The sequence below is a fragment of the Mucilaginibacter sp. SG564 genome, from assembly GCF_013149275.1.
Classification (GTDB): Bacteria; Bacteroidota; Bacteroidia; order Sphingobacteriales; family Sphingobacteriaceae; genus Mucilaginibacter.
Genome location: NZ_JABGNA010000013.1, coordinates 1 through 57671, shown reverse-complemented (window position 1 = coordinate 57671; position 57671 = coordinate 1). Strand labels below are relative to the sequence as shown.

The 57671-nt window shown below is 42.9% G+C and carries 46 protein-coding genes (1 of these 46 running past the window's edge); 19 read left to right on the top strand and 27 right to left on the bottom strand.

From position 1 onward, the window contains the following. The 3 genes from FHW89_RS24205 to FHW89_RS24195 form a co-directional block, all read left to right on the top strand. A protein-coding gene (locus tag FHW89_RS24205; RefSeq protein ID WP_172337635.1) for a PIG-L family deacetylase crosses the window boundary here: on the top strand, window positions 1–1818 show its 3' portion. The gene continues 651 nt to the left of window position 1, outside the view; only the last 1818 of its 2469 coding nucleotides appear in the window; the start codon falls outside the window, past its left edge; it ends in the stop codon at window positions 1816–1818. 355 nt (window positions 1819–2173) lie between these two features. Next, window positions 2174–2365 carry a hypothetical protein gene (locus tag FHW89_RS24200; protein ID WP_172337634.1) on the top strand — a complete coding sequence of 64 codons (192 nt, stop codon included), beginning with the start codon at window positions 2174–2176 and terminating at the stop codon, window positions 2363–2365. Between the two features lie 108 nt (window positions 2366–2473). Continuing rightward, on the top strand, window positions 2474–4186 hold the full coding sequence (locus FHW89_RS24195) for a sodium:solute symporter (protein ID WP_172337633.1): 1713 nt from the start codon (window positions 2474–2476) through the stop codon (window positions 4184–4186). 16 nt (window positions 4187–4202) lie between these two features. Here FHW89_RS24195 and FHW89_RS24190 read toward each other — a convergent pair whose 3' ends face one another. Beyond that, the gene (locus FHW89_RS24190) at window positions 4203–5054 is read right to left on the bottom strand and encodes a DUF2911 domain-containing protein (RefSeq protein WP_172337632.1); all 852 of its coding nucleotides are present in this window, start codon (window positions 5052–5054) and stop codon (window positions 4203–4205) included. 207 nt (window positions 5055–5261) lie between these two features. On the opposite strand from FHW89_RS24190, the gene FHW89_RS24185 reads away from it, so the two are divergent. Beyond that, entirely contained in the window at window positions 5262–6449 is a 1188-nt protein-coding gene (locus FHW89_RS24185) for a class I SAM-dependent rRNA methyltransferase (protein WP_172337631.1), read from the top strand. 246 nt (window positions 6450–6695) lie between these two features. On the opposite strand, the gene FHW89_RS24180 is transcribed toward FHW89_RS24185, so the two are convergent. From FHW89_RS24180 to FHW89_RS24150, 7 genes are all read right to left on the bottom strand, one after another. Further along, on the bottom strand, window positions 6696–7460 hold the full coding sequence (locus FHW89_RS24180; RefSeq protein WP_172337630.1) for a TerC family protein: 765 nt from the start codon (window positions 7458–7460) through the stop codon (window positions 6696–6698). A gap of 169 nt (window positions 7461–7629) precedes the next feature. Then, window positions 7630–9009, bottom strand: a complete 1380-nt coding sequence (locus FHW89_RS24175; protein ID WP_172337629.1) for a hypothetical protein — start codon at window positions 9007–9009, stop codon at window positions 7630–7632. Beyond that, on the bottom strand, window positions 8990–9556 hold the full coding sequence (locus tag FHW89_RS24170) for a hypothetical protein (protein WP_172337628.1): 567 nt from the start codon (window positions 9554–9556) through the stop codon (window positions 8990–8992). The genes FHW89_RS24175 and FHW89_RS24170 overlap by 20 nt, the downstream gene beginning before the upstream one ends. Then, window positions 9553–10113 carry an RNA polymerase sigma factor gene (locus tag FHW89_RS24165; RefSeq protein ID WP_172337627.1) on the bottom strand — a complete coding sequence of 187 codons (561 nt, stop codon included), beginning with the start codon at window positions 10111–10113 and terminating at the stop codon, window positions 9553–9555. Before FHW89_RS24165 ends, FHW89_RS24170 begins: the two co-directional genes overlap by 4 nt. Window positions 10114–10388: 275 nt before the next feature. Beyond that, window positions 10389–10964 (bottom strand): AAA family ATPase, encoded by a 576-nt coding sequence (locus tag FHW89_RS24160; RefSeq protein WP_253952312.1) that lies wholly within the window; start codon window positions 10962–10964, stop codon window positions 10389–10391. 69 nt (window positions 10965–11033) lie between these two features. Next, complete coding sequence (locus FHW89_RS24155; RefSeq protein WP_172337626.1) at window positions 11034–12329, bottom strand: M20/M25/M40 family metallo-hydrolase; 1296 nt, start codon at window positions 12327–12329, stop codon at window positions 11034–11036. Window positions 12330–12488: 159 nt separating this feature from the next. After that, window positions 12489–14357: a M61 family metallopeptidase gene (locus FHW89_RS24150; RefSeq protein ID WP_172337625.1), complete on the bottom strand. Its 1869-nt coding sequence runs from the start codon at window positions 14355–14357 to the stop codon at window positions 12489–12491. A gap of 195 nt (window positions 14358–14552) precedes the next feature. Here FHW89_RS24150 and FHW89_RS24145 point away from each other — a divergent pair, with 195 nt between their 5' ends. Continuing rightward, window positions 14553–14834, top strand: coding sequence for a hypothetical protein (locus FHW89_RS24145; RefSeq protein WP_172337624.1), 282 nt, complete (start codon window positions 14553–14555; stop codon window positions 14832–14834). Window positions 14835–15273: 439 nt separating this feature from the next. Here FHW89_RS24145 and FHW89_RS24140 read toward each other — a convergent pair whose 3' ends face one another. Beyond that, window positions 15274–16803, bottom strand: coding sequence for a serine hydrolase (locus tag FHW89_RS24140; RefSeq protein ID WP_172337623.1), 1530 nt, complete (start codon window positions 16801–16803; stop codon window positions 15274–15276). Between the two features lie 108 nt (window positions 16804–16911). Here FHW89_RS24140 and FHW89_RS24135 point away from each other — a divergent pair, with 108 nt between their 5' ends. Continuing rightward, on the top strand, window positions 16912–19098 hold the full coding sequence (locus FHW89_RS24135; RefSeq protein WP_172337622.1) for a S9 family peptidase: 2187 nt from the start codon (window positions 16912–16914) through the stop codon (window positions 19096–19098). Window positions 19099–19162: 64 nt separating this feature from the next. Here FHW89_RS24135 and FHW89_RS24130 read toward each other — a convergent pair whose 3' ends face one another. Continuing rightward, a complete protein-coding gene (locus FHW89_RS24130; RefSeq protein ID WP_253952311.1) occupies window positions 19163–19576 on the bottom strand; it encodes a single-stranded DNA-binding protein in 414 nt (137 codons plus the stop codon). Window positions 19577–19600: 24 nt separating this feature from the next. Continuing rightward, window positions 19601–20650, bottom strand: a complete 1050-nt coding sequence (gene mutY / locus FHW89_RS24125; RefSeq protein WP_172337621.1) for an A/G-specific adenine glycosylase — start codon at window positions 20648–20650, stop codon at window positions 19601–19603. 344 nt (window positions 20651–20994) lie between these two features. Here mutY and FHW89_RS24120 point away from each other — a divergent pair, with 344 nt between their 5' ends. The 3 genes from FHW89_RS24120 to FHW89_RS24110 all read left to right on the top strand — a co-directional run bounded on the left by FHW89_RS24120 (window position 20995) and on the right by FHW89_RS24110 (window position 23921). Next, window positions 20995–21288, top strand: a complete 294-nt coding sequence (locus FHW89_RS24120; protein WP_090470293.1) for an HU family DNA-binding protein — start codon at window positions 20995–20997, stop codon at window positions 21286–21288. A gap of 9 nt (window positions 21289–21297) precedes the next feature. After that, a complete protein-coding gene (locus tag FHW89_RS24115; RefSeq protein WP_172337620.1) occupies window positions 21298–22146 on the top strand; it encodes a tetratricopeptide repeat protein in 849 nt (282 codons plus the stop codon). Window positions 22147–22370: 224 nt separating this feature from the next. After that, a complete protein-coding gene (locus FHW89_RS24110; protein ID WP_172337619.1) occupies window positions 22371–23921 on the top strand; it encodes an Rne/Rng family ribonuclease in 1551 nt (516 codons plus the stop codon). Between the two features lie 102 nt (window positions 23922–24023). Here FHW89_RS24110 and FHW89_RS24105 read toward each other — a convergent pair whose 3' ends face one another. After that, a complete protein-coding gene (locus tag FHW89_RS24105; RefSeq protein WP_172337618.1) occupies window positions 24024–25136 on the bottom strand; it encodes an acyloxyacyl hydrolase in 1113 nt (370 codons plus the stop codon). Window positions 25137–25369: 233 nt separating this feature from the next. Between FHW89_RS24105 and radA the strand changes: the two genes are divergently transcribed. Continuing rightward, on the top strand, window positions 25370–26827 hold the full coding sequence (gene radA / locus FHW89_RS24100; protein WP_172337617.1) for a DNA repair protein RadA: 1458 nt from the start codon (window positions 25370–25372) through the stop codon (window positions 26825–26827). Window positions 26828–27027: 200 nt separating this feature from the next. Here radA and FHW89_RS24095 read toward each other — a convergent pair whose 3' ends face one another. Next, on the bottom strand, window positions 27028–28410 hold the full coding sequence (locus FHW89_RS24095; RefSeq protein WP_172337616.1) for an NHL repeat-containing protein: 1383 nt from the start codon (window positions 28408–28410) through the stop codon (window positions 27028–27030). A gap of 252 nt (window positions 28411–28662) precedes the next feature. On the opposite strand from FHW89_RS24095, the gene FHW89_RS24090 reads away from it, so the two are divergent. Continuing rightward, on the top strand, window positions 28663–29127 hold the full coding sequence (locus FHW89_RS24090; protein ID WP_172337615.1) for a DUF4920 domain-containing protein: 465 nt from the start codon (window positions 28663–28665) through the stop codon (window positions 29125–29127). Between the two features lie 382 nt (window positions 29128–29509). On the opposite strand, the gene FHW89_RS24085 is transcribed toward FHW89_RS24090, so the two are convergent. Continuing rightward, window positions 29510–30199: a hypothetical protein gene (locus FHW89_RS24085; protein WP_172337614.1), complete on the bottom strand. Its 690-nt coding sequence runs from the start codon at window positions 30197–30199 to the stop codon at window positions 29510–29512. Between the two features lie 105 nt (window positions 30200–30304). Beyond that, window positions 30305–33121 (bottom strand): carbamoyl-phosphate synthase large subunit, encoded by a 2817-nt coding sequence (gene carB / locus FHW89_RS24080; RefSeq protein ID WP_172337613.1) that lies wholly within the window; start codon window positions 33119–33121, stop codon window positions 30305–30307. A 391-nt stretch (window positions 33122–33512) separates the two neighbouring features. Between carB and FHW89_RS24075 the strand changes: the two genes are divergently transcribed. Further along, entirely contained in the window at window positions 33513–34037 is a 525-nt protein-coding gene (locus tag FHW89_RS24075) for a hypothetical protein (RefSeq protein WP_172337612.1), read from the top strand. Window positions 34038–34107: 70 nt separating this feature from the next. Here FHW89_RS24075 and FHW89_RS24070 read toward each other — a convergent pair whose 3' ends face one another. From FHW89_RS24070 to panC, 3 genes are all read right to left on the bottom strand, one after another. Then, the gene (locus tag FHW89_RS24070; protein WP_172337611.1) at window positions 34108–37194 is read right to left on the bottom strand and encodes a CBM35 domain-containing protein; all 3087 of its coding nucleotides are present in this window, start codon (window positions 37192–37194) and stop codon (window positions 34108–34110) included. Between the two features lie 327 nt (window positions 37195–37521). Further along, window positions 37522–37872 (bottom strand): aspartate 1-decarboxylase, encoded by a 351-nt coding sequence (gene panD / locus FHW89_RS24065; protein WP_166093096.1) that lies wholly within the window; start codon window positions 37870–37872, stop codon window positions 37522–37524. Window positions 37873–38037: 165 nt separating this feature from the next. Further along, window positions 38038–38868: a pantoate--beta-alanine ligase gene (gene panC / locus FHW89_RS24060; RefSeq protein WP_172337610.1), complete on the bottom strand. Its 831-nt coding sequence runs from the start codon at window positions 38866–38868 to the stop codon at window positions 38038–38040. 153 nt (window positions 38869–39021) lie between these two features. Here panC and FHW89_RS24055 point away from each other — a divergent pair, with 153 nt between their 5' ends. The 3 genes from FHW89_RS24055 to glmS all read left to right on the top strand — a co-directional run bounded on the left by FHW89_RS24055 (window position 39022) and on the right by glmS (window position 43291). Then, window positions 39022–39846, top strand: coding sequence for a glycogen/starch synthase (locus FHW89_RS24055; RefSeq protein ID WP_172337609.1), 825 nt, complete (start codon window positions 39022–39024; stop codon window positions 39844–39846). 15 nt (window positions 39847–39861) lie between these two features. Beyond that, window positions 39862–41265: a DUF4270 family protein gene (locus FHW89_RS24050; protein WP_172337608.1), complete on the top strand. Its 1404-nt coding sequence runs from the start codon at window positions 39862–39864 to the stop codon at window positions 41263–41265. 190 nt (window positions 41266–41455) lie between these two features. Then, window positions 41456–43291 (top strand): glutamine--fructose-6-phosphate transaminase (isomerizing), encoded by a 1836-nt coding sequence (glmS, locus tag FHW89_RS24045; RefSeq protein WP_172337607.1) that lies wholly within the window; start codon window positions 41456–41458, stop codon window positions 43289–43291. 87 nt (window positions 43292–43378) lie between these two features. On the opposite strand, the gene FHW89_RS24040 is transcribed toward glmS, so the two are convergent. Beyond that, window positions 43379–44878 (bottom strand): catalase, encoded by a 1500-nt coding sequence (locus FHW89_RS24040; RefSeq protein ID WP_172337606.1) that lies wholly within the window; start codon window positions 44876–44878, stop codon window positions 43379–43381. 87 nt (window positions 44879–44965) lie between these two features. Here FHW89_RS24040 and FHW89_RS24035 point away from each other — a divergent pair, with 87 nt between their 5' ends. The 3 genes from FHW89_RS24035 to FHW89_RS24025 all read left to right on the top strand — a co-directional run bounded on the left by FHW89_RS24035 (window position 44966) and on the right by FHW89_RS24025 (window position 49931). Next, window positions 44966–45901 (top strand): hydrogen peroxide-inducible genes activator, encoded by a 936-nt coding sequence (locus FHW89_RS24035; RefSeq protein WP_172337605.1) that lies wholly within the window; start codon window positions 44966–44968, stop codon window positions 45899–45901. A gap of 440 nt (window positions 45902–46341) precedes the next feature. Further along, window positions 46342–48759, top strand: a complete 2418-nt coding sequence (locus tag FHW89_RS24030; RefSeq protein ID WP_172337604.1) for a TonB-dependent receptor — start codon at window positions 46342–46344, stop codon at window positions 48757–48759. A gap of 5 nt (window positions 48760–48764) precedes the next feature. Beyond that, window positions 48765–49931: a PepSY domain-containing protein gene (locus FHW89_RS24025; protein WP_172337603.1), complete on the top strand. Its 1167-nt coding sequence runs from the start codon at window positions 48765–48767 to the stop codon at window positions 49929–49931. Window positions 49932–50030: 99 nt separating this feature from the next. Here the strand turns inward: FHW89_RS24025 and FHW89_RS24020 are convergent, their stop codons facing one another. The 7 genes from FHW89_RS24020 to FHW89_RS23990 all read right to left on the bottom strand — a co-directional run bounded on the left by FHW89_RS24020 (window position 50031) and on the right by FHW89_RS23990 (window position 56504). After that, the gene (locus tag FHW89_RS24020) at window positions 50031–51059 is read right to left on the bottom strand and encodes a ferredoxin--NADP reductase (RefSeq protein ID WP_172337602.1); all 1029 of its coding nucleotides are present in this window, start codon (window positions 51057–51059) and stop codon (window positions 50031–50033) included. Between the two features lie 5 nt (window positions 51060–51064). Then, window positions 51065–52519 (bottom strand): amino acid permease, encoded by a 1455-nt coding sequence (locus tag FHW89_RS24015; RefSeq protein ID WP_172337718.1) that lies wholly within the window; start codon window positions 52517–52519, stop codon window positions 51065–51067. 113 nt (window positions 52520–52632) lie between these two features. Beyond that, window positions 52633–53637 (bottom strand): zinc-binding dehydrogenase, encoded by a 1005-nt coding sequence (locus FHW89_RS24010; protein WP_172337601.1) that lies wholly within the window; start codon window positions 53635–53637, stop codon window positions 52633–52635. Window positions 53638–54443: 806 nt separating this feature from the next. Next, a complete protein-coding gene (locus FHW89_RS24005) occupies window positions 54444–55055 on the bottom strand; it encodes a superoxide dismutase (protein WP_172337600.1) in 612 nt (203 codons plus the stop codon). Between the two features lie 264 nt (window positions 55056–55319). Beyond that, complete coding sequence (locus tag FHW89_RS24000) at window positions 55320–55793, bottom strand: nucleoside deaminase (RefSeq protein WP_172337599.1); 474 nt, start codon at window positions 55791–55793, stop codon at window positions 55320–55322. Further along, on the bottom strand, window positions 55790–56167 hold the full coding sequence (locus tag FHW89_RS23995) for an SdpI family protein (protein WP_172337598.1): 378 nt from the start codon (window positions 56165–56167) through the stop codon (window positions 55790–55792). Before FHW89_RS23995 ends, FHW89_RS24000 begins: the two co-directional genes overlap by 4 nt. Window position 56168: 1 nt before the next feature. Beyond that, window positions 56169–56504, bottom strand: coding sequence for a tRNA-binding protein (locus FHW89_RS23990; RefSeq protein WP_172337597.1), 336 nt, complete (start codon window positions 56502–56504; stop codon window positions 56169–56171). A 65-nt stretch (window positions 56505–56569) separates the two neighbouring features. On the opposite strand from FHW89_RS23990, the gene FHW89_RS23985 reads away from it, so the two are divergent. Continuing rightward, the gene (locus FHW89_RS23985) at window positions 56570–56986 is read left to right on the top strand and encodes a hypothetical protein (protein ID WP_172337596.1); all 417 of its coding nucleotides are present in this window, start codon (window positions 56570–56572) and stop codon (window positions 56984–56986) included. A 38-nt stretch (window positions 56987–57024) separates the two neighbouring features. Here the strand turns inward: FHW89_RS23985 and FHW89_RS23980 are convergent, their stop codons facing one another. Then, the gene (locus FHW89_RS23980) at window positions 57025–57351 is read right to left on the bottom strand and encodes a hypothetical protein (protein WP_172337595.1); all 327 of its coding nucleotides are present in this window, start codon (window positions 57349–57351) and stop codon (window positions 57025–57027) included. Window positions 57352–57671: the final 320 nt, after the last annotated feature.

Genomic DNA, 57671 nt, shown 5'->3' with positions numbered 1-57671 from the left:
GCAAGCGATCAGTTTAAGATCAATGTAGGTGTTTATAACCCCATTTTAGGTAAGGGGTATGGCGAACTTGCTGCCGAAAGCCGCAGCAACCATAAAACACAGGGTTTTGGCTCAGCTAAGCAGCGTGGTGAGTTTTATGAATATTTCAAGACCATTTTGGGTGATGCCCCGCAGAACGATCTGATGGATGGCGTAAATACTACCTGGAAACGGGTGAAGGATGGCGAGGCTATCGGCGCCGGTATAGGTATTGTTAACCGTGATTTTAATCCGGAGGCCCCCGAAAAATCAGTTCCCGCTTTGGTGCAATTGTTGAGCAAGGTGGAAAAGATCTCTGATATATACTGGCGCACCCAAAAAACAAAAGAACTAAGCGAACTGATTGCCGCCTGCTCTGGCTTGTGGTTTGAAGCTTACGCCACCGAACCAACTTATGCTCTTGGCGATCAGATACAGGTACGCGCCCAGGTGGTTGACCGTTATAGCAACCGCGTAAAGATCAATAGCATCGCATTTCAAAACAATGTTTCCAACCTCAACAGCCAGGTGATCCCGGCCAATCAGCAACAAACATTTGAGCAAAGCGGTACTGCCGATAAACTGACACAGCCTTACTGGTTGGAAACACCTCACAGTTTAGGTGCTTATAATTTAGCTGACGAAACACTGGCAGGCAATCCCGAAAACCCCGATTTGCCCAAAGTTGATTTTGAATTTATTATAGAAGGTAAGCCGGTGCGTTTTGAGCGCAGATTGCTATATAAATATGTCGACCCGGTGAGAGGCGAAGTATACCAGCCGTTGGAAATAACCCCGCCGGTTACCGCCAATATCGAAAACCAGGATTATATTTTTAACTCGCAGCAGGAACAGCAGGTTCAAATCAAATTAAAAAGCTTTACCGCTGCCAGTGGTAACATCAGCTTAAAACCTATTGAAGGCTGGAAGATCGACCCCAAAAAAATTGAGTTTACCGGGAAAAATAAAAACGATGAATGGACGGTGACTTTTTCCATCGCTCCAACAGATAATAAACCCCGCGTTAATAATTTACAGGCTGTGGTAACGGTAAACGGGAAAACTTTTTCGCTGGCTCTGCGCCGCATCCGGTATGATCATGTGCCGGCTATTACGCTGTTCCCACCCGCCGAAACCAGGCTGGTAAACCTCGACCTGAAAATCGCGGGTAAAAAACTGGCTTACATTACAGGAGCCGGCGATCTGATGCCCGAGGCCCTGCGCCAGGTAGGCTATGATGTACACCTGCTTTCGGAAAATGAGATCATGAATGCCGATCTTTCTGTATATGATGCCATCATTACCGGGGTACGCGCTTATAATGTGAATGAGCGCCTGCGCTATGAGCAAAGCCGCCTGATGGATTATGTTAAAAACGGGGGTAATTTATTGGTACAATACAATAATAACGCGGGTCTGGTAATAAAACAAATAGGTCCATATCCTTTCCGGGTGGTAAACGAAAGGGTTACCGACGAAAATGCCGAAGTAACCATATTAGACAAACAAAACCCGGTGCTCAACTATCCCAACAAAATTACCCAGGACGATTTTAAAGGCTGGATCCAGGAGCGGGGGCTATATTTTGTAAGCGATATCGACTCACAATATAAAACCGTTTTACAGATGAACGATAAAGGCGAGCAGCCCAATAACGGATCGTTAATAGTAGGCGATTATGGTAAAGGACGTTTTGTATACACCTCGCTGGCCTTTTTCAGGGAATTACCTGCCGGTGTACCGGGAGCTTATCGCTTGTTCATCAATTTATTGAGTAAGCCGAAGGGGCAGTCGTTGTAATAAGAAAAAGAGGGGGCTGTCAGTCTGAGCTTGTCGAAGACTCGGGCGCAGAGGCCTGCCCGCCATGCTTCGACAGGCTCAGCATGACACCTCTTTTGCTCCCGCGAGATTAGCGCAGCGTATCTCGTGGGGCGCATGTTATAAGCTTTCAGCTTATATTTTCAGCTGAAAGCTGAAACCATAGTTACCACAGACTGGAAGCCCGCGACAGCAGACAGATAAGACTTACGAAGTTTCAAAAACTTCGTAAGTCTTCAATAAGCAGCTATGCGTAACAATTGTAAATCACCATTAAATAAAATGTTGAAAAAATCAATTAATCATCTATTTTTGCAAACGTTATAATAACAGTAATATGGAACAACACAAAGAAGAAGAAAAAAGCCTTGATTTTGTATTTTATCTTGTTGGCTTAGTTTCCGGGCTTTTTACAGGAGCTATAATTGATAAAGGATTTACCTGGATAGCCGTTGGTGGTGTTTTGGGCTTATTAACCGCCGGTTTCTTTTTAACTGTATTGGTTAAAGGCCGTGGTGAAAAGGCCTGATCCTGATCTGCCCTCTTTTATAAAAAATTGGAACCAGTTTTACGGCATTGTAGTCGTGTGGCTGGTTTTTTTAATTTTAGTATTTTGGCTCATTACAAAATCTTTTGAATGAGTTTACCCGATTGGATAGTTTTAGGACTTACGCTGTTGGCCATAGTAGCTTATGGCGTATGGAAAAGCGGCAGCAATAAAAATATCGATCAATTTTTGATGGGTAACCGCTCGTTACCCTGGTACCATGTGGGTTTCTCGGTTATGGCTACCCAAGCCAGTGCCATCACTTTTCTTTCGGCTCCCGGCCAGGCTTATTCAGATGGGATGCGTTTTGTACAGTTTTACTTTGGTTTACCGCTGGCCATGATTGTGCTGTGCGTAACCTTTGTCCCTATATTCCACCGCCTAAAAGTTTATACGGCTTATGAGTTCCTGGAGCAACGTTTTGATCTCAAGACCCGTGCGCTTACTTCGTTTCTTTTTTTGGTATTACGCAGCCTGTCAACAGGTGTGGCTATCTATGCGCCAGCCATTATTTTATCAACCATACTTAATATCAATACGGTTTATACCACCTTGTTTATAGGTGGATTGGTAATATTTTACACCGTTTATGGCGGCAGTAAAGCGGTATCATACACGCAGTTGCTGCAAATGAGTATCATATTTGCAGGTATGTTTTTGGCCGGGATACTGGTGGTACGCTTACTGCCATCGGGCGTGGGTTTTACACATGCCCTGAAAATGGCGGGCAAGCTTGGCCATATGAATGTGATAGACTGGAAATTTGACTGGAGTAACCGCTACACCGTGTGGAGCGGCCTGATAGGCGGCTTCTTTTTGCAGTTATCCTATTTCGGGACAGACCAAAGCCAGGTTGGCCGTTATTTAACGGGCAGCTCCATTGGGCAAAGCAGACTGGGCCTTATTATGAATGGGCTTATCAAAATTCCTATGCAGTTCCTCATCCTGCTCATTGGCGTATTGGTTTTAGCCTTTTATCAGTTTAACCGGCCACCCATGTTTTTTAATAATTACGAGGTAGCGCGGGTAAAACAAAGCAGCTATGCTACACAATATAATTACCTCGACCGGCAATATACCCAGGCTTTTGAACAGCGGAAAGCAAAAGCGAATGAACTGGTAAAAGCGCTTGACGGCAAAAATGAGGAACAGATAGATCACGCTAAAGGTGCCTTAAAGATAGCCGATAAGCAATCGCGCATTATACGGCAGGACGCCATTGCGCTCATGAAAAAGAATAATGCAGGCGCTGATGAAAACGATACCAATTACGTATTTCTGACCTTTGTAAAGCAATACTTACCCCAGGGACTAGTGGGCCTACTGATAGCTATTATATTTTTGGCTTCGATGGGGTCAACAGCAAGCGCGCTTAATTCACTGGCCTCAACTACCGTGATCGATATTTACAAACGCACCATCAATAAGGATGCGTCTGATAAAAACTATTTGCTGGTATCCCGCATGTCAACCGTATTTTGGGGTATAGTGTGCGTAATTATGGCCTTATATGCCGGTAAACTTGGCAATTTACTGGAAGCCGTGAACCAACTGGGCTCCTATATATATGGAACCGTATTGGGCGTGTTTGTAGTAGCTTTTTATATGAAACGGGTAAGCGGAACCCCGGTTTTTATTGGCGCCATTATAAGCGAAGTAATCATATTATATTTAGGATTGAGTAAAACAGTTGCTTATTTATGGCTTAACCCCATAGGTTGCTTTTTAGTAATGATCGTAGCTTATCTGATCAATAAATTGTTGCCACAAAAAAGCCCGGGTCTGATAGAACCGGGCCTGTAATATTTTTTATGCTGAATTAGTTTCTGGCTTGACTAAGCGCCTCCAGGTTTAATCGAAGATATTCATCATCATTGCTTTCTTTTGAAAGCTCAATTCCGGCTTCGGCGGCAGCTACAGCGCCGGCTTTATCTCCCTTTTTTAATAATAAGCGCGATTCCCATAGTTTAAACCATGGGCCTTTAGGATCTTCCTTTTCGGCCTCGGCTACCCAGCCTAATGCTTTATCGGTATCCTTGTTGTTTTCATAATACCATTGGATGGCGTTAAAATAATAGGGTTTACGATCGCCTTTCATCAACTCATCAATATTGGCCATGATCTTGGCGTCATCGTCGGTCTCCATGTGTATAAAGGCAGCTGTATGGTCCCAAACCAGGTACAGATCTGTTGACCGGGTATTAGAGTTGGCAAAAGCCATGGTAAATGTTTCCCGTTTTTCGTTTACGCGGATGGATTTTATCTCAAAACGTAAAAAGTCATCGGCTTGTTTATAGCTGTAAGCGCCCCATTGCTTAACGGTTTTGTTCAGGATGATGGTCCATCCGTTTCTTTGTGGGATGCTGAATAAGGAATAAGTGCCGGCTGGTACATTATGCCCTTCAATAATTACTTTTTCTGTAAAGGTAATGGTTGTGGCCGCATTGGCCCCTGTGCGCCAAACTTCACCATAAGGTATTATACCACCAAATATTTTACGGTCCTTAACGTTTGGCCGTGAGTAGGTAATAGTCACTTTTCCCAATCCAAAATCCTGGATAATGGTTTGTGTTGAACTGGCCTCAGGAATGCGGGGTACTGCCTGTCCAAAGCTTTTATAGCTTGCACATGCCAATAGCATGGTTGCTAAAAATAAGTAAGTCTTTCTCATGTTATGTTTTCGATACTAAGATACCAAATGTTTTTATTCGGTAAATATTGTATTGGAGTAATAAATTTTATGAAAGTTTAATGAGGTAAGTGGCGAGTTACAAGAGTAGAGAGCGGTTTTTATGTAACAATCTAATATCAAACAGTGAAAAAAGTAACTACTTACTACTCTCCACTCACAATTCACTAATTTATTACCTTTGCGGTTATGATTGATGTGTTATTAAACAAAGGTAAAGAGAAAGCTGTTTTGCAAAAACACCCCTGGGTATTTTCGGGAGCTGTTGAAAAAGTAAAGGGTAAACCTGCCAATGGCGATGTGGTACGGCTGCTTAACGCAAAAGGCGATTTTATGGCCTATGGTTTTTATAACGATCAATCGCGGGTGGCGCTGCGCCTGCTGGAATGGGGCGAAGCCGTTGAAATTAACGACGATTGGTTTCGCCGTAAACTGGTATCCGCTATTAAAAGCCGTGCCCATGTGTTAAATAATGGAACCAATACATGCCGCCTGGTTTTCAGTGAAGCGGATTACTTGCCGGGGCTGATTGTTGATAAATATGCAGGTCACCTGGCCGTACAGGTGCTCACCTCGGGTATGGAACGGGTGATGCCGGTAATTATTGATGAACTGCAAAAGCTGCTGAACCCCGAAAGCATATCTGATAAAAGCGATAACTCCTCCCGGGCGCATGAAGGTCTGACCGAAGCCGAAAATAAGGTGCTTTTTGGTAACCCGCCACCAGAGATAGTAGAAGTATTGGAGAACAATATTGTTTACGGCATCAATATCACCGAAGGTCAAAAATCTGGCTTTTATTGCGATCAGCGCGATAACCGCCATATAGTAGCCAACTATGCCAATGGTAAAAAAGTGCTGGATTGTTTTTGTTATACCGGGGGCTTTACCCTCAATAGCTTAAAAAACGGAGCTGCATCGGTAACCAGTGTGGATAGCTCGGCATTGGCTATTGAAACATTGAAAGAAAATATCCTGTTAAATAAATTGGATGCTGGTAAACACACGGCCATAAAATCAGATGTCAATGTGCAGCTGCGCAAATTCAGGGATGAGGGCGAAAAATTTGATGTTATCGTGCTCGATCCGCCAAAGTACGCGCCTTCCCGCTCCGCGCTTACACGGGCATCCAGGGCCTATAAAGATCTGAACCGTTTAGGCATGCTGTTACTGAATGAAGGCGGCCTGCTGGCCACATATTCCTGCTCGGGCGCCATGGATATGGAAACCTTTAAACAAGTAATTGCCTGGGCCGCGCTGGATGCAGGCAAGCAGGTTCAATTCATTTACCAATTCCACCAACCCGAAGACCACCCCGTACGGGCATCCTTCCCCGAAGGCGAATATTTGAAGGGATTGCTGTGCAGGGTGTTTTGATTTAGAATCAAGAGATAAGAGTCAGGAATCAAGACGCAATATAAGGTCAGAATCTTATTATAACTATTTTGTCATCCTGAGGGGAGCGAAGGATCTGTTAACGAACTATGCATCTCTAAAAATAGATGCTTCACTCCGTTCAGCATGACAAAGGGAAATTTTCGTTGAAGAGCACGCGAGGAGATTGCTTCGTTCCTTACAGCAATGACGTATTTATTAATTGCTCAATCTCTTGCTTCCTGACTCTTATTTCTTGCTTCCCGCTTTCTTAACCGCTTTTGCTTTCATTTTCAGGTTCAGCATTTCCACCAGTACCGAGAAGGCCATGGCGAAGTAGATATAGCCTTTAGGGATATGCTGTTCAAAGGCTTCGGCTAAAAGCGAAACACCTATTAATAACAGGAACGACAGCGCCAGCATTTTTACCGTTGGATGCTTATTTACAAAGCTGGCTACCCCGTTTGATGCCCACATCATAATGCCTACGGCTATTACAACCGCCAGTATCATGATCTCTACATGGCTGGCCATACCCACCGCGGTAATCACTGAGTCGAGCGAGAAAACGATATCCAGCAGCATGATCTGGACGATGGTTCCCCAAAAGCTGTGCTTTTTTACTTTATCAGTATTTTCTTCTTCGCCTTCAATTTTATGATGTATCTCGGCAGTGCTTTTGTATATCAGGAATAATCCGCCGATGATGAGGATCAGGTCGCGGCCGGATATGGCTAATTTTTCTACCCAATCGGCATCGGTAATATTAATTAAATGCGCAAGGTTAAACAGCGGGGAGGTAAGCGTCATTACCCAACTGATGGATAATAAAAGCAGCACCCGGGTGATCATGGCCATGCCCAGACCAAGCCTGCGGCCTTTTGCTTGCTGATTTGCAGGGAGTTTATCAGATAAAATGGATATGAATATCACATTGTCTATCCCCAGTACAATTTCCAGCAGGGTTAGGGTAATGAGCGATATCCAGGATTCGGCATGAGCGAATATTTCCATAGCAGGGTAATTTGGATTTGGTTGCCCCTAAAATAACAAAACCCCTGCCGAAAATGGCAGAGGCTTGCTATCAATGTTAAAATATAAGGTGTTTGTGAAGAGAATCAAGAAATAAGAGTCAGGAATCAAGCGCCAGGAGGGAGGCTGTTTTTCTTGATTCTTGACTCTTTTAATCAAAGCTTACGCTGCCGTAGCTGGTGTTAATAGTTATGTTTTTATCGTTTGATCCTTTACCCAGATGGCCTTTGTAATTTTTGGTTGGGTTATAACCCCTATCGTTATCAGATGGGCTTTTGCTGGTGATATTGATATCATGGCCGCCATAGTTAAAGCTGCCGTAGCGTACCGTTACATCAAAGTCGGCGTTCTGATCATTGCTGATACCCAGTTTTACACTGGAGTAAGAGGAGTTTACCGATAGGCTTTTGATGTTTTTATCAACCTCATTAATATTCAAATTGCCGCTAAACTTTACGTTGATATTACCCGAAGTGGTAATACGGCCAATTTTGGCCGAGCCGTAACTGATGTCGGCATTGAGTTTATTGCATTCTCCCAGGCTAAGGCTGCCGTAAGCAACATCCAGGTCGCTGCCATTAAGTGAGCCAATAGTAGCGCTGCCATATTTTACCGTGATCTGGTTACCCGGACTGCTCAGGTTTTTAGCCACCAGGCTGCCATAGGAGTTGTTAACGGTAAGCTTTCCATCCAGATCGGGCAGGCTGGTGGCGCCATATTTATTGCTTACATTCAATGGGTTTCTGGATGGCATATATACCGTATAATTCACCTCAATTTTGCGCACATTATTGCGTTTGCCACCAAATAACGACCATGAGCCACCATTGTCGTCGCTGTTGATACTGGTTTTAAAATAAACACCATTGCCATCTTTGCTATCTCTGATGGTTACATTATCCAGCAGTTTCTGAGCCAGATCATCATCGTTGGCGCCCACTTTTATCTGTACATCAACCTTAACCTCGCTTTTGTTCCAGGTGTTCACCGTAATCCGGCCAAAGCGGTTATCCAGGTTGATCACGTCGTTACCATCTATCGAATAACTTTTACTGTAGTTTTTTACCTTTTCAACACCATCATCATGCTGTTTATCAGTATCGGTGCTGTAGCTAAAATTGGTATCAAAATCTTTAAAGCCTAAAGCTACCTGCGGCGCTATATTGCTGAAATCATAGGCAAAGTTCATGATGCTGTCATTCAGCTTATAGGTAAAATTTTTATCCAGCTGTTTAAACTGCTTACTAAAATTCTTGAATTTCAGGTTCATTTGCTGCTGGTGTTGCAGGTTAAGTTTGCCCATGCGTATTTGCAGATCCTTTAACTTAACATGCAGATCCTTCATTTTTAGCTGAAAATCTTTGCTGTCCGGAGGTGTAAGCTTGTTTAAAGGGGAAACCGGAGGCATAGGCGGAAGCACTGGAGCCGGAGCCGGAACGGGTGCAGGGGTTTCCTGCGCAAAACTGATCGTATTAATGGCTAACAGGGCCATTAGTGTAAGGATCGACCGTTTAAATATTCTTGATTTCATCTTTTTGCTCTTTTTTCATTTGATTGAACTGTTCTATCACACTCAATTGCTGATTAAGCACCTCTGTTTGTACCTGCAAGTTCCGGATCATGGCACGTAAAACACGCTCCTGGTTGGGGCTGGTGGCTAAATCGGCATTAAGCCTTTTATAAGTAGAATCCATTTTGGCTATTTCGGCGCTAAACTCTTTATACAGCTGCGGATCGGCTTTGGAAACCGATTTTAGCTCGGTGAGCTTAGTTTCAACAAGCGATGCATAGTGCATTTGCTGTTTGGCATACTCAGGGTTTATGGCGGCCAGGTCCACGGTTTTTGCGCTTTTTTGACTTTGGAGGTATATTCCGAAGCCTATGCCCATAACAATGATCACTGATGCGGCCACGCGAAGAACGAAAGCAAGCGAAAAAGTTTTTGTTTCCGGCTTTTTTGGCAACTCCTCCGGCATGTTAAGGCTTTGCTCAATTTTGCTCCACAGATCAACCGATGGTTCGATCTCGTCAAACTCTTCCCTGTTGTTTTTAATGAAATCTTCAAATCGCTTGCTCATAATTCGGGTCCTTTCCTTTTTAAAATTTCCATTAACTTTCTTTTAGCTCTCAAAAACTGTGTTCTTGAGGTGTTTTCTGATATATTCAATATTTGTCCTATTTCTTCATGATCATAACCTTCCAGCAGGTAAAGCGACAGTACCACCCGGTATCCATCGGGCAATTGTTTCATGCCTTCTTTTACCCAGGCCACCTGGTACTGTATTTCTTCATCATCTTCCGGTTCTTCATCTGGTATATTTTCCAGGTGGTCGCCTTCCAGTTCAATCAGCTCCAGCCTGCGCTTGCGCAACAGGTTGATGGATCGGTTCACCACTATTTGCTTCAGCCATAAACCAAAAGTGGTATCCTGCCTAAAATCTTTCAGTTTGTTAAAAGCATCCAGAAAAGCCTCCTGCAAAACATCTTCAGCTTCGGCAATATTGCCCACGATCCTAAAGGCGACGTTCAACATCGCTTTAGAATACAACCGGTACAACTCGTAACTGGCCTTTTTGCTTCCCTGTTTGCATTCAACCACCAGGTTATAATGCTTATCTACATATATGGCTTCCAAATTTCTGATCAGGTTTCAGATTAAATGACGCATCATTTTTAGCAACGTTGCATCATCATGAAAAATAATTTATATAAGCAATAATTTTTTGTTTAGATAAGCGTTTTGGATCGTTGATTTTTTCTGAACCTTGATACGCTTGATTTAGGGATTTTAGGATATCAAGAGGATATTACAAAATCATGGAAATCTTTTAATCCGAAAAACGGCGTAGCCCTCAACGGAGTTAATCATGGTTCAGAAAAAATCAGCGCAATCAATGAAATCAATATAAATCAACGGTCAAGAAAGGCATCAACAGCCTTCACCGCATTTTCATAGCGATCCTGGCCCGTGCCGGATATCACTACATAGTTTGCCTGCAGGGCGGTGAGTTCTTTATGCCATACCTGCATAAAATGTTCGCGCAGTTCGGGGAAATTGCGCAGGGGGTCATCCTGCCAGGGCAGGTCGATATCTAACAGTAAATAAAAATCATAGGGGTGTTTGGGTAATTCGTCCAGTACTTCCTGCGGTGCCTGGCCAAACATGTGCTCGCTCCATATTTTTACGGTTAAAAAGGTGGTATCGCATATCAGGAGCCCGTTGGCTTTGGGCAGTAAGCTAGCTTCGAGCGCCAGTTGTCCCTGAAACATATTGATCTCATCCTGCCAGGTACAGGGGCCAGTAAGCGCTGCGCAATACTCCCTGGAAAATTCGGGTACGGCGATGGTACGGTAATGAGCCGCCAGGTAATCAGACATGGTTGATTTTCCCGTTGATTCGGGCCCGACAACTGCTATTTTGGGGATGTGTTTCATGAGGAAGCTTGTATTTCTGAACCTTGATACACTTGATTTAATGATTTTCATGATTAATGAAACACTTTAACACAAATCATGAAAATCTTTTAATCCTATAAATCAAGGTTCAGATAATTTTTACCTTTCCAGTTTCGGTACCCTGGTAGGTGTGTCTTGTCCCGAAACGATGGTGCGGGAGCTTAACGCTATGGCCCTGATGGTTGAGGTGATATTGTTTACATCCAGCGAGCTAAACTCATCTTTTACGGTATGGTACAGTTTGTCAATATCTATCTGGTCGGTTGAGATGGTATGTGCCGGTACACCCTTTTCGGCCAGTGAGGCGTTATCGCTGCGGTAAAACAGGTCCTGATCCGGATAGGGGTCGGGATGGAACTCAAATTTGGTTCCCTTCAGGTTGTTTTGCAATATGGTGCCAAAGTTGGAACGATCAAAGCCGGTAATAAAGGCTGAGTTTTCGCCAAATTTAGAAGCCTTGCCAATCATCTCGATATTGAACATGGCTACCACTTTATCCGGATCAACCTGGGTGGCAAAATATTGTGAGCCGTATTCGCCTATTTCTTCGGCGGTAAAGGCTACAAAGATAAGGGTGCGGGCATTATTATTTAGCTTTTTGTAGTATTTGGCTAAGGATATCACCGCTGTGGTACCCGAAGCATCATCATCGGCACCATTGGCTATACTGTCGCCTTCCATGGCTTTGATAATCCCCAGATGGTCATAATGTCCCGAAAAAACAACAAACTCATTGGGTTTGGTTTTACCAGGGATAATGCCGGCGACGTTAAACAAAGGCAGTTCTTCGCTTTTACTTTCGTAGCTGATATCAAAGGAACTGATGTTATCAAATTTGCCCAATACAAACGCGATGGACGACGCCGTTTTACCTTTAAAGCTCACATTGCTCCTCAATGTATAATCACGGATGCGTTTAAACAGGCTCAGGAATTTTGGATCAACGATCATTAAGGTTTTTTTGCCGCTTTTTTCGGCGCTCATGTATTCCTGCCTGAAATTTTTGTCGGCCGTTACATTCACTATCTGCACCTCCTTGTCGCTGGCCCAGGTAAATGATTCTGCACCCGATGCAAAAACACTATCGGCTATAATGGCTTTACCATTAATAGCTGCGGTTATTTTTACAGGGGTTGAGCGTATCATGGTAAAATTTTGGCGGTAGCCCGTATTGCCGGCCAATGGTTTTAGACCTGCTTTGGTATATTCGCTTTCAATAAATTTGGCGGCTTTTTCAATACCCGGCGTAAAGGTTGCCCGGCCCTGCATATCATCGGCACTCAGGGTTTTAATAATGCGGGTTACATCATCCTGATTGATGAGCTTGTTAACATCTTGCCCAAAGCTGTAGGTTGATACAGCTAAAAGAGCGGTTATTACGGTGAGTTTTTTCATGAGTATTAGTTTTTCTTCACTTGTCATTTCGAACGAGGTACGAGGAGAAACTACCTCTTGAGCGCAGCGAAAAATCTTTTACAAGCGATATGCTGAACGTATAAGATTTCTCCCTCCGGTCGAAATGACAGGCAGGGTGTTCATTTGAGTTTGTAAATTTTATTTGACTTTTGATTGTAACCAATTGTTACGGAATTCTCCCTGCTCTTTGCTCAGTTGTTTTCCTGCTTTTTCGTAAGTAACCACTTCAAAGTATGGGCTTTCTTCCAGCGCGATGGTAGTTTCATGGGCTCCGGTGCGGTTTTTATAGTTTACGGTTATTTTATCGCCTGGTTTTTTGCCCGCCAGTACATCGGCAAATGATTTTGGATCGGTAATGGTTTGACCATCGGCTTTCAGGATAATATCGCCGGCATCTAAACCCGCCTTATAAATGGGGGTGCCTATAGTGGTGCTCGATAGGATTGCTAAACCCTCGGTGCCGACAGCACGCTGCTGACCCGAACGGCCGCGACCCGCATTGGTTGCCAGTGAGCCAGCCCAGGCCTTGCCCGGCTGTATTTTGCGCAGTACCAATCCGGCTTTGTTCAGCAGCTCTTCGTAATTATTTTTATCAATACCATAAATGTAGCGCTTAAAAAAGTCGGCGGCAAACTTGGGGTTGTTGGTCACCTTGGCCAGATCGGCTTGCAAATCAGGTATAGTGTAAGGTTTCATCACCTTGCCGCGGCTTAACCAAACCTGGCGCATATAATCATCAAGCGTCAGCTTAAATTCGCCCCGAAGGCGCATATCCAATGCCAGTGCTATGGCGCCGCCATAGGTATAGTAGCTGGTAAAGTCGTTAACGTTATTATTCGGGTCGATAGATACGCCGTTATCTGCAAATACCGAGTAGCGGCTCATTTGCGTTGCCGGATATTTAGCGGCCCCCGGGGTGTTCAGGATCTGGTTAACCAGGCCCGCTAATGTACGGGTATAGTCATCGAGCGAAGTAAAACCGGCGCGGGTAAGCAGCAGGTCGCCATAATATTGGGTAAAACCTTCGGCAAACCAAAGCTCGCTGCTCATATTGGCATGCTCAAAATTAAACGGCTCCAATGATTTTGGACGGATGCGTTTTACGTTCCAGCTGTGAAAATATTCATGCGAAAAAATATCCAGCAGATCGTTCTCGTTACCGGCAACCTTCTCCAGCGGATCAACAATGCAGGTAGAGTTGCGGTGCTCCATACCATCACCAGAGTCTGTTGGGTACACGTCGGTTATAAAGGTATACTCGCCATAATCATAAGCAGGTAGTTCGCCAAAAACAGCTTTTTCTTCCAGTACCAGCTTTTGTACCATTTTACCAAAGTTATCAACCGTTGCCTGGTCGTCATCGGAGTGGATGCTTACATTTATTTTTTGCTTTTTACCATCGGTATTCACCACGTCCCAGCTGGTTACCTTGGAGTTGGCCAGTTCGGTAGGGCTATCCATCATGTATTGCATATTGGGAGCGCTGTATACATTGGCTCCTTCAGATTTTAATTGTGTGGATACTTTCCAGCCATATTTATCCAGATCGTTAAATTCAAATTTTACTGGTCTTTTTTCCTGGCCAATTACCCAGGCAAAAGCAGCGGGCATATTCAAGTGGGCGTGGCTGGGATCAATGCTGGCGTAAGTACCGTCGGTCCAGTTGCCAAACAGGGTATAGCTTATTTTGATATTCTCCGGGTGTGAACCAACTTCATACAGGTCGCCCTCTATTTGCGTAAAAGGGATATCGGTACCATCAATAGCGGTTACTTTAACATTATAGATGTTTTTACCAAACTCGTGAGTAGCATAACGCCCTGCCGATGAGCGGCTCATGCGGAAACGTAAACTTTGGGGGGCCTGGGGCACGGTCATCACAATTTCTGCCTCATGATGAGCGGCATTAGGAAAAGATATAGAATAATAGATTGGCTTTTGTTTATCCTGCGCCATAGCTGCAGTGCTCAATAAAGCGGCAACGGTAATTAGAAATATTTTTTTCATGAAGATCAGTATTACAGGGCTGAAAATACAAATTAATCGGAGAAAAATGGAGCATCAATTTGTTGATTGATGGGAGGGACAAAGTGAGAGCAACTCATTCGTTTGAGCTCTTATGGACGACCAGCAGAGCCCATTCCATGTTAATTTAAATCCCATCTGAACTATTATGCGTATATTTAAACAAATACTGAGCTCATGATCCTTTTTTCAAGAAGAAATTTACATTATACCGATTACAAATGGAGCGTATATAACCAAAACGATCCGCGCGTGAACGGTAAACCTGACGCTACGCCGTTTACAAAGGATGAGGGCAATGAAGTAGTTTACCTGATTAATAAATTAATGATACTTTGGGATTACCGCTTTGCCAATACCGGTAACAAAATGGAAAAACTGATTCATGATCAGTTACCTCCCAATATCATTCTGCAAGAAGATGTGCAGCAATGGCTTAAAGCCAATTTGAAGTTTTAAACATCATATAAAACGTTTACCAGCTTATTCGAGAATTCAAATTTATCCCATATATGGGAGTGGGGATTCTATGTCTGATCGGTATTTGTTAGATGCATGGTTGAAGCCTTAATCTGATACCTCGGAACTTAAAACTCCCGACTTAAATTCGTATATTTGTATATATCACAACGGCCCGGTTCTCTGTAAAAAGGAGGACCGGGCCGTTGTGGTTAAAGGAATAAATGCCCAAAAAACCGACCGTTTGGTATGTTGTTATTAGATACTTTTTAAAGCTTTCAAAGCCCCTCAAAAATTTGTTAAAAAGTGTTAAAATGGCGTTAAAGTTTAGTTAAAACGACCAAAAAGCAAGGGTTTTTACCCCTGTTTTCGACTAAAAATTGTTAAAATTTAAGGTTTAAAAAGTTTTTCGAGGGTGTTTGGCGTTGGGTATCACTCACTACTCCTTTTTAAACTCGTAGGCTCCACGTTCTACAAAATCGGCTACCTTAACCTTTACACCTGTAACCCGGCCATTTTGTACATTAAACGGAAAAACAGCCTTACCCATTACCGGGTCAGAAAAAGTTACAAAAAAGCGGTTGCCCCCCAACGGCTGCAATTTGGCAAACATGGTAGGGTGATGTTCAAAGCGTATTTCCAGATCGCTGTTTTCGCCCTGGGTTACAGTCATGCTACCATAAAAACTGTTGGTGTATTTGCCCAGGTAGGAAGCCGGAGGTAGCGCGGGCTTTAAGAGAAGTGCCACAGTATCACGCAGTTTACGTTCGGTTTGTTGTTCGGTTGCTGTATGGTTTTTGAAGTTTTTCAGATAGGCCTCGCTGTAATCGCGATAGGGCCTGCCAAAAAAAACATCCAGAATTTCCCAGCGCAGGGCTTCATAAAGCTGGTTTTGATCGGTATTGGTGAGTATCACAATGCCCAGGTTATCCTGCGGCGAAAGGGTAACTGATGACAGATAGCCACTTACACCGCCATCATGCATAACCAGTCGGTGATTTGAATAATCCTGTATAAACCAGCCCAGGCCATATAGTTCAAAATTGTTTTCGCCAGTTAGGTGGTATTGGCTGCCTACAATATCCTGAGGTTCGCGGGTGGCTGCAATGGCTGCCTGCGGTATAACCTGGCGGTTACCTACCTTGCCGTTGTTGAGCAAAGCCAGTACCCATTTGCCCATGTCGCTGGCCGATGAGCTGATAGATCCGGCTGGCGCAAGCCCGTCTAACTGGCAATAGGGTATGGGGGCAAGCCTGCCGTCGGTAAGGGTGTGCGCTACAGTACGATTAAGAGATTTGGGCAGGTCCTTGCTTAGTGCCAGTGTGTTGGTCATGCCCAACGGCGCAAAAATGGCGTCTTTGAGGTATACCTCCCAGGGCTTGTTTGTTACCCGGGGGATGATCTCACCGGCGGTTAAAAAGGCGGCATTGGTATAGCCCCATTTGGTACGAAAAGGATAGGTAGCTTTCAGCTCGCCCAGTTTTTCGATCACCTGTGCACGGGTAAGGTTAGTGTTATAAAAAGTAAAATCGCCCTGGAAGGTCTGGAAGCCAAGGCGGTGGCATAGCAGATCTCGTACCGTAGCCTCCTGTCCGGCGAACTTATTTTCCAGTTTAAACTCGGGGATGTATTTGGTTACTTTATCATCAAGCGATAGTTTGTTGTTGGCCTGCAGCATAGCCAAGGCGGTAGCGGTAAAAGCTTTGGTGTTGCTGCCAATCATGAACAGGGTATTAATATCCACAGTATTAGGCAGCCCTAACTCTTTGATGCCATAACCTTTTACCAGTACTATTTTATTATCCTTTACAATACAAACGGCAATGCCGGGCACTCGCCAATTGGTTAAGGCCCGGCTGATGTACAGATCTAAACTGTCCCTGATAAATTTGGAACGGTCGGCGTGCTGGGCCTGTATGTTGGTATAAAAGGTGGTACAAATAATAAAAGATAGCAATAATTTTTTCATTACACTGGATAATTTACGTGCTTGATTTGTGCTAATTTAATGCAAAATTTACAGCGGCTTTACTTAATTGTAAATTAACGCCGCAATCTTCAATAAAACACTAAGTATATGAAATTTTTCCGTTCGGGATCATCATTCCTTACCGTAGTGTGCTTCATTTTGGGCATATATACGGCAAACGCGCAACGGTTGCCAACCCATTGGACAAAGGATGGCTACCAGTATTACAAAATCACCGGTGATGGTATCAGGATACTGGATACCCGCGATACCAGTAAAAAAACTTTGTGGATAAGCAAGGCCGAACTTACCCCGCAGGGCCAGGCGCCGTTGAGCGTAAAAAGGTTCTCGGTATCGGCCGATGGTCAAAAATTGCTGATCAATACCAATACCAAAAAAGTGTGGCGCTATGATACCCGGGGCGATTACTGGATGTATGATACCAATACCAAAAAGCTGTGGCAGTTGGGTAAAAACCTGCCGGAAGCATCATTGATGTTTGCCAAATTTTCGCCTGATGGACTTAAGGCGGCCTATGTAAGTGGGCATAATATTTACGTGGAGGATTTGGCTGATGCCTCAGTTAAACAGTTAACTACCGATGGCAGCACCAGGCTGATCAATGGAACGTTCGACTGGGCTTATGAGGAAGAATTTGGATGCCGGGATGGTTTCCGGTGGTCGCCCGATAGCAAATCGATAGCCTATTGGCAGATAGATGCTACCAAAATAAAAAGCTACCTGATGCTGAATACTACCGACTCCATCTACCCCTATGTGGTGCCTGTTGAATACCCGGTTGCCGGGCAGGATCCAAGCTCTTGCAAAGTAGGTGTTGTAGATATTACTACAGGTAAAACCAATTGGATAAATACACCTGGTGACGCGATACAGCATTACATTCCCCGAATGGAATGGACATTGAATTCCAATGAAATCATCCTGGAGCAGTTGAACAGGGCGCAAACAGAAAGCAGGGTGTTTATCGGCAATGTATCCAATGGTACTGCCCGGTTGATCTGTGAAGAAAAGAGCAATGCCTGGATTGATGGTAAAGAGCGCTGGAATGGTGGCGACCCCGCAGGTTGGGAATGGATAAATAAAGGCAAAGAGTTTTTATGGGTGAGCGAAAAAGACGGCTGGAAACATATTTACCGTGTAACTCGTGAGGGTAAAGAAACGCTAGTAACCAAAGGCGATTATGATGTGATCAGCATCAATTTAATTGATGAGACATCTGGGTATATCTATTTTATGGCATCGCCTGATAATGCTACCCAGAAGTATTTGTATCGTATAAAAATTGCCGGCGTTGCAAAACCAGAGCGTGTTTCGCCAGCCGATGAGCCTGGTACACATGGTTATGATATATCGCCAAATGGTAAAGTGGCACTGCATAATTTCTCCAACAGTTACACACCTCCGGCAAGCGAGGTAGTGAGCCTGCCAGAGCACAAGCATATTGGGGGCAATTCTATAATTCTGGACAAAAACGCTAAAAATAAGACTGAATTTTTCAAGGTTAAAACCGTTGACGGCATTGAAATGGATGGCTGGATGAAAAAGCCCTCCAGTTTTGATCCGCATAAAAAATATCCGGTAGTATTTATGGTTTACGGCGAACCGGCATCACAAACCGTTACCGATACCTGGGGGGCAGGCAATAACAGGCTTTATGTGGGTAGTATGGCCGACGATGGCTACATCTACATGTCGGTTGAAGGGCGCGGCGCGCCAGCGCCAAAAGGCACAGCCTGGCGTAAAGCGATCTATAAAAACATAGGGATCATCAATATTCGCGACCAGGCCATGGCGGCAAAAGAGATCTTGAAATGGCCCTTTGTCGATTCAACCCGCATAGCTGTTCATGGCTGGAGCGGTGGTGGTTCATCAACCCTTAATTTGATGTTCCAGTATCCGGATATTTACAAAACGGGCATAGCAGTAGCCGCCGTTGGCGATCAGCTTACTTATGATAATATCTACCAGGAGCGTTACATGGGCGTGCCGGTTGATGATGAAGGCCGCGCGGCATTTATCAAAGGGTCGCCAATTACCTATGCCAAAAATCTGCGTGGCAATTTGTTGTATATCCATGGCACGGGCGATGATAATGTGCACTATAAAAACGCCGAAGAGCTGATCAATCAGCTGGTAAAATACAACCGCCAGTTTGAGCTGATGTCGTACCCTAATCGTACGCATAGTATTTCTGAAGGCGAGGGTACAGGCTTGCACTTACGAACCCTGTTTACCAAATATCTGAAAGAACATTGCCCGCCGGGCGGCAGATAAGTCTTTCTGCAATAGGTTAAAAAACGCCCCCTGACGCTTGTGCAGGGGGCGTTTTTTAATTATATCAATAAGCTTGATTGTTGGCTTCGCCATCGGTATAGAGCTGATCTTCGGGTTTGGCAATTGACCGGATATCGCCATCAAAATCACTTTTACGGCCAAGCATGGTAAAGTTTTCGGCCACTACTTCGGTTGTGTATTTTTTGAATCCTTCTTTGTCTTCAAATGAGCGGGTACGAAGCTTCCCTTCAATGTAAACCAGCTTGCCTTTTTGCAGGAATTTGGCGGCCATATCGGCCAAACCACGCCACATTACAATATTATGCCATTCGGTTTGTTCAACTTTACGGCCATCTTTGTTAAAGGTTTCAGAAGTAGCTAAAGGGAAACTGGTAACGGATACTCCACCTTCTAAAACTCGCACTTCGGGATCTTTACCTAAATGACCTACAAGTATTACTTTATTTATTCCAGACATGCCATAAAATAACGAAAAATTAATTTATAAATTAAAAATATTTTTTATTAATATAACTACAGGTTTTGGAAGAGCCAGGTTTGGCAGGTTTTCAGTTGGGGTATAAAACCAATTAGGATCGAGTTTAAGAGGCTTTGATTCAGTTTTGATGAGCCTGATAAAAAGGCGCTGGTGGGTGAGCAGATGTTTGTGAACCTGTACATTATCAGGAGCTATTTTGATTTGGTTGCCGAAAAATTCCTTTATCCGGGGATGGTCGGCAAGTTCGTAAATAGGGAGCAAAGACGCTGTTTCTATCAGCGGGAGGTCATATAAATTTGCCCAAATATCTTTATCTCCTCTTTTATTCATCAATACGGAGTCGCCATCGGTTATCAAAAAGTAATTAAAAAAGCGTTCGCGAATTTTTACCGTTTTTAATTTAACCGGGAGCGTAGTGGTAGCATTATTTTTAAAAGCAAAGCAGTTCATGCGCACCGGGCAAATACCGCAAGCCGGATTTTTGGGTTTGCAAAGCATGGCGCCAAACTCCATCATGGCCTGGTTATGTAATCCTGGAGTTTTCTTATTAATTAAATTATTGGCAAGCTCCTGGAATGTTTTTTTACCACCGGTTGAATTGATGGGCTCATCAATGCCAAAATAACGTGCAAGTACCCGGTAAACATTACCATCAACAACGGCTTTTACCTCATTTGCCGAGAATGAGGCAATAGCCGCAGCTGTGTATTCGCCTATTCCTTTTAGCTTGATCAGGTCGTCATAACGTTGCGGGAATTTACCTATGAATTGTTCCTGCACCAGCCGGGCTGTTTTAAGCATGTTGCGGCCACGTGAGTAATAGCCCAGGCCCTGCCATAATTTTAATACTTCATCCTCCTGGGCCGCTGCAAAACTACTTACCGTAGGGTATCTTTCTAAAAAACGATAAAAATATGGTAAGCCTTGTTCTACCCGCGTTTGTTGCAGTATGATCTCCGAAAGCCATATTACATAAGCATCGGTGGTATTGCGCCAGGGCAGGTCGCGTTTATTTTGAAGATACCATTGTACCAGTTCGTCAGTAAAATTCATAGCTGTAAAAGTAAGGACTTTTGCGGGGAGCAAGGAGTAAGGATTTTTGGAGTAAGGAGGAAGGTTTTTTTGATAGAGCAAAGATTTTTGGAACAAAAGCAAGTATTTTTTTAGATTTTTTGTCTCTGTTCTTTAGTCCCGAAATCCTTGTTCTCAAGTCTCTTATCCTTGCGCCAAAAATCCTTGCTCCTTAACGATTTAGCATGCAATTTGTAACGATATTGTCCGTTTTTATTACTTACGAAAAAAAAACTGTTAAATATTTCGCTCTTAAAATATAAAGCGATACTTTTGCAACCCCAAAACAGTTAAGTGTTTATATATTAAATAAAAGTAAATCAGATATGACTAAGGCAGAAATTATAACTGAAATCTCATCTAAGACAGGTATAGAGAAAGTAGACGTGCAGGAAACAGTTGAGGCATTTTTTAAAGTAGTTAAAAGCTCAATGGTTGGCGGCGAGAACGTTTATGTAAGAGGATTCGGAAGTTTTGTTGTAAAGAAAAGAGCGAAAAAAACAGCCCGCAATATTTCAAAAAATACTGCCATCATTATTCCAGAGCATTTTGTGCCAAGCTTTAAACCAGCTAAAACTTTTGTTGAAAAAGTTAAAACAGGTAACAAAAACAGCAAATAATTTATAAGCATGAATAAGAAACAAATAGCCATTAGTGCAGCCGTAGTTGTTATTATGGGCTATTTGTATTATTTACCTGTTAAAGGTTTAATAAAACCCAAAGAGGCTAAACCAGACAAAACAAACGTAATGACAGCCAGCCGCAAGCCGGCCACGGCTGTAACGGTTGATATGGTATCTGCAACTGCTAAAACCGCAATTGGGGCGGCGTTAACAGCAAAGATAAACGACCTTGAAGGGCAATTAAAAAACGCGTCAGGCGCCGATGAGCAAAAATTGCAGCAGCAATTGGCCCATCAGTGGGATGATGTTAACCAGCCGGCCCCGGCGGCATTTTACTATCAGGCTTTGGCCCGTAAGGAAAACAAGCTGGAGGATTGGTTAAATGCAGGTAATCGTTTTAACGATGCTTACAAACTTACACAGGACACTTTATTGCAGCCCGCATTTGTAACTAATTCGGTAGAAGCTTTTCAGAGTGCCCTTAAACTAAAACCCGAAAGCCTTGAGGGTAAAACAGGATTAGGTGTTGCCTACGTAAATGGCGGCGCCGGCCCTATGCAAGGTATAGCCTTATTGCTTGAAGTAGTAAAAAAGGATCCCAACAATTGGAACGCGAACCTTAATTTAGGAATGTTTGCCATGAAATCGGGCCAGTACGAAAAAGCGGTTGGCAGGTTTAAAACATTAATTGCCCAAAAGCAGGAATTGGAGCCAACTTTTTATCTGGCCGAAAGCTACAAGCAACTGGGCATGAAAAAGGAAGCTATCGAAGCTTACCAAAAATGTAAAGAAATGATGCCCGATCCTGTATTCGGGCAACGCATTGATGAATATATCAAGGAATTAAAGAATTAATCACACATTAAAAATTATTATTATGCCGAGCGGTAAAAAACGTAAAAGACACAAAATGGCTACCCACAAACGCAAAAAGCGTTTAAGAAAAAACAGACATAAAAAGAAATAAGCTGCTTATTTAAGCAGCTTACCTGCTTTTTTATGAAGCAGGTAACTTTAGTAGTGTTTTTTACCCACTTATTAACACGCGGTTTTTACCGTTTTAAGAAATGGAGTAGCAGTTGATAAAAGAATTAATTATCGATTCATCCCCAAACGGGGCTACCATTGCATTATTACAGGATAAACAACTCGTAGAACTTCATAAAGAGCAGGTCAGCAACAATTATACTGTTGGTGATATTTACCTGGGGCGTATCAAAAAGATCATGCCCAGTTTAAATGCAGCCTTTGTAGACGTTGGCTACGAGAAGGATGCCTTTTTGCATTATCTTGATCTTGGTCCGCAGGTGCAGAGCCTGCTTAAATTAACCAAGCAAGTACGTAGCGGGGGATACCAATCGAAGCTTTTGGACGGCTTTAAGTTGGAAGGTGATATCAATAAGGGAGGAAAGATCTCGGAGATATTATCAAAAAACCAGCTTATACCGGTACAAATAGCTAAGGAACCTATATCAACCAAAGGACCACGTTTAAGTTCTGATCTTTCAATAGCCGGCCGTTATGTGGTATTGGTACCATTTTCGGAGGCTATCTCTATTTCCAAAAAAATAAAGAGCAATACAGAACGAAATCGTTTACGGAAGGTTGTTGAAAGCATTAAGCCAAAGCATTTTGGCGTTATTATCCGTACAGTATCTGAAGGCAAAGGGGTTGATGAATTACAAAAAGACCTGCTCGATCTGATATCTAAATGGGAATCATTCATAACCAAGCTGCCGTCTGTTGAACCATCAAAAAAGGTTTTAGGCGAAATTGGGCGTACCTCAACTATCCTCAGGGATATATTGAACCCCGATTTTCAGCATATTTATGTGAATGACAATGGCATGTTCGAAGAAATTCGTTCATACATCCATGAAATATCGCCCGATATGGAAAGTATAGTCCGTATGCATAAGCATAAGGAGCCTATATTTGAACATTTTGGGATCGAAAAGCAAATCAAGGGCGCTTTTGGTAAAACCGTTAATCTTGCCGGTGGCGCTTACCTGGTAATTGAACATACAGAAGCCCTGCACGTTATCGACGTTAACAGCGGTAACCGTACGGCCAATAAAGAAAACCAGGAAGAGAATGCCTACCAGGTAAATAAGGAAGCGGCTAAAGAAATTGCCCGTCAGTTGCGCCTGCGCGATATGGGCGGTATTGTGGTGATCGATTTTATTGATATGCACAAACCGCAGAACCGCAAGGAGCTATTTGACTATTTGCGTACCGAAATGCAGTACGATAGGGCCAAGCATACCATTTTACCACCAAGTAAGTTTGGTTTGGTACAAATTACACGTCAGCGTGTAAGGCCCGAAATGAATATTGTTACCAGCGAAGTATGCCCAACCTGTAACGGTACAGGTACCATAAGGCCAACTATTTTGCTGATGGACGATATTGAAAATAACTTCAATTACATATTGGACGAGCAAAACGAAAAGGGTATTACCTTATGCGTACATCCGTATATTGAAGCTTACATTAAAAAAGGCATTTACAACCGCCAAATGAAGTGGTTTGTTAAATATGGCCAATGGATCAAGGTTAAGAGTAATCCCGCATACCAGATCACCGAGTTCCGTTTCTTCACCTCAAAAGACGAAGAAATAAAATTGTAAAGAGATTGATCTGCACTTCCGCAGATTTTAAAAATGCAGATGTTGATAAAGCATCTGCATTTTTTTGTTTTAACCTTTTTGAATATAACCTCTTGTTTAACTTTAGCGTATCCTGAATTGTACACCGTAACCAACAAAATCAGCCTCGGTATTATGGATATAGCCTTTGGCTTGTATAGCCAGGTATGGTGTTATGTAATATTTTAAGCCAGCGGTCCAATAGGTTTTAACCGGGAAGTAACTATGATAATGCACATAATAACCATAACCGGTCATTACAGCAAATTTACCCAGCCATATATCCGGCCCGGCTGATATACCAACCCGCCAGCGATCATATGACGTAGCTTTGCTCTGAAAAGTATTCAAAGCATCTTGCAAATTAGTGGTATTGAAAGCCGTGTTATAGTAAACCGCGTCGGTACCGATCTTCATGCTCAATACCGGGTTAAATTTATAATTATAGCCGGCATAAAACCCGGTTTTATAAAGTCCCTGGTCCGAGTATTTACTCCCACGCCGGCCTACATTGATGCCGAATTCAAAGGAGTGCTTATCGTCGGTTTCTGGCTCGTAAAATGTGGAAGGACCATCCTGGTTTATCTTTTGTACCAGCCCCAGTGTATACGCAAACGCATTTATCCCGTTATTAGGCAACTTAGCGGCGCCGTTTGAATAATGAAACACCTCCGCGCCTACCTGTATGCCAGTTGATTGGGTTATGGGTGTAAATACTTTAAGGCCCACCTGTGCCGCAAGGTTGATGTGGCTGCCTATGATAATATTTTGACTATTGGTAACATGAGTTTCGGAGGCATATAAAAAACCGAAGCCGGGAGTAAGTAACAGCTCGGTACGATCAATCTTGAGCAGGCCAATTTCTAAACGGCCGAGTACAGCATAGGTATTGCCGATAACTCCTTTGGTGCTTTGATCATGATTTAATATCACCCCGCTCATATTACGGTAAGAAAATACAGCGTCGATACTTTTGATATTCAGTATCCGGATGAAATCTCGTTTATTATCGGCCATGTTAATATGATAGGCCAGTTCGCCACCAAAAAGGGGGCCGTTGAGGGTGTTTTTCTCGGGTGTGAATATTTTGATACCGCCGGTGCCGCTTATTTCAATACTGTTTCCTGTATCCTGGGCTTTAGAAGAAATGTTGAAAAATAGAAAGCCAATAATGGCAAAAAATAAAGTTTTATTCATACAGGTTTAGTTATATCAATTCAAAAGCCATTCATCAGTATCATGAACATTAGTTTGGCAGGAAACAGTGTCGTATACGCCAAAAGGTAGCTTAATGTTTCTATTAGGCTTTTATATCCGATGCAAAAATGTACAGAGGCTATGTATTGCTTTAATTGAAAATGCTAAATAAATTAGTAATATTTATTATTTAATTCAGCATATTTGCGTATACAAATTTGTATATCTGAAACATGGCTAAAACCAAGATCGCGTACTTTTGTCAAAGCTGTGGCTTTGAATCGGCTAAATGGCTGGGCAAATGCCCTTCATGCCAACAATGGAATACTTTTGTTGAAGAGATCATTGATAAGGGCAACTCGGCATCTGTACCTACCTGGAAAGTTACCTCTAATACGCAGCAACGGGCCAATAAGCCGGTGCAGGTGGCCGATATTACTTTTAGCGAAGAACACCGCATGCAAACGCCCGATAAAGAATTTAACCGGGTGTTGGGTGGCGGTATAGTAGCAGGCTCGTTGGTGCTTATTGGCGGTGAGCCGGGTATTGGCAAATCAACGCTGATGTTGCAGCTGGCGCTTAATATGCCCAATCTGAAAGTACTTTATGTATCGGGCGAGGAAAGTGAACGGCAGATAAAAATGCGGGCGGAGAGGTTATCCCCCCTGCCCCCTGAAGGGGGAGTTATAAGCACTGCGCATAATGAAACTTCGCCTTCAGGGGCCGAGGGAGCCTGTTATGTGCTTTGTGAAACATCAACCCAAAACATCTTTAAGCAAATAGAGGCCCTGGAACCCGACCTGGTCGTGATTGATTCTATACAGACGCTTCATTCCTCACATATCGAATCAACCCCTGGCAGTGTATCACAAGTACGGGAGTGTACTGCCGAGATGCTGCGCTTTGCTAAGGAAACATCGACCCCAGTATTCCTGATAGGTCATATCACCAAAGATGGGATGATTGCAGGCCCTAAAATACTGGAGCATATGGTCGATACCGTTTTACAGTTTGAAGGCGACAGGCACCATGTTTACCGCATATTACGCACGGTTAAAAACCGGTTTGGTTCGGCATCGGAATTGGGTATATATGAAATGCTGGGCGAAGGGCTCAGAGAAGTTTCCAACCCGTCAGAAATACTATTATCGCAACGGGATGAACCCTTGAGCGGCATCACCATATCTGCCACCTTGGAGGGTATGCGCCCTATGCTGATAGAAACACAGGCCCTGGTAAGTACATCGGCCTATGGCACACCACAGCGTACGGCCACAGGCTTTGATACCAAACGCATGAGCATGTTGCTGGCCGTGTTGGAAAAACGTTGTGGATTCAGATTAGGGGCTAAAGATGTGTTTTTAAATATTACCGGCGGCATCAGGGTTGAAGATCCGGCCATCGATCTGGGTTTAGCAGCAGCTATCATATCATCGCATGAGGATATGCCTATACCATTCAAAACCTGTTTCGCTGGTGAGATAGGTTTATCCGGCGAAATAAGAGCTGTTAACCGGGTAGAACAACGTATTGCCGAAGCTCAAAAACTGGGCTTTAACCAGATATTTATATCCAAATATAACCTTCCATCGGCGGGGCAGGATAAAAAACGGATGGACCTGTCGCGCTATGATATCGATATAAAAATAGTAAGCAGTATTGAAGAAGTGTTCAGCCAGCTTTTTGGATGATTTTTGGACTTTTTAGACAAAGGGACTATTGGACTTTGAGATAAGGGGACTGAACGACAGAATGGAAAGATAAAATATCCGTTATCCTTATATACTAATAAAGGACGAAAGAACAAGGATGATTAAAATCCTTTTATCCCTTCGTCCTTTATCTTTCGTCCCTAAAATCCAATAGGCCCTTAGTTCTATAACCCCCCAAATTATATTCCCGATGGTGGAACAAGCTTACGTATGCTGTTATTGTTGCTGTCTGCTATCCAGATATTCCCGCTGGCATCGGCTACAAGACCTTGTGGCGCGTTAAATAGAGCACTGGTGCCTTGTCCATCCGTAAAGCCCGCGGTCGCTGTTTTCCCGGCTAATGAAAGCAAAACTTTACTGGCAGTTAGTTCTAACACGCGGCCATTTTGATCGCTGATAAATAAGTTCCCTTTAGCATCAAAAGTAAGGGCTCCAGGATTACTGATCAGGGTAGATAATTTAAGACCGCCAACAACGGTGGTTACTACCCCGGCTGAGGTGATTTTACGGATGGCATAGTTTTGCAGATCGGCTACATAAATGTTGCCCTGGGCATCCAATGCAATGCCATTTGGCTGATTGAATTGCGCGGTTGTAGCTGTCGCGTTATCTACATAGCCAGCCGTTGTTTTGCCTGCAATAGTAGTTACCACACCCGCTGCGGTAACCTTGCGAATAAGGTTATTACCCTGATCGGCCACATATAGATTACCCTGTGCATCCAGTGCCAGGCCACGTGGGCTGTTAAATGTGGCTTTGTTTCCTGTGCCATCGGCATAGCCGGCATCACCGCTTCCAGCAAGGGTACTTACCGTGCCGTTGGCAGAGATCTTGCGGATCATGTTATTGCCAAAATCAGCTACATAAATATTGCCTGCTGCATCGGCCACCAGGCTTTGAGGAGCATAAAATTTAGCGCTGGCAACCGGTCCGTCAATATAACCGATACTGCCCGTGCCTGATACGGTTGTTACCACGCCCGATGGCGTAACTTTTCTGATGGCACTATTAAAGGAGTCGGCTACATAGATATTGCCTGAGGCATCAATAGTTAAACCCTGCGGACTGTCAAACACCGCGCTTGAGCCGGTCCCGTCGGCAAATCCGGTAGTCGCGCTACCGGCCACAGTGCTTACTGTACCGCCCAATCCAGATAGATCAGCACCGGTGGTAAATTGTATGGTATTGCCGTATGAAGTTCCGGAAGCACTGATGGCATAGGCCCTCAAATAATAGGTTGTTTTGGGCGTTAAACCGGTTATTTTGCTCGCATAGCTCATCACGGTAGCCGTGTCGGTGGTTTTAGAATCAGCAGTGGTTGGATTTTGATTACTTGAGCTCCAACATACGCCAAGCCCGCTCAGAGTTTCGGTTAAGGTTGTTGTGATCAATCCGCCGCTATATGCTCCCGTTCCGCTGGCGGTAGTGCTTACATCCATTGTTACTAAAGTTGGCGGTGTTCCGGGTGTACTTGAGGTACCTTTAGTGCATCCGGCAATTGTTAAAAAAACCGACAGCAAGCAGGCAGCAAAAAAGAAGGATCTAGTTAAGGTTTTGTTCATGTGTTAATAGATTAAGTAATAAGTATGTTATTAAGCACTTTATTAACTCTATACGTTGCTGCATATTATTTAGCAACATGGGTTTTAACATATCTTAACAAATGGCATTAAAAGCCTTTATTATAGTCTGAAAATGCCTTTTGCAGCCTCTAAATAGATGTTTTTGAATGAGGATAGTATGAAGAAGAGGGGTATTAACAGGAGGTATAACATTTTGCTTATATAATTGTTACAATTCAAAAAACAATAAGCATGAAATCCTCCGTATTGCTAATCGCTCTTTTACTTTCGACCGTTGTTTTTGCACAGCAACATACTCCGCTGCCTCACGGCATGGTTTATGGCAAAAAACCAGATACACTGGCTATGATGAGCGCCACTAAACTGGAAACTTTTATGGGAAAGAAGACCAGGATCAGTACCACTATTGAGGGGCGCGTAATTAAGGTGATCCATGAAAAGGGAGGCTGGTTTGAGCTGGATGCCGGTAGTGGCAAAGTTATAGCGGCGCATTTTAAAGATTACAATATCAATATTCCGGGTAATTTAGCCGGACGTACGGTGATCATTGAAGGTGTGGCCCAAAAACAATTCATTGCCGACGATCTTCAGCACCTGGCCGGTGATACGGTTACCGGCAAGAAACAGCATCAGGTAAAAACGGATACTAAAAGAAAAGTAACTTTTGAGGTGAAGGGTTTGCAGGTGGCTAAGTGAGGCCCCCTAACCCCCCGGAGGGGGAATTTGATCTTTATCAGGGGAATAATATCGAATAATGAATTTCCAATATCGAAATCATTATTCGATGCCCGATATTTAATACTTCATAAGCCATTATTTAATGACAAAAGATGGTTAACATGTTTTGGCCAAATATGCCGTAAAAATTTACTTAACTATTTGATTGTAAGATAAATATATTAATTTTAACCCATAAAAAGTGTAAACCATGTAAACCCACTTTTTTACCAAAATAGGCGCCTGCTTCGGAATTCTGTTCACTCAGGTTCTTTTGCAGAGCCAATATAGTGCCTTAAAATAAAAGGGAATCCATTAGGTATGGATTCCCTTTTATTTTAAGAAATTATTTTACTGCTGTTTAAAACTTAGCGTCGCGGGTTAATACCGATGGTTCCAGATACAGGTCGGCTGTAAATAGTTCCTTTATTTTTTGTGATACCTCATTACGGTTAACGGTTGAAGCATCCCGGCGGCATTTGATATAATGTTCGCGTGCTACTTTCTCGGCCAGATCGCCTAGTGTTTTTACCTTAAGCTCCTTGCCAAATCTGCCCGCGAGCATCAGTCCGCTCATGGCTACCAGGGCACCAACACAAGCCATTACAGGCTGATAGAAGAAGCCAACTGCCGATGCCAGTAATACAAAAATAAAGGTGCCCACCACGCCCTGTTTAGGCTGTAAAAGATTGATCTTGAAACCCATCTCGCGCTCAATCTCAGCGATCACCTGTAAACGGGTATCCCTGGGGAAAATGTCGGCCAGTTTGGTTTGGGGTTTTATTAACTCTTTTGGTGGAGAAATGGTAGAGTTAATAGCATTGCGTATTTTATAAAATGCCTGCTGGGTAGTACAGCTATCGTTATTGGTTTGTTTTACCTTCTCAACAACAATATCACAAAGTTTGCCGAAGGTTTTTACATCTTTACAGGATGTGTCGTCTAAACGGATATTAAAGGATCTTTCAATTTTTACAAAAACATCACCTATCTCCTCAGGATCAACATTATTGAGGTTGAATGCCTGCGTATTATTCGAATTAACTTTCAATCTATACTAACTTAGTTCAACAATAATTTCCCGGCAGCCGGAGGGGCTGCCAGGAAATGTTATCCGGTAATTAAACTGCCTGCGCAATCTAATGTTTTAAATAATTTATTTGCTTAGGTACATCGATTTTTCTTTGTACAACTCTCTGAAATAAGGATCCTGCAGATTCGGGATAAAGCGGATAGCTTCGCCGGTTGATTTCATCTCTGGGCCTAGCTCCTTATTTACTTCAGGGAATTTATCAAAGGAGAATATAGGTTCTTTGATGGCATAGCCCCAAAGTTTACGCTCGATGGTAAAATCTTTCAGTTTATTAACACCCAGCATTACTTTGGCGGCAATGTTGATGTAAGGTACATCATAAGCTTTGGCTATGAAAGGCACAGTACGTGATGCGCGTGGATTTGCCTCGATCACATATACCTGGTCATTTTTCACCGCGAACTGGATGTTGAGCAAGCCGCGTACGTTTAGCGCTTTGGCAATTTTTACGGTATATTCTTCCATCTGGTTGATCACATTGTCTGACAGGTCAAACGGTGGCAATACCGAGAATGAGTCGCCTGAGTGGATACCCGCAGGCTCGATGTGTTCCATCATCCCTATAATGTGTACATCGTCGCCATCGCTGATCGAGTCAGTTTCAGCTTCCGCAGCGCGATCAAGGAAGTGGTCGATCAGTACACGGTTTCCCGGAAGGTTTTTCAACAGGCTAACTACGGCTTTTTCCAGGTCTTCATCGTTAATTACGATGCTCATGCCCTGTCCGCCTAATACATAGCTTGGGCGTACCAACACCGGGTAGCCAACATGATGGGCTACTTCAAGTGCTTCTTCGGCGCTTTCGGCAACACCGTATTTAGGATAAGGGATTTCCAGATCTTTCAATAGGTCTGAGAAACGGCCGCGATCTTCAGCGATGTCCATATCATTGAATGATGTACCAATGATCCGGATGCCATGCTCGTGCATTTTTTCGGCCATTTTTAAGGCTGTTTGTCCGCCAAGCTGCACAATTACACCATATGGTTTTTCCAGCTCGATGATCTCACGTACGTGCTCCCAGTATACCGGCTCAAAGTAAAGCTTATCGGCCATATTAAAGTCGGTCGAAACAGTTTCAGGGTTGCAGTTAACCATGATGGCTTCAAAACCTGATTCTTTGGCGGCAAGCAGGCCGTGTACGCAGCTGTAATCAAATTCGATACCCTGACCAATACGGTTAGGGCCAGAGCCTAATACAATTATTTTCTTTTTATCAGACGATACCGATTCGTTCTCGCCTTCGTAAGTAGAGTAGTAGTATGGTGTTTTGGCCGGAAACTCTGCAGCGCAGGTATCCACCATTTTGTAAACACGTTTGATGCCCAAAGCTTTGCGGCGCTGGTAAACATCCTCTTCAGTTACATTGCCCAGTATGTAGGCTATCTGCGTATCTGAGAAACCTTTTTGTTTCAGGGTATACAGGAACTCCTCTGGAATGTTAGTTAATGAATAGCGGCGCAGTTCATTTTCCAGATTTACCACATCCTGGATCTGGTTCAGGAACCAGCGATCGATCTTGGTCACTTTACGTACCGATTCGATCGGAACGCCGAGGCTCAACGCGTCATATACGTGGAATAACCTGTCCCAGCTTGGATGCTCCAAACTGTGCATGATTTCTTCCAGGTTGCGGCTCTGACGACCGTCGGCACCTAAGCCGGCACGGCCGATCTCTAAGCTCTGGCACGCTTTCTGCAATGCTTCAATAAAGCTGCGGCCAATGCCCATCACTTCACCTACCGATTTCATTTGCAGACCCAACTCGCGGTTAGCGCCTTTAAATTTATCAAAGTTCCAGCGAGGTATTTTCACGATCACATAATCCAGTGTAGGCTCAAAATAAGCCGAGGTGGTTTTGGTGATCTGGTTTTCAATTTCGTCAAGGTTATATCCTATAGCCAGTTTGGCAGCGATCTTAGCAATGGGGTAACCGGTTGCTTTTGATGCCAGGGCAGATGAGCGGGAAACGCGCGGATTAATTTCAATGGCGATGATAGATTCATCGGCAGGGTTAACCGAAAATTGTACGTTACAACCACCTGCAAAATTACCAATGGCGCGCATCATTTTGATGGCCTGGTTACGCATTTCCTGGTAGCAGCGATCGCTCAGGGTCATGGCCGGGGCCACAGTGATCGAGTCGCCGGTATGGATACCCATCGGATCAAAGTTCTCGATAGAGCAGATGATGATCACGTTATCGTTATTATCACGTAACAGCTCCAACTCGTATTCTTTCCAGCCTAAAACAGCTTGTTCCACCAAAACCTCGTGGGTTGGTGATGCCTGGAGGCCACGGCTTAAAGCGGCATCAAAATCTTCTTTTCTGTGCACAAAACCAGCACCTTTACCACCAAGTGTATAGCTTGGGCGGATAACCAGCGGAAAGCCGATTTCCTGGGCGCCTTCTTTACCTTCCAGAAAAGAGTTGGCAATTTTTGATTTAGCCACGCCTACACCGATATCCACCATTAACTGACGAAAAGCTTCGCGGTTCTCTGTTTTTTCGATGGCGGCAATATCCACACCAACAATCTTTACACCGTATTTTTCCCAAATTCCGCGTTCGGCAGCCTCTATACAAAGGTTAAGCGCGGTTTGGCCGCCCATAGTAGGCAGTACGGCATCAATTTTTTGTTCGGTAAGTATTTGCTCAATACTTGCGCAGGTAAGCGGCAACAGGTAAACATGATCGCCAATAACCTTATCTGTCATGATAGTGGCAGGGTTGCTGTTGATGATGGATACGGTAATACCTTCGTCTTTCAGGGAAAGGGCAGCTTGTGAGCCGGCGTAATCAAATTCGCAGGCCTGGCCGATAATAATAGGGCCGGAGCCGATGATGAGAATTGATTTGATGGAATTATCTTTGGGCATAGGGCTTTTTTTAAGTCAAAAGTTCTAAGTCAAAAGTTAAAGGCTTTTTAAGGCCCGTAAACGATTTTTCCTATGCACTGAAGGCGAGAAATCCCGACCTCAGTGTCGGGGTGCAAAGATATGTTTTTGTTAAACTTTTTTTGGTATTTTTTTACAAAATTTCAGAAAGCTTCTGTAGTCCGATTTTACATTGCTTTTCATGCGCTAAAATGTTTTTTTAAATGCAAAAAATGTATTTTTAAATATTGTTGCGATAAACCAGTTCAAAACCTGCATATATTGTGTTTTTACCAGATTTTACGGTAAATTATACCGAATTTTAAGCCGATACCCGCGTATGGGAATCGCAGAATTTTTATCCGTAGCTTACCGGTCAACCATCTGAATTAAAATGATGAAGAAACTTACATTTATTTTGCTTGCTTCAATCTTGTTTTTTGGAAGCTGCGCTATGATGCAACGTGTTGTAAAAGGAACTTTCCCATATACAGCCAATATAGCAATCCCGGCATCAGCAAGTATAGGTGAGCCCCATACTGCTATAAGTACCGCCAATAGTTTTGACCAGGATTTTACCAGGGATGGCAATAATGCAGGCAAAATAAGTGAGGTACGCACGGTATCGGCCAAACTGGAATCAAAAGAGCCAGCTAACTATAACATTGGTAATATTGCTTCATTGCGGGTATATATGGCTAAGGCCGACGGGAGTGATGAAGTAATGGTAGCCATAAGGAAAGATATTGCTGCTACCTCGGGTAACAGTATTGTACTGGATATTGATAATTCACACTTTCTTGACGAATTGGTTCGGCAACCCAGTGTACGTATCAGGATGGTTTACAAATTACGTAAAGCTAATGATGTAGATGTAAGCCTGAAACTATCGCTCGGCATTGGTGCGGATCGGCAGTAGTTAATCATTTACAAATTGTTTTGATAAAATTAAAGGGGATATGTTTTATGAACATGTCCCCTTTAATTTATTAGTATTTATAGATCTTGTAGCCTTTGGTTGTACCCTTATTATCGGTTACGTTGATCACGTAATAGCCTGGCGATAAGCCGTTAAGGTCAAGCTCGTAGTGGGTATTATTAATGTTCGAGAATTTTTTAACTGTATGCCCGGTGCCGAACTCGGTAAGTTGCAGCCCTGCTATCTCAATAGAGTTATTTAAATGCAATACAGTGGTTGCCGGATTGGGATAAAACGAGAGCTTTGTGGTTGATTGCAGCTTAGCTGGAATGGTCTGGATGTTTTTTACATCGGCTATAGTACTTGCGCCAACGGTTATGCGATATATGGCTGCATCGGCAGCACCAACAGTAACGCTCATGGAGTTATTGCTGATGTTTGATGTAGTGCCGGTATATAATTCTTTCATGGCATAGGTGCCGATGGGTAAGCCTATACGACTAAAGTTTACTGTGTAGGATTTACTACCGCTACCATAGTTAAGTACTGCCAGGTATAAATAATTGCCAATTTTGCGGGCAAACTGTTCACTTGTACCCGTACCAGTATTACCATCAACTGGTCGGAACGCTACACCATTGCGGGCAATATCCAATACATCCTGGTTTTGGAAAAGGGTTTGTGCCCGGCCTGTCCATTGGCCGGTTGTTGAATAATTATCACCTGTAATTACCGTGCCGGTAATAACTCCCGAAGTAACCCGTATATGATTAGTACCTAATGTTTCGGTGGATAAAACTTCGTGATCTGCATCAATAAAGTTGTACATATACGTTTGCCACCAGCCATAATTGGTGCTGTTAAGCGTATATTTTGCATCGTTTATTGATGAATAAGCATCGCAGGCTATCCGCCGCATATGCGCGTAACGGGCTGTTGCCAGGTTGGGCGAAATAGCCGCGTACACCAGCATCTGCCCGGCAAGCTGATCGATAAGATATTCCATGCCCTGTTTGTAGGCCTGCATGCCGGTATGTACATTGCCGTCATAATAGTTATCGGCTTCTATAGCCGCATGCCCGAGGAAATCTATCTTGATCATCTGGAAACCCGCGGTTTTAAAGCGCCCAATCATATAAGCGATCCGTTGCTTGGTGCCAGGATGGGTAGGATCCAAAGCGCGACATCCATCGAGATCATGATATGCGCCGTTTTCTTTTGCCCAGATATCGGTATAGTTATAGGTGCTGCCCTCAACCGTACGACTGCTTTTGCCCCAATCGACAAACGGAGCCCAATAAACCCCGGGAGTTAGTCCTTTGCTTTTAGCATAATCTGCAAATTGCTTCAGTTCGCTGTCATTCAGGTTATCCCAGTAGGAGTCAAGATCAATATAAGCTGTATTGCCATTCCGGAAACCGGTTAGGTTATTAGCGAAGAAATCAACTACACCCTTGGCATTGGTGAGGTTGAGGCTGCTTTGTATCGCTCCCCAGCTGTTCCAGCCAAATGGTGTAGGCAGGGTCCAATTAAAAATATATGGTGGCTCGGCTATCCGGTTTGATTTGCCGTACTCTTCCATGCCATCGCGCCAGTCACTAAAAAAACCAACCATCATTTTGGGTGATTTGCAGGTGGTTGAACCGACACCAACCCAGCCATGTCCACGCACATCGCGTGTAATATTAACATTGGTAAAACCTCCGAAAAGATTTAATTGTGATAAAGTGTTACCACCAGAGCCCGCTACAAGTACCCCGGTTTTCCAGTTACTGTGTTCTATAGAGCCTAAAACCAATCCGTTGCGACTGTTATTGTCATACAAAGCGCTGACCTCTGAGCTGGTAACATTTACCGAACTGCCTAATGATTGCGCATCATATGAAATAAAAGTATCATTATCAAAAGGCGATTTTAATACCCGGTTATCGCCGCTCACGGGTAAAACAACATTATTGGATACCAATGGTGCCATGCCGTAGCAATTGGCTCCTGTACCATTCAACACAACTTCGGTATAAAAATAGCTGCGGTTGTTATACACATAAAATATTTGTTGCATGGGTATAAGGCCGCTGCCCGTTAATGATATAATATGTTTTGTTCCCGAACCCAAGCCATCGGAAACTGGTGTGGTACTATACGTGCGGGTAGTATAATTTAAGCTTGAGTATGAGTTGTTTGATTGCGCTGTAGCATACGCATCGGTAATAACTTTGGTACCGTTGAAATAGACATTGTATTTACCTGTAGTCAAATCATATTCGATACGACTGTTGGGCGCAAAGTTTATATTTTTTGTGATAGCCGGTATTGTTGCTAAGCTTAATTTATCGGCATTAGGAGCGTACCAGCCCGGGTTGTTTAAGGTAATGGTGTTATTGCCAGCATTTAGTGCTACAGTTAATGTGGCCGTTGCAACAGTAGTCCACCCGCCTGACGGAACGCATGCTAACTCTGTTGCAGTTGCATTATTAACCGATACAAAAAATGAGCGCGGGTCCTGAGTGGCGTAATAAACAGTCAGTATATAATTGCCGGCTGCACTTACATTCACTGTATTGGTTACAGATCCTGTGCCCAGGTTGCCCACCATAGATGTGCCCGAACAGGACGGGCACGACTGTACATTGGCCCCTCCAGCTAATGTACCGGCTTCAGCTTCGTAAAAAATGGGCGCAATACCTATCCGGTCTACATTTGGGGCCCATTGCAGGGCATTGTTATTGAGTTTTATGGTATTGGTGCCAGTCTGTAAATTAATGACCAGGGTAGCAGTTGCTACAGTGCTCCAGCTACCCGAATTGCAGGCTATTATAACAGCTGCATCATTGTTTACGGTTACGTATAGGTTACGCGAATCGGCTGTCAGGTAGTTGATGGATAAGGTATACTGGCCGGCAGTAGTTGCATTAATAGGGATGGTCACCGTGCCGTTTGACGGGCCACCAAGATTACCCACCTGCTGACCGCCAGAACTACTGCTATTGGCCTGTATAGCCGCGCCATTGGATGTTGTGCCCGATTCTGCTTCAGTCCATACTGCCTGTGCAAATGCTGCTTGCGTAATGAAAAGTAGCAGAGTCATGAATAAAGCAGTGAATAGTTTTTGGAGATTCTGCTGCAGAGCAAGGCGAATAAAACATACCTGTTTCATAGTATAAGATTTAGTTTAATTGGTTCAAATTGGTATAACCTGAAATTATTACCCGGCGTTGTGATAACTAAGTCAGATGTGTTGGCCACGAGGACAAAGGATTGTTCTGGTTGCTTTATAAAGATATTAATTAAATTTTATTAATGTCAAGTTTACATTAATAAAATTTAATTAATAGGTAATATCATGCGATGTTAGCCAGATAGAATCGTGCTTTTAAGTGGTTGTATGTTTGATCGGAGGCGTGAGAGTGGAAAATTTAAGCAATAAGATACATGGATCCTTTTTACCAGGAGTTAAGAAAGGGGGGATTTGCAAAAAATGGGTTTACTTGATCAACTTATTGTCTGAATCCGGGAATATCAATATAGGTTCATAAGAACGGGCTTCTTCAGCCTCCATATAAGCGTATGACATGATGATCACAATGTCGCCAACCTGAGCTAAACGAGCAGTGGCTCCGTTAAGGCATACAGTTCCGCTGCCGCGTTCGCCTTTTATTACATAAGTTTCAAACCGGGCGCCGTTATTATTATTTACAATCTGCACCTTTTCGTTAGGTATAATATTGGCTGCCTCGATCAGATCTTCGTCGATTGTAATACTGCCCACGTAATTCAATTCGGCCTGTGTTACCTTAACCCGGTGAAGTTTGGACTTTAATACTTCAATAATCATGGTGCAAAGTTAGGAATAATTAGTCGATTAGAAGTTCATAGTTAATGGTTGATGGTTCATAGCGGAGAATTTACAATTAGATGTAGATTAACGCGTAGCAAAACATAGTGGCATAGTAAATTACATATTTTTTACTATGATCGATGAACCATCAACTATGAACACTCAGCCAATTAATATATTATCTATCAGTCTTGTTTTGCCTGCCCGGGCGGCAACAAGGGCTACTATAGTTCTGGTATCAGCATTTGCAGTGTTCAGTGTTTTGCCATCAACTATCTCAAAATATTCCAGTTCGATGCCCGGTTCGTTATTGATCATAGTTTCGGCTTCCTGTTTGATTTGAGGGATACTGCCAGCGTCAAAATGAGTTTTTACCCAATTTAAGGTTTTTGACAGTATAAGCGCGTGTTCGCGATCATAAGGGGTTAAATGGATATTTCTTGAGCTCATGGCTAATCCATCAATTTCACGTTGAATGGGGCACATGATCAATTGAACAGGCATGTGCAGGAGGTCTACCATTTTACTGATCACCATAAATTGCTGATAGTCCTTTTGCCCAAAAAAAGCAAGATCGGGCTTAACGATGTTAAAGAGTTTATAAACTACCTGCGTAACGCCCTGGTAATGTCCTGGTCTGAATTTGCCTTCCAATAAATACTCCAGATCGCCAATGTCTAAATGCCATTTCTCATTATTATCATACATTTCATTAGCCGTAGGGTTAAACAGTACATCACAGCCGTTTTGTTCAAGCATGGCAATGTCGGCAGCTATGGGTCTGGGGTATTTTTCAAGATCTTTAGGATCGTTGAACTGCGTAGGGTTTACAAAAATGCTGCAAACTACTTCATCGCTATTTTGCTGTGCTTGTTTAATTAATGATATGTGGCCCTGATGGAGGGCGCCCATGGTGGGAACGAAGCCTACTATTTTGCCTTGTTTAGAGGTGAAATACTGAGCTATTTCATTTTTGGTGGTAAATATCTTCAACGTAAAAGTTATTACAAATTTTGGTAAAGGTGTGCATTTGTATAAAAAATACCAAAAGTTACTTGCGTAATTCGTTGACAGTTCATATAATAATGCTTATATTTGCAGACTCAAATTTTTTGACTTCTTTAAATATTTAATACTGATTAAGTGATGGGTAAATCTAAGCTTTTGTTTATAACTCATGAAATGTCTCCCTTTCTCGAACTCACAAAAATTGCTGAAATAACACGCCAACTTCCGCAGGCTATGCAGGAGAAAGGTTACGAGATCCGTATCCTTATGCCGCGTTTTGGCAATATCAATGAGCGCAGGAACAGACTTCATGAAGTGATCCGTTTATCGGGAATGAACATCATTATCAACGATAATGATAACCCGCTGATCATTAAAGTAGCATCTATCCCGGCGGCGCGTATGCAGGTGTATTTTTTAGATAATGAGGAATATTTTCAGCGTAAACATGTGTTTGGTGATAAAGACGGTAAGTTTTATGCTGATAACGATGAAAGAATGATCTTTTTCTGTAAAGGCGCGTTGGAAACGGTAAAGAAATTAGGCTGGGCACCGGATATTATCCACTGCCACGGCTGGTTAAGTGCATTGGTTCCGGCGTACCTGAAAACTACGTATAAAGACGATCCAACCTTTAAAAACTCCAAGATCATTTATTCTATCTACGAAAATGATTTTAAAGAGAAATTAGATGCTGATTTCGCGCAAAAAGCTGTAATGAGCAACATGACCGAACAGCACGTTGAAGCTTATAAAGAAGGTTCTAATTCTGCATTATATGCCGGGGCCATTCAGTACTCTGACGGAATTGTTTTAGGCAGCGAGAATATAGATGCAGATGTGTTAAATAATGTTAAAAACAGCAATAAATCGGTTTTAGAATTTGATTCTACCGCAGATTTCGAAAATTATTACAATTTTTACGACGAAATTACCAACGACGAATTGGTGCATGTTGCTTAATCTTTAATATTATATATGAAATTTTTAAGATTAGACTTATTGACCCTGTTAATAAGTCTTTTTATTTTTAATAGTTGTAAACGGCAGGATGGGATAGGCTTGGGTATCGATCCAAATAACCAGATCAATGGTAGCCTGGTTGTGGATACCAATATCATTATCCGTACAGAAGTTGATTCTACGGCAGTAACGTCTGGATTAGCAAAAACACCACTTGGTAATTTTTCTGATCCTACATTTGGTACTATTACCTCAAATGTAGCCCTTGGGCTTTCGTTGCCAAATGATGCGGCTTATACAGTACCCGCAGGTACATTGACTATTGATTCAGTAGTACTTGTGTTACGATATGCTAATGGATTCTATGGCGATTCAGTTGCCACACGTTATACTGCCAATGTTTATCAGTTGGCAGAAAAAGCGGCTGTGCAAACTTATTATAATACCAAACGCTGGCAAGTGAATATGGGAACTGCGCTAGGTACAAGAACATTTACCGCACGCACCCATGATAGTGTAACTATTGCTAATATAAGAACAGGCAAGGTTGATACTATACAAAAGGTTGGGCCGCAGGTACGTATACCTTTTAGCAAAGCGTTCATATACAGTAACCTGTTTAATGCAAATGGGTCACAATTAGCCTCTACATTGCTTTTTCAAAATGCGGTTAAGGGTTTATATATAACTTTGAGTAAAGGGCAGGCTACTGATGCAGGAGGTATTATGCAATTGGCACTTGACTCTTCAAGGTTAGATGTATTTTATAAAGCAGTTAATGGTTCAACAATTGATACCGCTACAGTAACTTTACCTTTTGTATCACATAGTGCCGAAATTAGGTATCCTAAGCCCTATCCAACGGCTATTCAGGCAGCTTTAGATGACAAGGTGAACTCGCAAAATACATTCTATCTGCAAGGATTGGCCGGATTACGGGCTAAGGTAAGCTTCCCTGGTCTTGATAAATTTAATCCGGATTCTATTGTGCTTAACCGGGCCGAGCTGGTTATTACCCCTCAGCCTAATTCGGGTATACCTTATGCACCGTTGCCAAAGTTAACGATGTACCAATTGGATATAGCTCACCAACGAACCTATATACAGGATGCTTCACCAGCCGACTCACGTAATCAAATATCTTCGTTTGGAGGCAGGTACGATAAAACCAAGAAGGAGTATCATTTCTTAGTAACGGCTTATGTTCAGGATTTGATACGTAAAAAAACAGTTGACTACGGAACTTTTATCGCTCCGATTGATACTACCGAAATTACTACTATAAGCGGTAGCAGTGTAGGCACTACTGGTATTAGTCCGAGTGTACAAACGGCTGCCCGTGCCGTTCTGGTTGGGAGCGATAAGACCTCTCCATATAAGATCAAATTAAACATTATTTATACCCGGATACGTAAATAAGTAAAGCGATATATTTAATAAAAAGAATCCCCGTTAAGGGGATTTTTTATTTAAGCCTTTTCTACTTTTTAAAATTTGTTTTGAAGTAGGGAAAAACTCTTCCTATTTGTGAAAAAATCAAAATAATAAGGTGCGATTTATGTTATATAGCTAATTATTTTTGCTCCATTTACATTTTATTAAATTTATTATGTGCGGAATTGTAGGTTATATAGGTTACCGGGATGCTTATCCAATTATTATAAAAGGGCTTCATCGTTTAGAATATCGGGGCTATGACAGCGCTGGGATCGCTTTACTTGATCAGGATCTGAGAGTTTATAAAAAAGCGGGAAAGGTTGATGATCTTGAAAAGTTTGTTAAAGATATTGACCTGAAAGGGTCAATAGGAATGGGGCATACCCGCTGGGCTACACATGGTGAACCAAGCGACCGCAACTCGCATCCTCATTCATCTGGAAGTCGTAAATTAACCATTATTCATAATGGTATTATTGAAAACTACGGCGTTATTAAAGAAACGTTACTAGCCAAAGGACATGTGTTTAAAAGTGATACGGATACTGAGGTTTTAATTCATTTGATTGAGGATATTCAATTACAGGGTGGGCTTGAACTTCGCGAAGCCGTGAGGGTTGCTTTGAACAAAGTGATAGGGGCTTACGCTATTGTGATCATGAGCGCTGATGAGCCTGATCAATTGATAGCTGCCCGTAAGGGAAGCCCTATGGTGATTGGTGTTGGCAAAGGGGAATACTTTATAGCCTCAGATGCTACACCAATTGTAGAATATACCAAAAATGTGATTTACCTAAATGATAATGAAATAGCTTACATCAATAGGGAAAACCTGCTGATCAAGAATATTGACAACTCTGTCCAAACTCCATATATACAAGAGCTTGACTTAAAGCTGGAGATGCTTGAAAAAGGCGGTTATGATCACTTTATGCTTAAAGAGATATATGAGCAACCCCGCTCTATTCGTGACTGTCTGCGCGGTCGTATATACCCTCAGCAGGGTAAAGTGCAATTGGGTGGAATAAAGGAGTATGCCGAGAAGCTAAAAAATGTTGATCGTATCATTATTATAGCTTGTGGTACTTCCTGGCATGCAGGTTTGGTAGGCGAATACCTGATAGAGGAATACGCCCGTGTACCGGTTGAGGTAGAGTATGCATCCGAGTTCAGGTATCGTAACCCTATCATCACAGAAAAGGATTTGGTAATAGCCATTTCACAATCGGGCGAAACTGCCGATACCATGGCCGCTATTGAATTAGCAAAGGAAAAGGGCGCCACCATATTTGGTGTTTGTAATGTGGTGGGTGCATCTATCCCCCGTATTACGCATGCGGGAGTTTACACCCATGCCGGGCCCGAAATTGGTGTTGCTTCAACAAAAGCTTTTACCGCCCAGGTAAGTGTGTTGACGTTAATGGCATTTTATATAGCACAACAAAGAGGTACTATAACCCAAAGCAAACTGGTAGAATACCTTACGGAGTTAAACGAGGTTCCGCAACTGGTAGAAAAAGCCCTAAAATCAAATGACAGGGTAAAGGAAATTGCCGCCAAGTTTAAAGACTCAACCAATTGCCTGTTCCTGGGCAGGGGAAGCTCTTTCCCTGTAGCATTAGAAGGCGCTTTAAAGCTTAAGGAGATATCTTATATTCATGCCGAAGGCTATCCTGCTGCCGAAATGAAACACGGTCCCATCGCCTTAATTGACGATGAAATGCCAGTGGTGTTTATAGCCACCCAACACTCATCATATGAAAAAGTGATCAGTAATATCCAGGAAGTAAAAGCCCGCAAAGGCCATGTAATTGCTATTGTTACCGAAGGAGATACCGAAGTAAGAAATATGGCCGATTATGTGATCGAGATACCGCAAACCAACGAAGCGTTCGTTCCGTTGGTAGCTACTATTCCTTTGCAGTTATTGGCCTATCATATTGCTGTAATGAGGGGCTGTAACGTAGATCAGCCACGTAACCTCGCTAAATCTGTTACGGTAGAGTAGATTCCAAGTCGCAGGTTCTAAGTCGGAAGTCCTAAGGCTCTGATTGTATTAAGAATACTTTCAACTTAAGACTTCCGGCTTTTGACTTTATACCGAAGCCGGCATTTGCTTCATGGTTTCGACCAGATCAAGTTCAAGACCTTTGGCAATAGCCATGCCTAAATTGATATCCGCCCTGAACCAATGGCATAGCTGGCGATTAATGATCTGATCTTTCTTTGGCCCGTCGATACCACTCATAGAACCTACGATATTGTTGATCAGGTCTTTTTTAGCCTGGGCATCCATTAGTCGGTATAGGTTACCTGGCTGCGTATAGTGATCATTTTCACCTTCTCCATTACGATCATACCAATCGCCAACTGAGTTACCAAAATCCCATGCAGGTTCTTTGTAGGTTTGATCCGCTTCAATATCATCGAAGCTGTTTGGGAAGTAGTTTGGAGCTGATCCTCCGTTGCCATCCACACGCATTTGACCATCCCGCTGGTGATTGTTCACCATAAACGGACATTTATTAACCGGAATCTGCTCGTAGTTGCCGCCCAGACGATAACGTTGCGCGTCGGGATAAGAAAGAATACGACCCTGTAGCATTTTATCAGGAGAATAGCCCACTCCGTCGATTAAGTGTGCCGGAGCAAAAGCCGCTTGCTCTACGTGAGCAAAATAATTGTCCGGGTTTTCATTTAACTCCACAACACCTACATCAATTAATGGATAATCGGCATGGGGCCAAACTTTGGTTAAATCAAATGGATTAATATGGTAAGTAGCGGCATCAGCTTCGGGCATTACCTGTATTTTCATGTCCCATTTGGGGAAATTACCGTTGTCAATAGCTGTTAGCAGATCATGTTGCGCAAAGTCGGGGTTTTTACCACGCATTTCACCGGCTTCTGCATCGGTAAAGTTTTTAATGCCTTGTTGCGTCTTAAAATGAAATTTTACCCAAAATCGTTCATTTTTTGCATTGATGAAGGAGAAGGTATGGCTGCCAAATCCATCCATATGCCGATAACCATATGGCGTGCCTCTGTCGCTCATTAAAATAGTTACCTGGTGGAGGCTTTCTGGATTTAATGACCAAAAATCCCATACCATAGTTGCACTTTTACAATTGGTATATGGATCGCGCTTTTGAGTGTGTATAAAATCACCAAACTTCTTAGGGTCTTTTATAAAAAACACAGGTGTGTTATTACCTACCAGATCCCAGTTACCATCTTCAGTATAAAATTTGATGGCAAACCCCCGTGGATCGCGTTCGGTATCGGCCGAGCCTTTTTCTCCACCAACTGTCGAAAAGCGCAGAAACAATTTGGTTTGTTTGCCTATCTGGTTAAATACTTTTGCACGGGTATATTGTGAAATATCATTAGTTATAGTTAGTGTTCCATAGGCTCCCGATCCTTTGGCATGAACTACACGCTCAGGAATACGTTCACGGTTAAAATGAGCCATTTTTTCATGAAGAATATAGTCCTGCAACAGGATGGGGCCGCGTGGACCTGCTGTTTGCGAATTTTCATTTTCCGCATATGGTCTGCCAGAGGCTGTGGTCAATTTCTTTTTATTAGTTTCCATAGTTATTGGGGTTTCTGGTTCAAACTTCATGATAATATTTCAATAGAAAAAATCAATAATTGTTATATTTGGATAGAATTTATCTATATGACTATTACCCAACTGGAATATATTGTAGCTGTTGACACCTATCGTAGTTTTGTGATCGCTGCCGAAAAATGCTTTGTTACGCAACCTACCTTAAGTATGCAGGTGCAAAAACTGGAAGATACCCTGGGCGTGAAGCTTTTTGATCGTAGCAAGCAACCGGTAACACCTACAGAAATAGGCATCGAGATCATTAGCCAGGCCCGTATCATGCTGTCGGAAAGCGAAAAAATAAAAGAAATTATTACTGACCGCCAGAAAGAATTATCGGGTGAATTAAGGGTTGGTATCATCCCAACGGTTTCGCCTTATATATTACCTAAGATCATTCGTGGTTTTATTGAAAAATATCCTCAGGTTAAACTGATAGTTTGGGAACAAACCACTGAAGATATCATACAGCAACTAAAGTTGGGTATGATTGACTGCGGTATCCTGTCGACCCCCCTCCATGAAAGCTCATTGACCGAGATTCCGGTTTTTTATGAAAACTTTGTAGCCTATGTGTCTAAAAACAGCAAACTCTCCAAAAAGAAAAACATCAACCCCGAAGATATCGACATGGAAGAGATTTGGGTGCTTAACGAAGGGCACTGCATGCGTGAACAGGTTTTAAATATTTGCCAGCGGCGTAAATCGACCAAGGGTTTTATGCATTTTGAATATAATACCGGCAGTGTGGAAACCCTGAAGCGTATGGTTGATCAAAACAATGGCGCTACCATATTACCCGAGCTGGCTTTAGCCGAACTAACTGAAAAACAATTGGATAAAGTGCGTTATTTTAAATCACCGGAGCCGGCGCGCGAAGTAAGTATAGTGATACAACGCAATTTTTTAAAACGCCGAATGATCGAGGCCTTAAAGAATGAAATACTTGAATTTGTACCCAAACGAATGAAGAGTAAAAAGAAGAAAGAGGTGATGGACATTTAAGCTTGTAAATAGCTTAGTAAAGGTTTCAAAATAAGTTGCTGAACAGGTAGGCGTTTTATTAAAAAGTGGGTTTACATGGTTTACACTTTTTATAGTTAATATGTAATTAATGTATTGATAATTAAATAGTTATATGTATTTTGTGGCCATAAAGTGGGTTTGCATGTAAACCCACTTTATGGCTACCTGCAAGGCTGCCCAAGCTTTATACCTCAGAATTTTCTTTGTGCGACCCGAGAGGGTTTCAAAGAATGAAATACTTGAATTTGTACCTAAGCAAATGAAGAAAGAGGTAATGGATATTAAAGTTTTAGGCTTATAAAAGGGTTTAGCCATTTGGAATATCAGAAATCTCATTATTTATAATTGTTCTAAATAATTTGGATTGTTAGGATCTGTGTCTTATTTTTGGCGAATTATTTATAATTAGTCTAAATAAAATGGCGCAACCCCAACTTAATTTTCACAAACTATTTTCTCTCTCAATTTTCGCGATTATACTGCTCTTCAATTCAACTGCAATTGCTCAGCAATCTACCAAGGGAACCATCAAAGGTCATGTTGTGATTCAGAATGACGGACCGGCCGAAAACGTTTCGGTTACTTTAAAAGGTACCAAATACGGTACCGTCACCAATGAAGAAGGTGATTTTACTTTAAGGGTGCCCCAGGGTAAGTATACCCTGGTTATATCACAAGTAGGTAGCAAAAGCCAGGAAACTTCTATCGAGCTGGCAAATGGCCAAACACTTACATTGCCACAATTCATCGTTAGTAAAGCCTCCAATAACTTGCAGGAAGTAAGTATCAGTGGCAGCAAGGTAAATAAGTTTAAAACCAAAAAGAGTGTCGACGTTGCTAAAATGCCTTTGAGCAATTTGGAAAACGCGCAGGTATATACCACTATATCTAACCAGTTAATACAAGAACAACAGGTATTCTCGGTTGATGATGCTATACGGAACGCCCCGGGTATACAAAAAATGTGGGAAGCAACCGGCCGTGGTGGCGATGGTGGCAGTTATTATAATTCCCGTGGCTTTATTGTTCAAAGCAAGCTGCGTAATGGTATTGCCGGTAATGTAACTTCAACTATTGATGCGGTTAATTTAGAAAGAATAGAAGTGATCAAGGGGCCATCTGCAACTTTATTCGGAAGTACACTAACTTCATACGGCGGTTTAATAAACCGGGTAACTAAAACTCCTTACGACTCTTTTGGCGGCGAGGTTTCATTTGCCGATGGTAATTATGATTTTCACCGTGTTGCCCTTGATATAAACACACCTCTGGATATACAGAAAAAAGTGTTATTCCGCTTAAATACTGCCTTTAATAATGAAGGCAGTTTCCAGAATAATGGGTTTAACCGTTATTGGGCCATTGCGCCAAGCCTGCTTTATAAAGTTACCGATAGGCTAACTATATCAGCTGATGCGGAATTGTCTTATGGTAAAAATATTGGTAAATCTATCTTCTTTATGCCATATAACCAGTCGGTTGCGGATTTGGGATACACCAGCGCTGATCAGTTAAAATTAGATTATAAACAAACCTATCACGGCGATGATCTGACGCAAACATCAAGAAGCACCAGCTTTTTTGGCCAGGTAAAGTATAAGATATCCGATCAGTGGACAACCAGCACCAATATCAGCGCGACCCACAGTTTTTCAAACGGTTTTAATCCTTACTTTTATTTACTTCCCAAGGATTCAATTTCTCGTGAAGATCAGTCAACAAAAAACAGTACTGATGACATGATCGAGATTCAGCAAAATTTTAATGGCGATTTCAAGATCGGCAAATTCAGGAACAGAGTTGTCGGCGGTCTGGATTTTTTCAGGGAAAACTCCAATCAACATTTTTTCAGCACAGCGTTTGATAGGGCTTCTACACTGGGAAGCCATGACTACTCCAACTTTAACCAGATGAATATGGATGCCGTTTATGCAAAAGGTACTGCCTTTGTTTATCCATCTGTTTATAAAACAAATACTTATAGCGCTTACATTTCTGATGTATTTAATATCACCGATCAGTTAATAGCCTCGGCCGCTATCCGCGTGGATCGTTTTGATAATAAAGGTAATTACAACCCGGCAACCAACACTACTTCTGGAGCGTTTAAACAAACCGCCTTTTCGCCAAAATTTGGCCTGATCTATCAGCCGGTTAAAGATCACGTGTCATTATTTGCCAACTACCAGAATAGCTTTACCAATAAAAACGGATTAAGTGAAGATAATAAGCCATTGAAGCCCGAACAAGCTAACCAAATTGAAGGCGGGGTTAAAATTGATCTGTTTGATGGCAAATTAAGCAGTACCTTAAGCTATTATGATATTAAGGTAAAAGACATCGTTCGTCAATCAACCATTAACCAGGCCCTATCCGTACAAGACGGCACACAACTAAGCAAGGGCTTTGAAGCCGAAGTAATAGCTAATCCAGTAACGGGCTTAAATATTATTGCTGGTTTTTCATACAATGATTCAAAATTGGAGAAAACCGCTGATCTGACGGTGGAAGGTTTGCGCCCAACAACTGCCGGATCACCTTATACAGCCAACTTTTGGGCCAGCTACCGTATTTCAAAAGGCATTGTAAAAGGTTTGGGCTTTGGTTTTGGCGGTAACTACGCCAGCGATAACAAAATTATAAACAGTAAAACGCTTGGTGTATTTTCATTGCCTGCATACACGGTATTAAATGCCTCTGTATTTTATGATGCAAGTCAATACAGGGTAGGGTTTAAAATGGATAACCTTACTAACGAAAAATACTGGATAGGTTATACCACTGTTAATCCGCAAAAGTTAAGAAGCTACGCACTTACATTTGCTTATAAGTTTTAATCCTGATGACGAAATTTAAAAAAGTCATACTTTTTTGTCACCGCTGGCTCGGATTTACATCCGGGCTGGTGGTGTTTATAGTGAGTGTTACCGGTTGCCTGTTCTGTTTTCAGGATGAGATACAGGATGCGTTTTACAGTTACCGCAAAGTTGAGATACAACATAAACCTTATCTTGCCCCATCAATTTTAAAAGCCGAGGCATTAAAAGGGCATAAAGGGGCTACAGCCACCTATATGTATTATTACGGAGTGAACCGTCCGGCCGGGATATTGGTCAACCTGCCTAAAGACGGGATGCTATACGTTTATCTTAACCCCTATACCGGTAAAGTAACTCACATAGAAAACCCTGCCAAGAACTTTTTTATAGTGGTAGAATTTATACACCTTTACCTGTTGCTGCCCCCCAAAATAGGTAGCCTGGTAGTAGGTATATCCGTTATTATATTCATGGTGATCATGATCACCGGGCTAATCCTGTGGTGGCCTAAGCGCAAAAGCGACCGCAAGCGTAGTTTCAATATCAAATGGAATGGGCGATGGCGCAGGGTAAATTATGATCTGCATAATGTATTGGGTTTTTATGCTACGTCTATAGCGCTTATATTATCCATAACTGGCTTATCCATGGTGTTTCAATCGGTTAGGGAAGGTATTTATACTACCGCTAACCTGGGCCGCTCATTCCCTTCAGAAAAAGAAGTACTCAAGTCCGACTCGCTTTTGAAGAACAAATTAAGCGGTAAACCTGTTATTGACCAGGTATTTGCAATGTCGCAGGCATGGGCCCCCAAAGCAGAGATGTACTCCATTATGGAGGATGCATCCGCCGCGGGAACAATTGGTATCAACGCCTACGCCCAAACCCTGCATTATTACAGGAGTGATGAGTTTATTTTTGAAAAATATACCGGCAAACTCCTAAAGCAAACCCCACATGACAAGAAAAGCCCGGGCATGAAGATGAATGATATGAACTATGACCTGCACGTAGGGCAAATAGGCGGCCTAACCACCAAGATCATCGCGTTTTTAGTCAGTTTAATCTGCGCTTCGTTACCCATAACCGGCTTTATCATCTGGCTGGGGAAACGTAAGAAAACCAAATCAAAGTCAAAGAAAGTAAAGGAAGTGGTACATCGCAGGGTGCATAAACAGCATTTGGCTTGATGTCAAAAGGGTGCCTGTCATCCTGAGCCTGTCGAAGGACATGCGTAGGCCTTACCCGCCATGCTTCGACGGGCCCAGCATGACACCCTATTGATTAAATTACTCTCCAAACGCTATCACCACATCATCACTTACCGGGTGACCTGTACAGGTAAGCACCCAGCCTTCGGCAATATCAGCATCGGTGAGCACATCATTTTTTATCATCTCGATCTTTCCACTGGCACATCTGGCAGTACAGGTAGAGCATACCCCATTCCGGCAACTGTATGGAAGCTGTACGTTGTTTTGTAAAGCCGCCTGTAGTATCGACTGATTTTCGCCAACGGCGAGGTCATGCAGCTCATTTTTAAACCTGATCCTGATAGTTCGTGGTGGGAAATTCAGTGCGGTACGGGTAACAGCTACGGTCTCTATCACAAAATTCTCCCGGCGAATCTGTTTAGGATCGATCCCCATGTATACCAGCGCGAACCTGATCATACGCATATAGGGAAAAGGTCCGCAGAGATAAAATTCCGCTTTATCCATATCCTGTTGTACAAGCTGGCGGGTAAGGGCTTCTACCTTATCATTATTCAGACGGTTAGCCTCACTGCTTAACAGGTAAATGATCTTAAACCTATCGGGATGTAGCGTAGCCAGCTGGTCCAGCTCCTCTTTAAATACAATGGAATGGGCATCCTGGTTGCTGTAAATGAGGGTAAGCCTGCTTTTTCCAGAGCGTTTGAGTATATACTTGATCTGCGAAAATATAGGTGTAATACCTGTTCCGCCTGCAAAAAGTAAAATATCCTTTTCCTGTTCAAAGTGAGTGATGGTAAACCGGCCGGCCGGGGCTAGCGCAGTCAAAACATCGCCGGGATGTTCTTTAGCGAGCATAAAGCGGGATATTTCACCATTGGTAATGCGCTTTACGGTGATAAATAACAATTCTTCATCGGGTGATGAACCTAATGAGTATGATCGCCTGATCTCCTCGTTACGATGGTTAAATATCAGGGTAACAAATTGCCCAGCCTTATAGGTGATAGGCTTACCCGAAAAATTGCTTAAATAAAAGGTAGCCGTATCCTTTGTTTCCCACTTTATCCGTTCAATTTTTAGTTGTAGTATATCCTCATTCATGAAAGCTATCCATGTTTTGCCGCGAACCTTTTGCGTATTACGCTGTTCTTTTTACCGTAGGTGAAATATATGACTAAACCAATTGCCAACCAAATTATTAATCGCAGCCAGGTATCGCCGGGTAAAAATGTCATCATGGCAAAGCAAACCAATATACCCAATATAGGTACTACCGGCACCCATGGCGTTTTAAATGGCCGCTGAATATTAGGCTGTTGTTTGCGTAAAACAAGTACACCCGCGCATACCATCACAAAGGCCAGCAGTGTGCCTATGCTGGTCATTTCGCCAACCACCCGGATAGGTACAAAAGCCGCGAACAAGGCTATAAAGGCGCAAAGTACAATATTCGATTTCCATGGAGTGCGGAATTTGGGATGCACATCTGAAAATACTTTAGGCAACAAACCATCCTTTGACATAGAGAAAAATACCCGCGACTGGCCCAGCAGATCAACCAGGATAACCGATGTATAGCCTATTAGTATAGCCAGTACAATAGCCTTGCTTAGCCACTGATAATGTGTTTTTTCGATGGCGATGGCAACCGGTGCCCCTGAACCAATAAACTCTTTATAGTTAGCCATACCCGTCATAACATGGGCGAAGATCACAAATAAAATGGTACACACCACCAGCGAACCAATGATACCAATGGGCATGTTGCGCTGCGGATTTTTGGCCTCTTGCGCCGCCGTTGACACCGCATCAAAACCGATGAATACGAAGAATACCAGTCCTGCGCCTCTTAATATGCCCGACCATCCATAATCGCCCCATACGCCAGTATTTTGCGGTATATAAGGGTGATAGTTCTGCGGATTGATGAACGACCAGCCCACGGCTATAAATACCAATACCACGCCTACCTTCAAGCTTACAATAATAGCGTTAACCAGTGCGGAGCCCTTAGTTCCCCTGATAATGATGCTGGTAACTACAATAACGATCAACGCAGCAGGCAGATTAATGATGCCATGCACAACATCGCCATTGGCTGCCTTAGAAGTTTCAAAAGGCGACAGAATCAACTGTGGCGGTAGATAAAGATCAAACCAGGACAAAAACTTGGTGAGATATTGCGACCAGCTGATGGCCACTGTTGCCGCGCCAACAGAATATTCCAGTACCAGGTCCCAGCCAATGATCCAGGCAAAAAGCTCGCCCATAGTAGCGTAGGAATAGGTATAGGCGCTGCCCGCCACCGGTATCATGGCCGAAAATTCGGCATAACAAAGGGCCGCGAAGGCGCAACCTACGGCTGCTATTAAAAATGATATGGTTACCGCTGGCCCCGAATGTTGCCCGGCCGCGATTCCTGTTAATGAAAATAAACCAGCCCCAATGATAATGCCTATCCCGATAAGGATAAGGTTAACCGGGCCTAATGTGCGTTTTAAAGAGTGTTCACCTTCCTCTGCCGATTCCTGCAATAGCAGGTCGATGGGTTTTTTGATCATGCCTGAAATAAAGTCCACAAAATTAGTAGATTATTTTGCAATCACTTTATATAGTGGAGGCAAGGCACGAAAATAAGATGTGTGTTAATATTTAAATTACTGGAAGTTAGTTATTAACACCATAAATTCTGCAGCACAATTTTACCAAACTGTGAGGATTTCTCCATTCTGTTGATGGCTTTTTGCGCGTTTTTAAAATCAAACACCTCATCAACTATCGGAACTATTTCATGTTTGTTTATAAAGTTGATCATCGCGGTAAAGTCATCAGGTGTGCCCATGGTGGTGCCCAGTAGCTGTAGCTGTTTCCAAAATACCTTACGCCCATCCAGCGGGGGGATATTGCCTGCCGTTCCTCCAAATATCACGATACGGCCGCCGGGGTTGCATAGATCTGGAAATTTGGCAAAACCGGCGCCCAGCGCGCTGTCGATAATAATGTCAAAACCGTGAGCCATCAGTTTCAGTTGTTCGGCCCAGTCCTGCGCTTTGTAATTTACGCCGGCTGCCGCACCCAATTTTTTGGCGCGTTCAATTTTTTCGCCACTGCCCGATGTTACAAACACCTGGCAGCCTGCGGCCACTGCCCATTGCAGGGCAAAAGCACCCGTACCTGCGCCTACGCCAGATATCAAAACTTTATCACCTTTTTTGGCCCTGGCCTTAGTAAACAATGCTCGATAGGCGGTTAAACCTGCCAGCGGAATAGCAGCTGCCTGTTCCCAGGTGAGGTGATTGGGCTTGGGATGCAGGTATTCTGCCCGGGTTTTTACATATTCGGCAAAAGTGCCATCATCTGGCAGGCCTAATATTTTAAAATCGGCACCCTGGTAATCGTCGCTTTTGCCATAGTTGTTGCTGGGGTTAATGATCACTTCTTTGCCAATCCAGTGTTTATCCGCTTCACTGCCAACTTCTGCCACTACACCGGCACCATCTGAGCCAAGTATAGTAGGATATTTGATGCCTGCATATTTACCTACCGTTATCCAATAATCACGGCGATTAAGAGCTGCTGCTTTGATGTGTACCAGAACCTCGCCGGGGGCAAGGGTTGGTTTTTCAACTTCTTTACATACCAGAGGTTTATCGACATCTTCTAAAACGATGGCTTTCATAATTATTGAATTATTGATTTAGTGATGTTTTCCTGCGGGGTTTTCATTTGCATGTCTGCCCGGAAAACTTTTTAAAGTTAAAATTTTAACAATTTTTAGTCAAAAACGGGGCAAAAACGCATCAAAAACTGCTTAAAATTTATTCAAAACCATCTATTTTAACACTTTTTAACAAATTTTCGATACGTTTTGAAAGGTTTAAAAAGTATTAAATAATTGATTGTCAAATAACTACATACTAAACGGCTGTTTTTGGTCTGTTTTTTCCCTTAACCAAACAGCCCAGTTTTCTGTTTTTTAGAAAACCGGGCTGCTATATATGTAAATATACGGAATTTCTTTGGGATAAAAGTTTAGGGTGACTTTATCAGGTTATATAAATTACAACTATGTCATTGCGAGCGTAGCGTAGCAATCTCGTAGCTATACAGGGCGGCTTTGTATGGCGCAGACCCGCTCTTGGCCGCGGGAGGGCCAGTTACTTTTGTCGCCACAAAAGTAACCCAAAAGGCTGTCAGCAGAAATGCTTATTTTGCCGCACATAGCCTTTGCCCTGCAAACCTGACAGAACCACGGGCTGCAATTATTTTGCCCTACTTCGTTCCCTCTTTTCCATACGCTTCAGCAAAAACTTGCTATGCCCTTGCAGCCGCACAGGCCCCCATTGTTCTGCCCGCTTTCGTCCGAAGCTTATCTGCTGACGGGGAAGAAAATTCAGTAATTCACTAAATCGCTAATTCAATAATTAAAAAAGCTGCTGGATCATTTGATCCAGCAGCTTTTTTATATGCTTAGCTTAATTTTAATTAAGCGGTTGCTTTTGCGTAAAGTTCGGCAACGTGTTTCCAGTTGATCACGTTCCAGATAGCCGCCAGGTAATCAGGGCGACGGTTTTGGTATTTCAGGTAGTAGGCGTGTTCCCAAACGTCGATACCTAAAATTGGAGTGCCTTTTACTTCGGCGATGTCCATTAGTGGATTGTCCTGGTTAGGGGTTGAAGTTACAGCCAGTTTTTTATCGGCAGTAACAATTAACCAAGCCCAGCCCGATCCGAAACGGGTTGCACCAGCTTCTGATACTTTGGTTTTGAAATCGGCAAATGAACCGAAAGTGCTTTTGATTGCATCGGCCAGAGCGCCTGTAGGTTCGCCGCCTCCGCTTGGAGAAAGCAAAGTCCAGAATAAAGAGTGGTTATAATGACCGCCACCATTGTTGCGTACAGCAGCCGGGAATTTAGAAATGTTTTTGATGATATCATCAATATTGCTATCCGCCTCTGGCTTGCCTTCTAATGCTTTATTTAAGTTGGTTACGTAAGCTTGGTGATGTTTGCCATGGTGAATTTCCATGGTTAGTTTATCAATGTGCGGTTCCAATGCATCGGTAGCGTAGGATAACGCCGGTAGTGTAAATGCCATAATAGTTATTTATTAAGTTTAAAAGTTTAATGTTGTGACGTAACAAATATAAGAGATGAACTGAGTTTTTGTTCTAAAAAATTTGTCAGGTATTTGTATAAGTTGCGTTGCTGTCCATAGTTGATGGTCCATAGACCATGGTTGGGAAAAAAGTACATATATTATTGATTCTCGACTACAATTTACTGGTTGCAAATCTTGTTCAATCTATGAACTATGAACTATGAACTATGAACTATGAACTATGAACTATGAACTATGAACTTATCTCTTCCTCTTCCCTTTAAAAAAGCTCTTCACCAGTTCTGAGCATTCGTTTTCACGGATGCCGCCCGTGATCACTGTTTTGGGGTGGGTTATTTTTTGGTTGAGCCTGCCAAAGCCTAATTTGGCATCATAAGCGCCAAATACAATCCGGCTTACCTGGAACCAGTAGGATGCCCCAGCGCACATGACGCAGGGTTCCATAGTTACATAAAGGGTACAACCTTGCAGGTATTTGCCGCCCATGGAGTTAGCCGCCGCGGTAAGGGCCTGCATTTCGGCATGGGCCGATACATCATTCAGCCGCTCGGTAAGGTTATGTCCGCGACCAATGATCTTGCCGCTATGCACCACAATGGCACCAATGGGTATCTCATCTTCTTCCAGGGCATATTTGGCTTCCTTTAGAGCTTCGCCCATAAAAAATTCATCAGGCGATATCGTTGGCTCGTCCTCAAAACTGAAGTATCTCATTTTTGTTCCTTATTAAAGGTTTTTTCTAAATGGTTTTCTGTTGATACAATGATATACAAGCATGGGATCGGTCCGGAGGCGATAAGAAAGAACGCGGTCAGGCCTTCTTTTAGTCGTGCCTGAATACTTAGTCCCCTTAATATTAAAGTAACCAAAAATCCCGAGATCAGTAAAACCATTCCGCTTTTCAGCATACAAATAGCCGAATAGCGATTGGCCTCGTCCCAAGCTTGCTGGTTTTTTTGGGCCGATGGCATTTTATAACCGTACCACTTGTTGATATGTTTGGGTGGGAAGCTGCATAAGATGGCCCCCAGCAATAGTAAAATCACGCCAACCATTTGCGGTCCTATTATCCAACTGGCTAAATTCATCCTAAACCAATTTGCTGCCGTTGGGCACGGGTTTATCCACAGCGGCTAAAACAATATCCCCGTTTTCGTCGGCAAAGCCGGTTACCAAAAACTCCGACATGAATTTGCCAATCTGCTTTTTAGGGAAATTGATCACACCCATAATCTGGCGCCCGGGGAGTTGTTCTAAAGTGTAATGTTTAGTGATCTGTGCGCTTGACCATTTGATGCCAAATTCGCCAAAATCAACCCTCACTTTAAAGGCCGGTTTGCGTGCTTCGGGAAATTCTACTGCTTCGAGGATGGTACCGATGCGGAGTTCTACTTGCTCAAAATCGTGCCAGGTAATCGTATCCATAATGGCAAAGGTAAAAATAGATGTGTAGATGTGATAAAAAATATGTCATTGCGAGGAGGAACGACGTGGCAATCCCCGATATGCAGAGCCGCTTTACCGGGCGTATACCCGCTCTTGGCCGCGGGAGGGCCAGTTACTTTTCCTTGATGAAAAGTAACCAAAAATCAAGTCAGCAGAAATGCTTCTTTACGCTCTTGGCCATTGCCCTGCAAAGCGGGCAGAACCACGGGCTGCTAAACCTTACCTCCACTTCGTTCGCTCATTACCCTCCGCTTCAGGTAAGGTTCGCTATGCCCTTACAGCCGCACAAGCCATCATCGTTCTGCCCGCTTTCGCCCGAAGCTTATCTGCTGACGGGGGAAGAAAAGAGAAGCTATTTTTCAATCACTAATTCAATAATTAAACAGGGAAAACATATCTTAAAAGAAGTTGTCATCCTGAACGCAGTGAAGGATCTATTCTGCGCCCGGAATAGCGGTTAATAGATCCTTCGTTCCTCAGGATGACAAGTCAATTTAATTCAATTACTCTTCGTGTTGTATTTTATGGCGTCGGCTTTTACGGTTTCTTTCTCGTCGTGACCGGTGGTTTGCAAAATAATAACGCCATCGGCACCCAGCGATTTCGCTTTTTCTGCTAGCTTGCTTTTAATCCAATCAGGATTATTAGTGAACTCCATCGATAAATGGCCTATTACTTTATAATCCTGCTTAACGTCTTTGGCATCATAATAAACATCGGCTTTTGGTGTGGCCGGATAGGTATCGCCTATATAGGTAATGGGCGAGCAGGCTACCAAAAAAAGGCTAAAAGTAATGATGATGTGATATAATTTTAAGGTTTTCATGATGGTCGGTTATTTAGGTATAAGATACAGAAATGGTACAATAGTTTAAAAAGAGTAGGGCGGGTTGTGGTAACAAATTTGTTAGTTAGTAAGATTTCGCTGCCGCGGGCTTTCAGCCCGTGCTAATCATGGCTTCAGCTTTCAGCTGAAAAAAAGCTGGAAGCTTTAACCATGCAACCCACGAGATACGCTGCGCTAATCTCTCGCGCGAGCGAAGAAGCAACGCCGGGTATTCTAGGTTTCTTATATTTCCAAATTTATTTTGCAAAAGCATTTTCTAAGCCGCTCTTGTATAGTTTTCAACATACATTTCACCTCTT

What these genes read in the sequence shown, in the direction of transcription:
- FHW89_RS24160 (WP_253952312.1), bottom strand. Translation starts at nt 10,964, where the DNA reads ATGAAAATCATTAAATCAAGTGTATCAAGGTTCAGAAATACAAGCTTC.
- FHW89_RS24040 (WP_172337606.1), bottom strand. Translation starts at nt 44,878, where the DNA reads ATGGAAACTAATAAAAAGAAATTGACCACAGCCTCTGGCAGACCATAT.
- FHW89_RS24090 (WP_172337615.1), top strand. Translation starts at nt 28,663, where the DNA reads ATGAAATCCTCCGTATTGCTAATCGCTCTTTTACTTTCGACCGTTGTT.
- panD (WP_166093096.1), bottom strand. Translation starts at nt 37,872, where the DNA reads ATGATTATTGAAGTATTAAAGTCCAAACTTCACCGGGTTAAGGTAACA.
- FHW89_RS24025 (WP_172337603.1), top strand. Translation starts at nt 48,765, where the DNA reads ATGACGAAATTTAAAAAAGTCATACTTTTTTGTCACCGCTGGCTCGGA.
- carB (WP_172337613.1), bottom strand. Translation starts at nt 33,121, where the DNA reads ATGCCCAAAGATAATTCCATCAAATCAATTCTCATCATCGGCTCCGGC.
- FHW89_RS24145 (WP_172337624.1), top strand. Translation starts at nt 14,553, where the DNA reads ATGATCCTTTTTTCAAGAAGAAATTTACATTATACCGATTACAAATGG.
- FHW89_RS24070 (WP_172337611.1), bottom strand. Translation starts at nt 37,194, where the DNA reads ATGAAACAGGTATGTTTTATTCGCCTTGCTCTGCAGCAGAATCTCCAA.
- FHW89_RS24120 (WP_090470293.1), top strand. Translation starts at nt 20,995, where the DNA reads ATGACTAAGGCAGAAATTATAACTGAAATCTCATCTAAGACAGGTATA.
- radA (WP_172337617.1), top strand. Translation starts at nt 25,370, where the DNA reads ATGGCTAAAACCAAGATCGCGTACTTTTGTCAAAGCTGTGGCTTTGAA.
- FHW89_RS24170 (WP_172337628.1), bottom strand. Translation starts at nt 9,556, where the DNA reads ATGAGCAAGCGATTTGAAGATTTCATTAAAAACAACAGGGAAGAGTTT.
- FHW89_RS24050 (WP_172337608.1), top strand. Translation starts at nt 39,862, where the DNA reads ATGAAATTTTTAAGATTAGACTTATTGACCCTGTTAATAAGTCTTTTT.
- FHW89_RS24180 (WP_172337630.1), bottom strand. Translation starts at nt 7,460, where the DNA reads ATGGAAATATTCGCTCATGCCGAATCCTGGATATCGCTCATTACCCTA.
- FHW89_RS24005 (WP_172337600.1), bottom strand. Translation starts at nt 55,055, where the DNA reads ATGGCATTTACACTACCGGCGTTATCCTACGCTACCGATGCATTGGAA.
- FHW89_RS24195 (WP_172337633.1), top strand. Translation starts at nt 2,474, where the DNA reads ATGAGTTTACCCGATTGGATAGTTTTAGGACTTACGCTGTTGGCCATA.
- FHW89_RS24175 (WP_172337629.1), bottom strand. Translation starts at nt 9,009, where the DNA reads ATGAAATCAAGAATATTTAAACGGTCGATCCTTACACTAATGGCCCTG.
- FHW89_RS23990 (WP_172337597.1), bottom strand. Translation starts at nt 56,504, where the DNA reads ATGGATACGATTACCTGGCACGATTTTGAGCAAGTAGAACTCCGCATC.
- FHW89_RS24140 (WP_172337623.1), bottom strand. Translation starts at nt 16,803, where the DNA reads ATGAAAAAATTATTGCTATCTTTTATTATTTGTACCACCTTTTATACC.
- FHW89_RS23980 (WP_172337595.1), bottom strand. Translation starts at nt 57,351, where the DNA reads ATGAAAACCTTAAAATTATATCACATCATCATTACTTTTAGCCTTTTT.
- FHW89_RS24115 (WP_172337620.1), top strand. Translation starts at nt 21,298, where the DNA reads ATGAATAAGAAACAAATAGCCATTAGTGCAGCCGTAGTTGTTATTATG.
- FHW89_RS24030 (WP_172337604.1), top strand. Translation starts at nt 46,342, where the DNA reads ATGGCGCAACCCCAACTTAATTTTCACAAACTATTTTCTCTCTCAATT.
- FHW89_RS24020 (WP_172337602.1), bottom strand. Translation starts at nt 51,059, where the DNA reads ATGAATGAGGATATACTACAACTAAAAATTGAACGGATAAAGTGGGAA.
- FHW89_RS24150 (WP_172337625.1), bottom strand. Translation starts at nt 14,357, where the DNA reads ATGAAAAAAATATTTCTAATTACCGTTGCCGCTTTATTGAGCACTGCA.
- FHW89_RS24135 (WP_172337622.1), top strand. Translation starts at nt 16,912, where the DNA reads ATGAAATTTTTCCGTTCGGGATCATCATTCCTTACCGTAGTGTGCTTC.
- FHW89_RS24075 (WP_172337612.1), top strand. Translation starts at nt 33,513, where the DNA reads ATGATGAAGAAACTTACATTTATTTTGCTTGCTTCAATCTTGTTTTTT.
- FHW89_RS23995 (WP_172337598.1), bottom strand. Translation starts at nt 56,167, where the DNA reads ATGAATTTAGCCAGTTGGATAATAGGACCGCAAATGGTTGGCGTGATT.
- mutY (WP_172337621.1), bottom strand. Translation starts at nt 20,650, where the DNA reads ATGAATTTTACTGACGAACTGGTACAATGGTATCTTCAAAATAAACGC.
- FHW89_RS24055 (WP_172337609.1), top strand. Translation starts at nt 39,022, where the DNA reads ATGGGTAAATCTAAGCTTTTGTTTATAACTCATGAAATGTCTCCCTTT.
- FHW89_RS24185 (WP_172337631.1), top strand. Translation starts at nt 5,262, where the DNA reads ATGATTGATGTGTTATTAAACAAAGGTAAAGAGAAAGCTGTTTTGCAA.
- FHW89_RS24035 (WP_172337605.1), top strand. Translation starts at nt 44,966, where the DNA reads ATGACTATTACCCAACTGGAATATATTGTAGCTGTTGACACCTATCGT.
- FHW89_RS24015 (WP_172337718.1), bottom strand. Translation starts at nt 52,519, where the DNA reads ATGATCAAAAAACCCATCGACCTGCTATTGCAGGAATCGGCAGAGGAA.
- FHW89_RS24190 (WP_172337632.1), bottom strand. Translation starts at nt 5,054, where the DNA reads ATGAGAAAGACTTACTTATTTTTAGCAACCATGCTATTGGCATGTGCA.
- FHW89_RS24010 (WP_172337601.1), bottom strand. Translation starts at nt 53,637, where the DNA reads ATGAAAGCCATCGTTTTAGAAGATGTCGATAAACCTCTGGTATGTAAA.
- glmS (WP_172337607.1), top strand. Translation starts at nt 41,456, where the DNA reads ATGTGCGGAATTGTAGGTTATATAGGTTACCGGGATGCTTATCCAATT.
- FHW89_RS24095 (WP_172337616.1), bottom strand. Translation starts at nt 28,410, where the DNA reads ATGAACAAAACCTTAACTAGATCCTTCTTTTTTGCTGCCTGCTTGCTG.
- FHW89_RS24200 (WP_172337634.1), top strand. Translation starts at nt 2,174, where the DNA reads ATGGAACAACACAAAGAAGAAGAAAAAAGCCTTGATTTTGTATTTTAT.
- FHW89_RS24105 (WP_172337618.1), bottom strand. Translation starts at nt 25,136, where the DNA reads ATGAATAAAACTTTATTTTTTGCCATTATTGGCTTTCTATTTTTCAAC.
- FHW89_RS24000 (WP_172337599.1), bottom strand. Translation starts at nt 55,793, where the DNA reads ATGAGATACTTCAGTTTTGAGGACGAGCCAACGATATCGCCTGATGAA.
- FHW89_RS24155 (WP_172337626.1), bottom strand. Translation starts at nt 12,329, where the DNA reads ATGAAAAAACTCACCGTAATAACCGCTCTTTTAGCTGTATCAACCTAC.
- FHW89_RS24130 (WP_253952311.1), bottom strand. Translation starts at nt 19,576, where the DNA reads ATGTCTGGAATAAATAAAGTAATACTTGTAGGTCATTTAGGTAAAGAT.